Origin of the sequence: Meiothermus cerbereus DSM 11376 (genome assembly GCF_000620065.1) — a bacterium.
Classification (GTDB): Bacteria; Deinococcota; Deinococci; order Deinococcales; family Thermaceae; genus Meiothermus; species Meiothermus cerbereus.
In genome coordinates, this window is sequence record NZ_JHVI01000017.1 from 1 (window position 1) to 51,852 (window position 51,852).

General features: G+C 63.4%; 62 protein-coding genes, 1 tRNA gene and 1 pseudogene (1 of these 64 only partly in view). 29 read left to right on the plus strand and 35 right to left on the minus strand.

What is annotated here, in order from left to right:
* Positions 1-91: 91 nt before the first annotated feature.
* Positions 92-451: a rhodanese-like domain-containing protein gene (locus Q355_RS0107745; protein WP_027877277.1), complete on the minus strand. Its 360-nt coding sequence runs from the start codon at positions 449-451 to the stop codon at positions 92-94.
* 103 nt (positions 452-554) lie between these two features.
* Between Q355_RS0107745 and pdo the strand changes: the two genes are divergently transcribed.
* From pdo to Q355_RS0107780, 7 genes are all read left to right on the plus strand, one after another.
* Positions 555-1,232 carry a protein disulfide oxidoreductase gene (gene pdo / locus Q355_RS0107750; RefSeq protein WP_027877278.1) on the plus strand — a complete coding sequence of 226 codons (678 nt, stop codon included), beginning with the start codon at positions 555-557 and terminating at the stop codon, positions 1,230-1,232.
* Positions 1,229-1,591, plus strand: coding sequence for a rhodanese-like domain-containing protein (locus Q355_RS0107755; protein WP_027877279.1), 363 nt, complete (start codon positions 1,229-1,231; stop codon positions 1,589-1,591). The genes pdo and Q355_RS0107755 overlap by 4 nt, the downstream gene beginning before the upstream one ends.
* A gap of 13 nt (positions 1,592-1,604) precedes the next feature.
* Positions 1,605-1,892 (plus strand): metal-sensitive transcriptional regulator, encoded by a 288-nt coding sequence (locus tag Q355_RS0107760; protein ID WP_027877280.1) that lies wholly within the window; start codon positions 1,605-1,607, stop codon positions 1,890-1,892.
* A gap of 114 nt (positions 1,893-2,006) precedes the next feature.
* On the plus strand, positions 2,007-3,374 hold the full coding sequence (locus Q355_RS0107765; protein ID WP_027877281.1) for a DUF4129 domain-containing protein: 1,368 nt from the start codon (positions 2,007-2,009) through the stop codon (positions 3,372-3,374).
* The gene (locus Q355_RS0107770; RefSeq protein ID WP_027877282.1) at positions 3,371-4,300 is read left to right on the plus strand and encodes an AAA family ATPase; all 930 of its coding nucleotides are present in this window, start codon (positions 3,371-3,373) and stop codon (positions 4,298-4,300) included. Before Q355_RS0107765 ends, Q355_RS0107770 begins: the two co-directional genes overlap by 4 nt.
* Positions 4,297-5,412, plus strand: a complete 1,116-nt coding sequence (locus tag Q355_RS15585) for a DUF58 domain-containing protein (RefSeq protein ID WP_156941890.1) — start codon at positions 4,297-4,299, stop codon at positions 5,410-5,412. The genes Q355_RS0107770 and Q355_RS15585 overlap by 4 nt, the downstream gene beginning before the upstream one ends.
* A 116-nt stretch (positions 5,413-5,528) precedes the next feature.
* A complete protein-coding gene (locus tag Q355_RS0107780) occupies positions 5,529-6,005 on the plus strand; it encodes a tRNA (cytidine(34)-2'-O)-methyltransferase (protein WP_027877283.1) in 477 nt (158 codons plus the stop codon).
* Positions 6,006-6,097: 92 nt separating this feature from the next.
* Here the strand turns inward: Q355_RS0107780 and Q355_RS0107785 are convergent, their stop codons facing one another.
* Positions 6,098-7,165: a [LysW]-lysine hydrolase gene (locus Q355_RS0107785; protein ID WP_027877284.1), complete on the minus strand. Its 1,068-nt coding sequence runs from the start codon at positions 7,163-7,165 to the stop codon at positions 6,098-6,100.
* A gap of 215 nt (positions 7,166-7,380) precedes the next feature.
* Here Q355_RS0107785 and Q355_RS0107795 point away from each other — a divergent pair, with 215 nt between their 5' ends.
* Complete coding sequence (locus Q355_RS0107795; RefSeq protein WP_027877285.1) at positions 7,381-7,620, plus strand: ferredoxin; 240 nt, start codon at positions 7,381-7,383, stop codon at positions 7,618-7,620.
* A gap of 329 nt (positions 7,621-7,949) precedes the next feature.
* Here the strand turns inward: Q355_RS0107795 and Q355_RS0107805 are convergent, their stop codons facing one another.
* The 5 genes from Q355_RS0107805 to Q355_RS0107825 form a co-directional block, all read right to left on the minus strand.
* The gene (locus tag Q355_RS0107805) at positions 7,950-8,837 is read right to left on the minus strand and encodes an alpha/beta hydrolase family protein (RefSeq protein ID WP_027877286.1); all 888 of its coding nucleotides are present in this window, start codon (positions 8,835-8,837) and stop codon (positions 7,950-7,952) included.
* Complete coding sequence (locus Q355_RS0107810; RefSeq protein WP_027877287.1) at positions 8,834-9,850, minus strand: acyltransferase family protein; 1,017 nt, start codon at positions 9,848-9,850, stop codon at positions 8,834-8,836. The genes Q355_RS0107805 and Q355_RS0107810 overlap by 4 nt, the downstream gene beginning before the upstream one ends.
* 172 nt (positions 9,851-10,022) lie before the next feature.
* Positions 10,023-11,270, minus strand: coding sequence for an MFS transporter (locus tag Q355_RS15590; RefSeq protein WP_036259011.1), 1,248 nt, complete (start codon positions 11,268-11,270; stop codon positions 10,023-10,025).
* A gap of 195 nt (positions 11,271-11,465) precedes the next feature.
* On the minus strand, positions 11,466-12,818 hold the full coding sequence (locus Q355_RS0107820) for a sensor histidine kinase (protein ID WP_027877288.1): 1,353 nt from the start codon (positions 12,816-12,818) through the stop codon (positions 11,466-11,468).
* Positions 12,815-13,477 carry a response regulator transcription factor gene (locus Q355_RS0107825; RefSeq protein WP_027877289.1) on the minus strand — a complete coding sequence of 221 codons (663 nt, stop codon included), beginning with the start codon at positions 13,475-13,477 and terminating at the stop codon, positions 12,815-12,817. The genes Q355_RS0107820 and Q355_RS0107825 overlap by 4 nt, the downstream gene beginning before the upstream one ends.
* Before the next feature lie 194 nt (positions 13,478-13,671).
* Here Q355_RS0107825 and Q355_RS0107830 point away from each other — a divergent pair, with 194 nt between their 5' ends.
* On the plus strand, positions 13,672-14,136 hold the full coding sequence (locus Q355_RS0107830) for a hypothetical protein (protein ID WP_027877290.1): 465 nt from the start codon (positions 13,672-13,674) through the stop codon (positions 14,134-14,136).
* A gap of 139 nt (positions 14,137-14,275) precedes the next feature.
* Positions 14,276-14,983, plus strand: coding sequence for an intradiol ring-cleavage dioxygenase (locus tag Q355_RS0107835; RefSeq protein ID WP_027877291.1), 708 nt, complete (start codon positions 14,276-14,278; stop codon positions 14,981-14,983).
* A gap of 101 nt (positions 14,984-15,084) precedes the next feature.
* On the opposite strand, the gene Q355_RS0107840 is transcribed toward Q355_RS0107835, so the two are convergent.
* The 6 genes from Q355_RS0107840 to tsaE form a co-directional block, all read right to left on the minus strand.
* On the minus strand, positions 15,085-16,791 hold the full coding sequence (locus Q355_RS0107840) for a glycoside hydrolase family 125 protein (RefSeq protein WP_027877292.1): 1,707 nt from the start codon (positions 16,789-16,791) through the stop codon (positions 15,085-15,087).
* Between the two features lie 5 nt (positions 16,792-16,796).
* Positions 16,797-16,988, minus strand: coding sequence for a hypothetical protein (locus Q355_RS0107845; protein ID WP_027877293.1), 192 nt, complete (start codon positions 16,986-16,988; stop codon positions 16,797-16,799).
* A 27-nt stretch (positions 16,989-17,015) separates the two neighbouring features.
* Complete coding sequence (locus Q355_RS0107850; protein WP_027877294.1) at positions 17,016-17,828, minus strand: carbohydrate ABC transporter permease; 813 nt, start codon at positions 17,826-17,828, stop codon at positions 17,016-17,018.
* Positions 17,828-18,745, minus strand: a complete 918-nt coding sequence (locus tag Q355_RS0107855; protein ID WP_027877295.1) for a carbohydrate ABC transporter permease — start codon at positions 18,743-18,745, stop codon at positions 17,828-17,830. The genes Q355_RS0107850 and Q355_RS0107855 overlap by 1 nt, the downstream gene beginning before the upstream one ends.
* Before the next feature lie 193 nt (positions 18,746-18,938).
* The gene (locus tag Q355_RS0107860; protein WP_027877296.1) at positions 18,939-20,183 is read right to left on the minus strand and encodes an extracellular solute-binding protein; all 1,245 of its coding nucleotides are present in this window, start codon (positions 20,181-20,183) and stop codon (positions 18,939-18,941) included.
* 96 nt (positions 20,184-20,279) lie between these two features.
* A complete protein-coding gene (gene tsaE / locus Q355_RS0107865) occupies positions 20,280-20,708 on the minus strand; it encodes a tRNA (adenosine(37)-N6)-threonylcarbamoyltransferase complex ATPase subunit type 1 TsaE (RefSeq protein WP_027877297.1) in 429 nt (142 codons plus the stop codon).
* Between the two features lie 80 nt (positions 20,709-20,788).
* On the opposite strand from tsaE, the gene Q355_RS0107870 reads away from it, so the two are divergent.
* On the plus strand, positions 20,789-21,994 hold the full coding sequence (locus Q355_RS0107870) for a TCR/Tet family MFS transporter (RefSeq protein WP_027877298.1): 1,206 nt from the start codon (positions 20,789-20,791) through the stop codon (positions 21,992-21,994).
* 130 nt (positions 21,995-22,124) lie between these two features.
* Here the strand turns inward: Q355_RS0107870 and Q355_RS0107875 are convergent, their stop codons facing one another.
* Positions 22,125-22,394 carry a type II toxin-antitoxin system RelE family toxin gene (locus Q355_RS0107875; protein WP_027877299.1) on the minus strand — a complete coding sequence of 90 codons (270 nt, stop codon included), beginning with the start codon at positions 22,392-22,394 and terminating at the stop codon, positions 22,125-22,127.
* Positions 22,378-22,590 (minus strand): type II toxin-antitoxin system RelB family antitoxin, encoded by a 213-nt coding sequence (relB, locus tag Q355_RS0107880; protein WP_027877300.1) that lies wholly within the window; start codon positions 22,588-22,590, stop codon positions 22,378-22,380. The genes Q355_RS0107875 and relB overlap by 17 nt, the downstream gene beginning before the upstream one ends.
* Before the next feature lie 179 nt (positions 22,591-22,769).
* On the opposite strand from relB, the gene Q355_RS0107885 reads away from it, so the two are divergent.
* Together Q355_RS0107885 and Q355_RS17120 are read left to right on the plus strand one after the other, a co-directional pair.
* Positions 22,770-23,024 (plus strand): type II toxin-antitoxin system Phd/YefM family antitoxin, encoded by a 255-nt coding sequence (locus Q355_RS0107885; protein ID WP_036259014.1) that lies wholly within the window; start codon positions 22,770-22,772, stop codon positions 23,022-23,024.
* Between the two features lie 106 nt (positions 23,025-23,130).
* A pseudogene (locus Q355_RS17120) lies at positions 23,131-23,385 on the plus strand (type II toxin-antitoxin system VapC family toxin); the annotation flags it as partial.
* Between the two features lie 232 nt (positions 23,386-23,617).
* Here the strand turns inward: Q355_RS17120 and Q355_RS0107895 are convergent.
* Positions 23,618-24,712 carry a C45 family autoproteolytic acyltransferase/hydrolase gene (locus Q355_RS0107895; RefSeq protein ID WP_245597527.1) on the minus strand — a complete coding sequence of 365 codons (1,095 nt, stop codon included), beginning with the start codon at positions 24,710-24,712 and terminating at the stop codon, positions 23,618-23,620.
* Between the two features lie 180 nt (positions 24,713-24,892).
* On the opposite strand from Q355_RS0107895, the gene Q355_RS15600 reads away from it, so the two are divergent.
* Both Q355_RS15600 and Q355_RS0107910 read left to right on the plus strand, forming a co-directional pair.
* Positions 24,893-25,468: a chromate transporter gene (locus Q355_RS15600; protein WP_051529354.1), complete on the plus strand. Its 576-nt coding sequence runs from the start codon at positions 24,893-24,895 to the stop codon at positions 25,466-25,468.
* Positions 25,461-25,979 (plus strand): chromate transporter, encoded by a 519-nt coding sequence (locus Q355_RS0107910; RefSeq protein WP_027877303.1) that lies wholly within the window; start codon positions 25,461-25,463, stop codon positions 25,977-25,979. The genes Q355_RS15600 and Q355_RS0107910 overlap by 8 nt, the downstream gene beginning before the upstream one ends.
* Before the next feature lie 3 nt (positions 25,980-25,982).
* Here Q355_RS0107910 and Q355_RS0107915 read toward each other — a convergent pair whose 3' ends face one another.
* Positions 25,983-26,957, minus strand: a complete 975-nt coding sequence (locus Q355_RS0107915; protein WP_027877304.1) for a GNAT family N-acetyltransferase — start codon at positions 26,955-26,957, stop codon at positions 25,983-25,985.
* A 32-nt stretch (positions 26,958-26,989) separates the two neighbouring features.
* Here Q355_RS0107915 and Q355_RS0107920 point away from each other — a divergent pair, with 32 nt between their 5' ends.
* Complete coding sequence (locus Q355_RS0107920) at positions 26,990-27,187, plus strand: hypothetical protein (protein ID WP_027877305.1); 198 nt, start codon at positions 26,990-26,992, stop codon at positions 27,185-27,187.
* On the opposite strand, the gene Q355_RS0107925 is transcribed toward Q355_RS0107920, so the two are convergent.
* On the minus strand, positions 27,159-28,106 hold the full coding sequence (locus tag Q355_RS0107925) for a GNAT family N-acetyltransferase (protein WP_027877306.1): 948 nt from the start codon (positions 28,104-28,106) through the stop codon (positions 27,159-27,161). The two genes, Q355_RS0107920 and Q355_RS0107925, sit on opposite strands and share 29 nt — an antisense overlap.
* 268 nt (positions 28,107-28,374) lie before the next feature.
* Between Q355_RS0107925 and Q355_RS0107930 the strand changes: the two genes are divergently transcribed.
* The 5 genes from Q355_RS0107930 (at position 28,375) to Q355_RS0107950 (ending at position 31,365) form a co-directional block, all read left to right on the plus strand.
* On the plus strand, positions 28,375-29,094 hold the full coding sequence (locus Q355_RS0107930; RefSeq protein ID WP_027877307.1) for an SDR family NAD(P)-dependent oxidoreductase: 720 nt from the start codon (positions 28,375-28,377) through the stop codon (positions 29,092-29,094).
* 35 nt (positions 29,095-29,129) lie between these two features.
* The gene (gene nrdR, locus Q355_RS0107935; RefSeq protein WP_027877308.1) at positions 29,130-29,660 is read left to right on the plus strand and encodes a transcriptional regulator NrdR; all 531 of its coding nucleotides are present in this window, start codon (positions 29,130-29,132) and stop codon (positions 29,658-29,660) included.
* A 67-nt stretch (positions 29,661-29,727) separates the two neighbouring features.
* Positions 29,728-30,471: a zinc ribbon domain-containing protein gene (locus Q355_RS0107940; protein WP_245597528.1), complete on the plus strand. Its 744-nt coding sequence runs from the start codon at positions 29,728-29,730 to the stop codon at positions 30,469-30,471.
* Positions 30,456-30,971, plus strand: a complete 516-nt coding sequence (locus Q355_RS0107945) for an NUDIX hydrolase (protein WP_245597529.1) — start codon at positions 30,456-30,458, stop codon at positions 30,969-30,971. The genes Q355_RS0107940 and Q355_RS0107945 overlap by 16 nt, the downstream gene beginning before the upstream one ends.
* Positions 30,972-31,086: 115 nt before the next feature.
* Positions 31,087-31,365: a DUF4160 domain-containing protein gene (locus tag Q355_RS0107950; protein ID WP_027877311.1), complete on the plus strand. Its 279-nt coding sequence runs from the start codon at positions 31,087-31,089 to the stop codon at positions 31,363-31,365.
* A gap of 7 nt (positions 31,366-31,372) precedes the next feature.
* Here the strand turns inward: Q355_RS0107950 and Q355_RS0107955 are convergent, their stop codons facing one another.
* The 4 genes from Q355_RS0107955 to Q355_RS0107970 all read right to left on the minus strand — a co-directional run bounded on the left by Q355_RS0107955 (position 31,373) and on the right by Q355_RS0107970 (position 35,435).
* A complete protein-coding gene (locus tag Q355_RS0107955) occupies positions 31,373-32,143 on the minus strand; it encodes an SDR family NAD(P)-dependent oxidoreductase (protein WP_027877312.1) in 771 nt (256 codons plus the stop codon).
* Between the two features lie 146 nt (positions 32,144-32,289).
* Positions 32,290-33,171, minus strand: a complete 882-nt coding sequence (gene aguB / locus Q355_RS0107960) for an N-carbamoylputrescine amidase (RefSeq protein WP_027877313.1) — start codon at positions 33,169-33,171, stop codon at positions 32,290-32,292.
* Complete coding sequence (locus tag Q355_RS0107965; protein ID WP_027877314.1) at positions 33,168-34,229, minus strand: agmatine deiminase family protein; 1,062 nt, start codon at positions 34,227-34,229, stop codon at positions 33,168-33,170. Before Q355_RS0107965 ends, aguB begins: the two co-directional genes overlap by 4 nt.
* A gap of 93 nt (positions 34,230-34,322) precedes the next feature.
* The gene (locus Q355_RS0107970) at positions 34,323-35,435 is read right to left on the minus strand and encodes a trans-sulfuration enzyme family protein (protein ID WP_027877315.1); all 1,113 of its coding nucleotides are present in this window, start codon (positions 35,433-35,435) and stop codon (positions 34,323-34,325) included.
* Positions 35,436-35,469: 34 nt separating this feature from the next.
* Between Q355_RS0107970 and Q355_RS0107975 the strand changes: the two genes are divergently transcribed.
* Positions 35,470-35,703 carry a hypothetical protein gene (locus Q355_RS0107975; protein ID WP_027877316.1) on the plus strand — a complete coding sequence of 78 codons (234 nt, stop codon included), beginning with the start codon at positions 35,470-35,472 and terminating at the stop codon, positions 35,701-35,703.
* 9 nt (positions 35,704-35,712) lie between these two features.
* Here the strand turns inward: Q355_RS0107975 and Q355_RS0107980 are convergent, their stop codons facing one another.
* The 3 genes from Q355_RS0107980 to gatB are packed head-to-tail and all read right to left on the minus strand — an operon-like array spanning position 35,713 to position 38,799.
* Positions 35,713-36,351 carry a histidine phosphatase family protein gene (locus tag Q355_RS0107980; protein WP_036259017.1) on the minus strand — a complete coding sequence of 213 codons (639 nt, stop codon included), beginning with the start codon at positions 36,349-36,351 and terminating at the stop codon, positions 35,713-35,715.
* A 19-nt stretch (positions 36,352-36,370) separates the two neighbouring features.
* Positions 36,371-37,378 (minus strand): phosphoribosylformylglycinamidine cyclo-ligase, encoded by a 1,008-nt coding sequence (gene purM, locus Q355_RS0107985; RefSeq protein WP_027877318.1) that lies wholly within the window; start codon positions 37,376-37,378, stop codon positions 36,371-36,373.
* Positions 37,375-38,799, minus strand: coding sequence for an Asp-tRNA(Asn)/Glu-tRNA(Gln) amidotransferase subunit GatB (gene gatB / locus Q355_RS0107990; RefSeq protein WP_027877319.1), 1,425 nt, complete (start codon positions 38,797-38,799; stop codon positions 37,375-37,377). The genes purM and gatB overlap by 4 nt, the downstream gene beginning before the upstream one ends.
* A 136-nt stretch (positions 38,800-38,935) precedes the next feature.
* Between gatB and Q355_RS0107995 the strand changes: the two genes are divergently transcribed.
* The gene (locus Q355_RS0107995) at positions 38,936-39,364 is read left to right on the plus strand and encodes a DUF6069 family protein (protein WP_156941891.1); all 429 of its coding nucleotides are present in this window, start codon (positions 38,936-38,938) and stop codon (positions 39,362-39,364) included.
* Positions 39,365-39,436: 72 nt separating this feature from the next.
* A tRNA-Arg gene (locus tag Q355_RS0108000) sits at positions 39,437-39,514 on the plus strand.
* A gap of 74 nt (positions 39,515-39,588) precedes the next feature.
* Here Q355_RS0108000 and Q355_RS17125 read toward each other — a convergent pair.
* The 3 genes from Q355_RS17125 to hrpB all read right to left on the minus strand — a co-directional run bounded on the left by Q355_RS17125 (position 39,589) and on the right by hrpB (position 42,601).
* Entirely contained in the window at positions 39,589-39,888 is a 300-nt protein-coding gene (locus Q355_RS17125; protein ID WP_027877321.1) for a tyrosine-type recombinase/integrase, read from the minus strand.
* 96 nt (positions 39,889-39,984) lie between these two features.
* Entirely contained in the window at positions 39,985-40,155 is a 171-nt protein-coding gene (locus Q355_RS17130; protein ID WP_245597530.1) for a hypothetical protein, read from the minus strand.
* Positions 40,121-42,601, minus strand: a complete 2,481-nt coding sequence (gene hrpB / locus Q355_RS0108015) for an ATP-dependent helicase HrpB (RefSeq protein WP_027877322.1) — start codon at positions 42,599-42,601, stop codon at positions 40,121-40,123. Before hrpB ends, Q355_RS17130 begins: the two co-directional genes overlap by 35 nt.
* A gap of 68 nt (positions 42,602-42,669) precedes the next feature.
* Here hrpB and Q355_RS0108020 point away from each other — a divergent pair, with 68 nt between their 5' ends.
* From Q355_RS0108020 to Q355_RS0108035, 4 genes are all read left to right on the plus strand, one after another.
* The gene (locus tag Q355_RS0108020) at positions 42,670-42,891 is read left to right on the plus strand and encodes a hypothetical protein (RefSeq protein WP_027877323.1); all 222 of its coding nucleotides are present in this window, start codon (positions 42,670-42,672) and stop codon (positions 42,889-42,891) included.
* A gap of 88 nt (positions 42,892-42,979) precedes the next feature.
* Positions 42,980-43,195 (plus strand): hypothetical protein, encoded by a 216-nt coding sequence (locus tag Q355_RS0108025; RefSeq protein WP_027877324.1) that lies wholly within the window; start codon positions 42,980-42,982, stop codon positions 43,193-43,195.
* A gap of 129 nt (positions 43,196-43,324) precedes the next feature.
* The gene (locus tag Q355_RS0108030; protein WP_027877325.1) at positions 43,325-44,515 is read left to right on the plus strand and encodes an anion transporter; all 1,191 of its coding nucleotides are present in this window, start codon (positions 43,325-43,327) and stop codon (positions 44,513-44,515) included.
* Positions 44,496-45,158 (plus strand): tRNA (adenine(22)-N(1))-methyltransferase, encoded by a 663-nt coding sequence (locus Q355_RS0108035; protein WP_027877326.1) that lies wholly within the window; start codon positions 44,496-44,498, stop codon positions 45,156-45,158. The genes Q355_RS0108030 and Q355_RS0108035 overlap by 20 nt, the downstream gene beginning before the upstream one ends.
* 5 nt (positions 45,159-45,163) lie before the next feature.
* On the opposite strand, the gene Q355_RS0108040 is transcribed toward Q355_RS0108035, so the two are convergent.
* From Q355_RS0108040 to Q355_RS0108065, 6 genes are all read right to left on the minus strand, one after another.
* On the minus strand, positions 45,164-45,646 hold the full coding sequence (locus Q355_RS0108040; RefSeq protein WP_027877327.1) for a DUF6691 family protein: 483 nt from the start codon (positions 45,644-45,646) through the stop codon (positions 45,164-45,166).
* 3 nt (positions 45,647-45,649) lie between these two features.
* Positions 45,650-46,213: a YeeE/YedE family protein gene (locus tag Q355_RS0108045; RefSeq protein WP_027877328.1), complete on the minus strand. Its 564-nt coding sequence runs from the start codon at positions 46,211-46,213 to the stop codon at positions 45,650-45,652.
* A gap of 95 nt (positions 46,214-46,308) precedes the next feature.
* Positions 46,309-47,601 (minus strand): PEGA domain-containing protein, encoded by a 1,293-nt coding sequence (locus Q355_RS0108050; protein WP_027877329.1) that lies wholly within the window; start codon positions 47,599-47,601, stop codon positions 46,309-46,311.
* A gap of 10 nt (positions 47,602-47,611) precedes the next feature.
* Positions 47,612-47,980, minus strand: a complete 369-nt coding sequence (locus Q355_RS0108055) for a hypothetical protein (protein WP_027877330.1) — start codon at positions 47,978-47,980, stop codon at positions 47,612-47,614.
* A gap of 18 nt (positions 47,981-47,998) precedes the next feature.
* Positions 47,999-48,502: a hypothetical protein gene (locus Q355_RS0108060; RefSeq protein WP_027877331.1), complete on the minus strand. Its 504-nt coding sequence runs from the start codon at positions 48,500-48,502 to the stop codon at positions 47,999-48,001.
* 271 nt (positions 48,503-48,773) lie between these two features.
* The gene (locus tag Q355_RS0108065) at positions 48,774-50,132 is read right to left on the minus strand and encodes an E3 binding domain-containing protein (RefSeq protein WP_027877332.1); all 1,359 of its coding nucleotides are present in this window, start codon (positions 50,130-50,132) and stop codon (positions 48,774-48,776) included.
* A 148-nt stretch (positions 50,133-50,280) separates the two neighbouring features.
* Between Q355_RS0108065 and Q355_RS0108070 the strand changes: the two genes are divergently transcribed.
* Positions 50,281-51,354 carry an aminopeptidase gene (locus Q355_RS0108070; protein WP_027877333.1) on the plus strand — a complete coding sequence of 358 codons (1,074 nt, stop codon included), beginning with the start codon at positions 50,281-50,283 and terminating at the stop codon, positions 51,352-51,354.
* Between the two features lie 178 nt (positions 51,355-51,532).
* On the opposite strand, the gene Q355_RS0108075 is transcribed toward Q355_RS0108070, so the two are convergent.
* On the minus strand, positions 51,533-51,852 hold the 3' portion of the coding sequence (locus Q355_RS0108075; RefSeq protein WP_027877334.1) for a 30S ribosomal protein S1. Its footprint extends 1,357 nt past the window's final position; the window shows 320 of its 1,677 coding nt (coding positions 1,358-1,677); its start codon lies off the right edge, out of view; its stop codon occupies positions 51,533-51,535.

The following is a 51,852-nucleotide window of genomic DNA, read 5'->3' on the forward strand; positions in this document are numbered from 1 at the left end:
TCCAACTCCCCAAGTCGCAAACAAAAAGCCCCGTAAGGGGACTTCTGCTCTCACGGGGGTAAAGGTTTTTGGGGCTTGTGGGGTGTCTGGGCTAGCGCTGAATGTCGCCCTTTTTGATGGGTAATCCGGCGGCCTGCCAGGCCGAGATGCCACCGGCCAGGTTGTAAGCCTCAAAACCCTTCTCGGCCAGAAACTCGGCGGCTTGCTGGCTGCGGCTGCCGCTTTCGCACTGGCAGATGATGGGCTTGTCTTTGGGCAGGCTTTCCCAGCGCTTGGCTAGCTCGGCCAGGGGGAGGCCCTGGGAGCCAGGAATTTTGCTTAGTTTGCGCTCGAGGGGGGTACGCACATCAATCAGCACGGCCCCCTGCCTGAGCTTTTCCTGGGCTTCTTTGGGCGAGATGCGGGGCACTTTGGGCCCCAGTCCCAGCAGTTTTTTGAACGAATCCCACATAACTTTTAGTCTAGCGGTCTGGTGCCCTTGCGAAATATATCCCCTGGGGGTATACTAGGCATACCGGTGGGGGTATACATGGCCCCACACCAAAGGAGAAACCATGTTTTTAGACGAGAAAATTCAAGCCCAGGTGCGCGAAATGCTGGCCCCCATCCAAACCCCGGTGGAGGTGGTGGTCTTTACCACCGCGGGCCTCGAGCTGCCCGGGCAGGAAGTTGGGCTACAGGACGAAACCCTGGGCCTGCTTAAGGAAGTGGTGGCCCTAAACCCCAATCTGAGCCTGGAACAGCGCTCGCTGCACGCCGACCCCGAGGCCCAGGCCCTGGGCCTGAACTATGCGCCCACCATACTGCTGCGGGAGAAAGGCTCACAGCGCCACAACATCCGCTTTTTGGGGCTGCCTGCCGGCTACGAGTTTAGCACCCTGATCGAGACCCTGCTGATGCTAGGCACGGGCGAAACCAAGCTGGGCGAAAAGTCGCAGGCCGACCTGCAAAAGGTTACCTCGCCGGTGCGGATGCAGGCCTTCGTCACCCCCACCTGCCCCTACTGCCCGCAGGCCGTGCTGGCGACCTACCGGCTGGCCTACCACAACCCCCACATCATCGCCGAAGGGGTAGAGGCCAGCGAGTTCCCCCTGCTCTCCAGGCGCTACAACATCTCGGGGGTGCCCGACACCATCATCAGCGGGGCCACCCAGCAGCGCATCCTGGGCGGACAGCCCGACCGGGTTTTTGTCGAGGCGGCCATTAAGGCCAGCGCCGGGGTGGTGGCATGAGGCTAGCAGCCCTTCTGCTGCTGGCTTTTTTCTCCTGGGGCCTGGCCCAGCCCAAAATCGTCACGGTAGACGATCTCAAGGCGGCTTTGTCCAACCCCAAAGCGTTTGTGATTGATGTGCGTACCCCCCAGGAGTTTGCCCAGGGGCACGTTCCCGGCGCGGTCAACTGGCCGCTGCAGGAGATTGAGCGCTGGTGGAACCGGGTGCCCAAAGATCGGGTAGTCTACATTCACTGCAACACCCAGAACCGCAGCGGGGTGGCGGTGCGCTACCTGATGGGCAAGGGCTACAACAACCTCAATCTGGTTACCGGAGGAATCCAGGCCTGGATGTCCCGCGGGTATCCCATCAGCCGGTAATAGAGGCTTTCCCATGCCCACCTCTTCTGAACCAACCCCAAACACCAGCTTTGGCCTCAACGACAAAACCCGGATCATCCACCGGCTGCGGCGTCTGGAAGGGCAGGTGCGCGGTCTGCAAAAAATGGTGGAAGAAGACCGGGAGTGCCGGGAAATTCTGACCCTGTTGAGCGGGGTGAAGAGTGCGCTGGAATCGGTGGGGGAGGAGATACTCGAGGCCTATCTGGCCCAGTGCCAGGCTGACCCAAAGCCCCCCACACCCGCGCAACTGGTGGAGGTGGTGCGGCTTTTGCGGAAGTAAACCTACCCAATATGTCAGGAGGGGCGAGCAGCCCCTCCTTTTTTGCTCATGGAAGTTCTAGAATGAAGCACCAAGGGATTTGTAGTTACGCAGGTCTTGGTTTGCTAAGTTCTTATGCATTTTTTTGTTTCTGGACAGACCAGAGCGGTTGCGGGGCAGCCCCACTGGGTGCTGGCGGCTGCCGCGGGGGGCATTTTGCTGGGCGTGGCTGAACCAGAGCTGCGCCTGGGGCTGCTGTTGGGCATGGGGCTGTTTGTGCTTTTGTGGCGCAGCCGGTACCGCGATGGCTTTTTGTGGTTCGCTGCCTTTCCCGGCCTTTTGCACCTGCTCACCCCCCTGGCTTCCTGGGAAGCGGCCTGGCCCTACTGGTTCCAAACCACTTTTCTGCTGTGGGTATTTGGCGTGATGGCGGGCAGGTTTCAGCGGCAGGAACGCTGGGCTGTGGGGCCGGGGTTGGGCCTCTTGCTGCTGTACCCCTCGGGTGTGGTGCTGGCCTTGCTGCTGGTTTTGCATCTGGCCTGGGGGTTGGTGCGGGAGCTTTTGCTGGCCCAGAGCCTGGGGCGCAGGTTTTACTGGAGCCCTGCGGGGCTTTTGGCCTTGGGGCTCAGCGGAGCTCTTTTGTTGCTCGGCCTCGGGTTTGTGCAGCTAAACTGGCCGGGCTTGCCAGACCGCATCGAGCAGAGTCGGCCCCTCGAGTCGCCTTTAGCCCCTGCCCTGCCAGAAGCCCCGGAGGTCTCGGGGCCGGCAGTGCGCTGGGTGCGCCCTGGCAGCTCGCCTCTAGAACCCTGGCTGCCGCTCTTGAACCGCGCCTTGGAGGGGGTGCAGCTGGCTATGCTGCTGATTCTGGCCCTGGTGCTGGTGGCGGCCTTTTGGGGCCACCGGGCCAGGGGTGGGGTGTTCCGGGGCTCCTTTGTGCTGCCGGTGCTGGCGGTGGCCCTTACCTGGGTTTTGCTGCTGGGGGGCCTTAGGGGCAGCAGCCAGGGGGGTGGGTTTGCCTCGCCGGGTGGGCTCGAGCGTCCCACCGCCCCTTTGTTGGAATGGCAGGAACGCGCTGTGCCCCCTGGCCTCACCGAAGCAGGCTATTTGCTGGCTTTCTTGATGGCCCTGGGGGGTTTCTTTTTGCTGCTGGGCCTGCTGTACGGGGTGTGGCGCTTGCGGCAACCCGAGGCGGGTGAGCCTCCCGCCCCACCCCTTTTGGGCCGGCCGCGAGCACCCCGCCTGGCCCCATCCGACCCCATCCGCGAGGCCTACTGGACTTTCGAGCAGCGCATGCGCCAACTGGGTCTGCCCAGGCCCCCATCGGTGAGTCCTGCTTGCTACATGGAAGAGATTTCGGCCCGCCAGCCTCAGGTAAAGGCCATGTTGTTGCGGCTGCTCGAGCTCTACCAGCAGGTGCGTTATGGGGGAAGGCCGCTGCCCCAACACGCCCTGGAGGCCCGAGATCTGGCCGAGGAGATACCCCGGAGGTTTCCACCCCCATGATTTCATCCTGGTTCCAGCGTATCAATCAACAGATCGAACAGGCCATTGTGGGCAAAGCAGAGGTCATCCAAGAAGCTCTGGCCGCGCTCCTGGCCGGAGGACACCTGCTCTTGGAGGATGTGCCAGGAACGGGCAAAACCACCCTGGCAAGGGTGCTGGCCCGCAGCCTGGGCCTGCCGTACCGCCGGGTGCAGATGACCCCCGACCTGCTGCCCAGCGACCTGACCGGGGTTTATGTCTACCACAATGGCGAGTTCCACTTTCGTCCGGGGCCTATCTTTACCGGGGTGCTGCTGGCCGACGAGCTGAACCGCGCCACGCCCAAGACCCAGTCGGCCTTGCTCGAGGCCATGCAGGAGGGCCAGGTTACCCTGGAGGGCCAGACCCACCCCCTACCCCGGCCCTTCTGGGTGATTGCCACGCAAAACCCCATCGAACAGGAGGGAACCTACCGCCTGCCCGAGGCCCAGCTCGACCGCTTTATGTGTCGGCTGCGCCTGCAATACCCCGAACCCGAGGCCGAGCGGGAGATTTTGCGCCGCCTGAGGGAGGCCAGCCCGGAAGAGGCCCTGCAGCCGCTTACCAGCGCAGAGGAGATTGTGGCGCTGCAACAGCAGGTTCGTCGGGTCCACCTCGAGCCCGACCTCGAGGACTACCTGCTGGCCATTGTCCAGGCCACCCGGCAAGCACCCCAGGTCTTGCTGGGCGCGAGCCCCAGGGCTGCGCTGGCTCTGCAGCGCTTTGCCCAGGCCAAAGCCGCCCTGGCTGGGCGCGATTTTGTCTTGCCGGACGATATTCAAAGTGCGGTTGTGCCGGTGCTGGCCCACCGCCTGCTGCTGCACTACGAGGCCCGGCTCGAGGGGGCCAAAGCCGAGCAGGTCTTGGAGGAAATCAAGCAGCACATTCCGGTTCCGGTGGAGGTTTGAGCGAACCCATGTGGCTTTGGTTGCTGCCGCTCTTCCTTGCGGCTTTGCTGGTGTTGGGGCCGCGCTGGACGCGGGCGCGCTGCGCCGTGATGGCCTCTAAAGCTTACCTTTTTGCGGGCCAAAAGGCCCAAGCCCAGCTCCAGCTTGTGCTTCAGAGCTGGATTCCTCTGTACGTCCGGGTGGAAGGGAAAGGCTCGGCCCCGCTGGGGGTGCTGGCTTGGGGCGGGCGGGCCCTGGTGTGGGGAGAATGGCGTCTAGAACAAGCCATCGCACTGCTGGCCCGGCGTCGGGGGGAGCATGCCCTGCCGGCGGTGCGGCTGTTTGTGCGCGATGTGCTGGGGGTGCTCGAGCGGGAGGTAGAAGTTCGCCTGGAGCGTGGCGCGGTGGTGGTATACCCGGCCATACACCCGGTTTTGCTGCCCAACCTCCGGCGCACCCTGCTGGCCGATGGGCACCCGGCGGTGGGGGGAATGGAGGACGCCACCCGGTTCGTGGGCGTGCGGGCCTACGTCCCGGGCGACCCCCTCCGTCACCTGCACTGGAAGGCTACGGCCCGGCAGGGCCAGCCGATGATGCGGGAGTTTGAGCAGGTTAAGAGCAGTGCGGTCTGGATTCATCTGGACATACAGGGAATGGGTAGGAGTGGGGCTGTTTACCTCGAGCACGCCACCAGCCTGGCGGCCAGTCTGCTGCGGGCGGCCTCCGAAGATGGGTTGGCGGTGGGGCTATCGCTGGGGAACCGCACCCTGTCGGTGGGTTTTGGCCCTGTGCACGAGCAGCGGCTGCTGGCCGAGCTGGGCCGCGCCCAGCCCCAGCCAGACCCCACGCCCGTGCCCATACCCGACCCCGGCACCAACCTGATTCTGCTGACCATGCTGGCCTCGGCCAGGGTTTTAGAAGGGGCGCTGCGCGCCCGCGCGCGGGTCTCCCAGGTGCACCTGGTGGCTTTGCCGGAAGGGTTTTTCCTCTGGCCGGGGGAAAAAGGGCGCCGGGTGTTTGGCCTGAGCGATGAGGTGCAGCGGCTTCTGCAGAAGCGGGCCTATCTGGTGGCAGAGGGCGTGCAGGTGCACATTCTGCGCGGCAACCAGAGCGTTTTGGAGCTGGGAAGCTAACTTTACAGCTCGAGCAAATCCGCCGTGAGGCAGCTAAAGCGTGAACGGGGTAGACCTGCTCCCAGCCTGCCCTGCCGCAGCAGCCCCAATCCCTGATAGTGCGATATATTCGGCACATGTTTAAGGTGGTGCTGTATCAACCCGAAATACCTCAGAACGCTGGCAACATCGCCCGCACCTGCGCGGCCACCGGGGCCGAGCTGCACCTGGTGCGTCCGCTGGGCTTTCAGTGGAACAGCGCCAAGCTAAGGCGGGCTGGGCTGGACTACTGGCCCGAGGTGGAGCTTGTTCTGCACGATTCCTGGCAGGCTTTTCTGGAATCCTTACCCCAGGATGGCCGGGTCTGGGCCTTTAGCAGCAAGGTTTCCCAATGCTATGCCGAGGTGCGCTATCAATCGGGCGATTACCTGCTTTTTGGCCCGGAAAGCCGGGGCTTGCCGCCGGAGGTGCTGGAGCGCTTTCCTGGGGTAACCATCCCCATGCCCGGCAGGGGCGGGCGCTCGCTCAACCTGGCGGTGGCGGTGGGGGTGGGGCTGTACGAGGCCCTTAGGCAGGTGGGGTGGGGCTTCCAGGCCACTGCAAAGGGCGGTTGAGCCCGCCGAAGCCGATCATTATCGGGTTCTGGCTATTTTTGCGGCTTTGGGATGCGCTTTCTACCTGCCCTGAGGTAGCGCTCGAGGGCGCGCTACTTGGCCAGCCGGGTCAGGGCTGCCCGCAAGGCCTCGATGGCCTTCAAGAACTCGGGTATTTCCAGATGTTCGTTGGGGGTGTGGTCGAGGGTCGAATCGCCCGGCCCGTAGGCCACCATGGGCACTTTCCAGTGGGGGGCCACCACATTCATGTCGGAGGTGCCGGTTTTGTACTTGAACACCGGCTCGCCCCCGGCCTGCCGGATGCCGATCCGCAGAGCGCGGGTGAGGGGGGTGTCCTTGGGGCCTGCATAGGGCACCTCGCGTCCGGAGAAGTCGAGGTCGAGGGTGGGCGGGGCGTAGGCCGACAGATGGCGGATGGCCTCCTCGACCGAAAGGCGGGGGGGCAGGCGCAGGTCAAATTTCATTTCGGCGAGCTGGCGGGTATCGGGATGCTCGATCTTAAAGTCGCGCAGGTTGTACTGTACCTGGTTGAAAGGCCCCTGACCTACGTTCATGGCCTCGGCCCAGGCCTTGATGCTGACAAAGTAGCTGATGAGCTCTTCGGCGGCGTTGGGCTCGTGGTGGGCCGAGTGGAAATTGTCTTTCTCGCGCCGTACCCGCACCAGCAGGCGGCCCTTGTAGCCCAGGGTGATGCCCTGCCAGCTCGAGGGCTCGCCAATCACCACAAAATCGGGTTTGAGCTTTTCTACCACGTAGCGGGCCCCCTTGGAGCTAGGCACCTCTTCTTCGGTGGCACCCACCACATGGATGGTTAGCTTTTGCAAGACCTCGGGCGCAAGCCCGGCGGCGGCCAGCACAAAGGTTACAAACGGGCCCTTGGCATCTACCGAGCCGCGGCCAAACAGCTTTTCGCCCTCGAGCCGCACCGGAACCATCCCCGGCACGGTGTCGATATGCCCCAGCAGCACCACCTGCACCGGCCCCGTGCCGATCTGGCCTCGAGCGTTGTCGGCCTCATCTACCCAGGCCTTGGGGTAGCCCAGTTTTTTCATGCCCTCGGCCAGGTATTGCGCCACCGCACGCTCCTGCCCCGAAACCGAAGGAATCTCGAGGGCACCTTTCAAAAACTCGACGGGGTTCAGACTGATGCCACCATCCATAAAAAGCTTTTCAGAGCGGCTTTGATCCGCTCCAGGTTAGCATAGCATTTTATGGGCCTGGCCCGCCTTTGCTGCAAGGTGCTTTTTGAGGAGGCTGCGGGCTTTCCCATGAGAAAGCGTCGCGCTGCCCCTTGACTTCTCGCAAAATTCTTTAGAATAAGAACCAGTTTGGCGGCTTTGTCTATTTAACCCAAGCCCAACCAACGGAGGAAACCATGCCCCATGTGATTGTCGAACCCTGCATCGGCACCAAGGACAAGTCCTGTGTCGAAGTCTGCCCGGTTGAGTGCATCTACGACGGCGGAGACCAGTTCTACATCCACCCCGACGAGTGCATCGACTGCGGCGCTTGTGTGCCGGCCTGCCCGGTCTCGGCCATCTACCCCGAAGAAGACGTGCCCGAGCAGTGGCACGACTACATCGCCAAAAACCGCAAGCTGGCGGGCCTCGAGTAATACCAGATTCGGTTAGTTCGTCACCGAACGGTGTCGAACTAACCCGACCGAAGGGATACGCTTTCTTCGCCGAGCGCAGCGAGGGGTGTGCTCTAGGATTCAAAAAGATAGCCTCTTAGCGCTTTTTATTTGAAGATTATCTTTTTGAATCCGGTATAATACCTCTGCAAGAGCCCCCACCTAGGGCTATGCCAGGAGCCACCCCCAAATCTGGTCGGCTCCGAAAAGCCCCAGGTAGGCGTGGGAGGCGGCCTGCTGCCTGCAGCGGGAGCCTGCGTACACGCATGTTGGCATCCTACCGCAAGGGCCAGGGTTTCACGCCCTCGAGCTCAGCGCAACCAGGCCCGAAGGAACCTTTCCGCTATGGCTTCCATGGCGGGAACCACGTCATGGTGTAGGTCGGGGAAAAGAACCAGGTGATCCTCGCCTAAGGGGCCGAAGCCCGTGGGTCTGAGGCAAGCCCGACCCTTGCTGAGCGGCTGGGTCCAGGTTTCCCCTTCCCGGGTGAGGGCTACCTGGTAGACCTTGCGCCCAATCTCCTCCCGTGCGTCCCTCAGTCGGCAGGCCTGGGTGGGGGGGATGAGGGGGTCGTTCCCTGCCTGGAGGATGAGGAAGGGGGCCTGGAGCCGGGCGGCCTGGGGCAAGGGACTCTGACGGGCCAAGGCCTCTGGGCCCTCCCCAAACACCTCCCGCCAGCGGGCAAGCGCTTCAGGGCGACTGCGCCTTAGGATGGCCACCTGCTCTTCGAAGTCCACGGGGCCGATGGCAAAGACTACCCCCTTGGCGCTTCCCTCCAGGGCCGCTGCCTTTAGGGCCACGCAGGCCCCCAGGGAGTAGCCTGCATAGGCGTGCCGATTGGCCCCCAACCTCGGAAGGAGGCGGGCTAGGTGAGCTAGGTCCTCAGCCTCTTCCAGACATCCTGTGATCCTACCGTCGCTTTTTCCCCGCCCCCGGAGGTGGGGCACCACCCCCAGGAAGCCTTGCTCTGCCCAGGAGCGGCAGCGGGCCAGCATGCTGGCCGTAGGGGGGCCGAATCCCCCAGGAACCAGGAGGACTGCTCCCTGGATTGCTCCCAAAGGCCGGCAGATCTGGGCGAAGAGCCCTACCCCGGCTCGTTGGTAGCGAATCCCTTCCCCCTCCCAGGTAAAGGGTTGGGGTCTGAGGGCAGCCCAAAGGGCCAGGGCCAGCAGAGGGGGGAAAAGCCAGATGGGTTTCATCGTCCGAAGAGGGCTAAAGAGACCCGGGCCCGGGTGAGGAGATGGGCCAGGAGAAGGGGGAGGCCAAAGGCCAGGAGGAGGTAGATCAAAAAGGCCGGCTTGAGCCCTAGAGGCTCGGGGAAGCCCGGATTTTTCTCCAGAAGGCGCATGACCATAGGGTGGAGGAGGTAGATTTGCAGGGAGTAGCGGCCCAGGAAGGCCATGGGAGCTTGCCAGCGGGTCTGGGCCAGACGGTAGGCCAGGGCCAGCAGGAGGAAGACCATGGCGGTGGTGTAAAGCCAGTGGGCTAGCTGGTAGTGCATGGTGTTCACGGGACGCTTTTGGAGGACTTCCAGGGCCAGGGGCAGGTAGAGGCCAAGGCCCAGAAGGGCCAGGCCCAGGGCCAGGGGCCAGAGACGCAGAAAGCGGGGGAGGAGTTCCAGGCGGCTGGCTAGGTAAAGCCCCAGGGCGATGGCGGGCAGGTACCAAAGAACGAAGCTCCCCGGATAGGGCAGAAAGCGGTAGTGGCGGTTGAGGAGGTAGATGAGGAGGGTAGCCCCCAGGCCCAGGAGAAGAAACCATCCCCCATGGACCCGCCTGCGCACCATGGGGAGGAAGAGCGGCAGGAGCAGGGTGAGCTGCAGGGCCACCACCAGGAAGTAAAGGTGAAAATAGGCCTTGCCCCAGAGCAATTGGTGCGGAACGCGCTCGAGCTGGAAGACCCCGTGGTCCCAGTAACGGAAGGCCAGATAGATCCCGCTCCAAAGGAGGTAGGGCCAAAGAAGCCTTAGGCTCCGGTTTCCTAAGTAGCGTCCTAGGGAGAAGGAGCGTAGGAAACTGGCCCCAATCACCAATGCGGTGAGGAAGAGGAAAGCCGGTACGGCGAAGTGAAGGGTGCGGTTTAGGGCGGCCAGGAGGAGCCAGAGGAGGGTTTCCGGGGATACCTCCCGCAGGAAGCGGCCTAGAAGGTGGTGGAGTACCACCTCTAAAATGGCTAGGCCACGGAAAACCTCCACCCAGGGAAAACGATCCATTGTCTCATTCTCACAAAGGAGGGTGAGAAAAGCCTAGGGCTGGTTGGCCTACAAAAAGCTGCTACACAGCATGAAGGGCCTTGCCCCACCTGGGGATTGCAGTTCCTCGCCAGAAAATACCTGCTAGGGGCAATCCCGGGCTGCTCTGCGAGGAAGGCAGTGGGTGCGGCACTCATGCCTGTGCTCTTAGCGCTGCAGCCCGCTTCTTATCACGCCGAATCCGCCACCACAGGTAGTATACCGCTACTACCCGCAAAAGCATCGAGACCAGGATGGGCAGGTGGTAGGGGCTGGGGAACAGCTTGAGCTGCTGATGCAGGCTGCCCAGGGCCCCGCCCAGCAGCGAGCCCAGAATTCCACCCACCGCAAAGGCCATCCAGTACCAGGCCAGGTAGAGGTTGCGTTTTTCCGGCGAGGCGCTTTGCAGGGCTACGTTGGTCAGGGCGGTTCCGATACCCCCCCAGGCCAGGGCATCGCAAACCGCCGAGATCCAGATGGTTTGTAGTTGCCCTGGCCCCCCTGCCAGCCACAGCGGGGGCAATACCAGTGCTGCTACACTGCTGCTAAAGAGCAAAACCTGCCAGTGCCCAATCCGGTCGGCCAGGCGGCCCCACAAGGGGCTCAGCACCAGCCCACAGCTCGCGGCAATCACGGTCCAGAGCCCCACCTGGGTGAAGTTCATGCGGGCGTACTCGAGGAACAGCGGAAACACAAACGGCCCGCCCACGCTCACCGCGCCCAAAAAAAGCACCACAAAGCCCAAAAACCCCCGGAAGCGCCGGTCGGATAGGGGTTCTATGAACTCGGAGGGGCGGGGGGGTGTGCTTACCAGGGGTGGTTCATACTGCTGGCGCAAAATGAAGGTGGCGCCAACACCTGCGACCACCGCAAGGCCCAGCGCCAACAAAAAGCCCCAGGGCTTGCCCAGTGCGTCAATCAGGCCGCCCGCGGCCAGGTTGCCCAGGGTGCCCACCAGACCCAGCACCCCGTTGCGCAAACCAAAGTAGCGCCCGCGCTTCTGTTCGGGCACCAGATCGGCCATCCAGCTTGTCCAGAGCACACTGACCGGAGCCAGAATGAGCTGGGTAAGTGCGGCAATTATCAAGAGGCCAGGGATGCGCCAGGGTTCGGGCATCAGGGGCACGAACAGCACCAGCACAAACAGGCCGCGCCCAAAGGCCGAGAGGTTGGCGCTCAAATCCTTGCGGCTGCCGCGAAAAAAAAGGGCCAGGGGGGCGGCCAGTTGCCCTACCATGGGCAGTGCGCCCAGAATAGCCAGGGCCACGGGGGGCGCGCCCAGCCATAGCGCATAGCCGGTCATGACCACACCGGTGCTCCAGTTGATAAACAGGATGGCCAGCACGCCCTCCCAGATAGCCAAAAGCTGTGAACGATGGGGCTCTCCCCTGGGCGGTGTCACGAGAGTTCATTATTGACCGGCGGGTCAGTTTTGCAAAGGGCGGGCTTCCGCAAATCGGCATATATCCCATGCAGGGCCTTCACACCCCGCCAGCAAACTGCTTGCTTGGCCGGGGCTACAGATAACGGTAGTGAAGGTCGGGCTCGAGATGGCCGCAATCCTCGGGGGCTGCAGGGGCCCGCCCTCGAGCTGCAACTACCCCTCGGTTAGCCTGATCCACAGCTCGGCCTGGAGCCCCTGGGGCTGGTTGGGCAAAAGCACCAGCCTGCCCTGGTGGGCCCGGGCTACCTGGGCCACCACCGAGAGGCCCAGCCCGTGGCCGGGCACCCGCACCCCAGGCGCACGGTAGAAGGGTTCGGTGGCCCGTTTCGTGACCTCCGGCAGCATTCCGGGGCCCTCGTCGCGCACCCGCAGAATAGCGAAGGCTTGGTCAGGTGTGGCCTCGAGCTCGACCTGCACGGCTGCTTTGGGGGCATACTTTTGCGCGTTGTTCAAAAGGTTTTCCAGGGCCTGGGCCAGCAGGAAGGGGTCGCCGGACAGCTTTAGGGTTTCGGGCCCCCGGTAGGGCACACCGGCCCGGCTGGCGGCCTCGCGGGCCAGCTGGGCCAGGTCCAGCCCCACCTTCTGTCCCCGCCCTTCCCGCGCCAGGGTCAGCAGCGACTCGCTCAGGCGGCTCATCCGCTCGACCTCCTCACGCACCACGGCCAGGGTTTCCTCGGGCGAGGCCAGCCCTTGCTGCTGTGTGTCGAGCTGCAGGCGCAAAGCGGTCAGGGGGGTGCGCAGCTCGTGGGCGGCATTGCGGGTGAACTCAGCCTCGCGCTGGCGAAAGGCAGCAAGGCGCTCGAGCATCTGATTGAAGGTCTGGCTCAGGTGGAAAAGCTCGCCGCTGCCCTCGGCGGGCACCCGCAGGCTCAGGTCGCCCGAGTCGGCCACCCGGCGTGCAGCTTCCTGCAGGTGGCGCAGGGGCCTGAGGGCCGGCCCGCTGACCAGCCAGGCCACCCAGGCCCCCAGCAGCGCCACCACCAGGGCCGTAAAGAGCACGGTTTGCCGGTAGCCGGCCAGGCTGGCCCGCACCTGGCTGGCCTCGAGGGCCCCCTGCAGGTAGAGGTTGGGGCCCAGGCGCAGGCTTTTGTAGAGCCAGTTCTGCTCGAGCCGGGCCTCGAGGTTGTCGGAAAGGGGAACTTCGGTAGGAAAACGACCCCACTCCCGCAATACTTCCCCTTCCCGCACCAGCCGGGCGTGGGCGATGCTGCCGGCGGGGGTGGGGTTGGGGAGGGGCGCCAGAAGAGCGCCATCGCGCAGGTGATCCAGCGGCATCAAACCGGAAGCCCTGGACTCATCGTCGTCTCGCTCGCGTCGGAAGAGGCGCGGGGGGCCCCGGCGGCCCTCGAGCTGTAGGGCAATGCGACCCAGATAGGTATCGAGCTCGCGCTCGAGGTTGCCCATCTGCAAGCGCTCGAAGCTGGCGTACCCCAGAAAACCCTGCAGCAGCAGGGCCAGGGAAATGGCCAGGGCAATGAACAGGGCCAGCCGCAGGCGCAGGCTCATGTTTCCAACCCCAGCCGGTAGCCCCCCGGCACGGTGCGTACCACGCTGCTGTCCAGCTTGCTGCGTAGGTGGTGCACGCACACCTTGACCACCCCCACATCCGAGGCCTCCTCGCCCCAGATCAGGTCGAGCAGCTCTTCCGGGCTATAGACCCGTCCCGGAAACAAAGCCAGCCGCTCCAAGAGGGCGTACTCACGGGGGGAGAGTTCTACCGCCCGCCCCCCCCAGCGTACGCTGCGGTCGGTCAGGTCGAGCTCGAGGGGGCCATACTGCACCCGGCTTTGCTTAACCTCGCTCACCCGACGCAGCAAGGCCCGCACCCGGGCCAGCAACTCTGGCAGATCGAAGGGCTTGACTACGTAGTCGTCGCCGCCTTCGTCCAGGCCCATCACCCGGTCGGCCAGGGCATCGCGGGCGGTCATGAACAGAATGGGGCCTTTGTATCCGGCGCTGCGGGCCTCGCGGGCCAGAATAAACCCACCATCCTCCGACTCCGGCAGGCGCACGTCCAGAATCATCATGTCGGGCTCGGACTCGGCCAGCAGTTCACGGGCTTCGGTCAGATCGGAAGCGTGGCGAACCTGGTGCCCCTGGGCCTCGAGGGCCCGCTTGAGGGGGCGGGCAATGTTTGGTTCGTCTTCAACCAGCAACAGCCGCATGATTCCAGCTTGCATTGTAGGGGTTATGGGCGGGTTATGTGGGCCGCAGGCCAAGAAGGTAGACCCGGCCCCCAAATGTGCAGTTGGTTGTGTATGAGAAACCCTCTCAGCGTGTCGTAACTGCCTCGTAACCACCCTGCCCCACACTTCTTCTCGGGAAAGCAAGAAGGCTTTCCAGCCGAAGGAGGAAGATTATGAACAAGACCATGAAAACCCTGTTGGTGGCCTCGAGCCTGGCCTTGGCGGGCGCCTTTGCCCAGCAGACTCCGGCACCCCAGCCTATGCCGATGCAGCCCAGGGCCATGCAGCGCATGATGAAAGCCCCCATGGGCCTGATCGGTAACCTCTATTTCAGCGCGGCCCAGTTCCTGGGCGTGACCCCCGCCGAGCTGGCGGTGCTGAGCGGTGGCACCAAGACCCTGGCCCAGGTAGCCACCGACCTTGGCAAAACCCCCGCGGCTCTCGAGGCCGCCCTGGTCACAGCCCGCAACCAGGCCATCGACCAGGCGGTGCAGGCCCAGCGCCTCACCACCGAGCAGGCCAGTACCCTCAAAGCCAGCAGCCAGGCCGTGGCCAAGGCCTTTGTAGCCCAGCCGGTTCAGCTGCGCCTGGGGATGGCCGGTCGCGATGGACGGGGGCCCCGGGGGTGGTGGCGCTAGACCCCTGAGGGTGTGTGGATTGCAGCGTGTGGTTGAACCACCAACCACACGCCTTTCTTTGTATTCCCCCGGTAAACCTTTCTTCCTAACCCATTTACCACTATTTATGCCCAGAATGTAGGTCAAGCGGGAGGTTGGTATGGATAACGACGATAAGCCGATTGGAACGATATTGAACCGCCGCAAGGTGCTGGCCGCGCTGGGTTTGGGCGGGCTCGCCGGGGTGAGCGGACTCTTAGGGCAAAAAGCCGAGGCACAGAACACGCTGCCCTCCTGCATTGTGCGCCCGGCCCTGACCGAGGGGCCTTACTTTGTGGACACCCAGCTCAACCGCTCCGACATCCGTTCCGACCCGGCTACGGGTGTGGTGAAGCCGGGGGTTCCACTGGTGTTGCGCTTTGTGATCTCGAGGGTCTCGAGCAGCGGCTGCACCCTGTTGCCGGGGGCCATGGTGGACATCTGGCAGTGCGACGCCCAGGGCCTCTACTCCGGGGTGCAGGATCGCTTTGCCGACACCCGCGGGCAAAAGTGGCTGCGCGGCTACCAGGTCACCAATGCCCAGGGGGTGGCCGAGTTCACCACCATCTACCCCGGCTGGTATCCGGGCCGCACCGTGCACATCCACTTCAAAATCCGCTACCAGAATCGCGACTTCACCTCCCAGCTCTTCTTCGACGATGCCCTGAGCGACCGTATCCTGGCCAACCCGCCCTACGCAAAAGCGGGCATCCGCACCCGCAACGCCAACGACGGCATCTACCGCAACGGCGGCAGCCAGCTCCTGCTCAACCTGACCCCAAGCGGGGCGGGGTATGCGGCCACTTTCGATATCGGCCTGAACCTCTGAGCGGATAAAAATCCTCTTGATTAGCTCTCATTCTGGGGCCCCCGCCTGAAGCGCGGGCAGTAGAGAACACGAGAGATCATCCTGCGCTCAGGCGGAACGATTCAGGCGGGGTTCAAGCGACTGCCCGCCGCAAGCGCGTAGGCGATGAAGCCCGCCAGCGCGGCAAACCCCACCCCGGTGCGGGCCTGGCCGGTTTCGGGGTCGAAGGACTCAGGGGCGTAGCCCTGGTCGAGGGGGGCCTGCTCGAGCACCATCAGCGCGTCCCCCGCAGGGCGCAAGAGCCCCGAGAGAATCCGGTTGGCCAGTCCAAAGCCCGAGGGGAAGGGAAAGTGGGCCGAGCCCTCGCCGGGAAAGCGCCCTTTGTAGTGGTGGGGGTTGTCGTTGCCCAGAATCCAGAGCGCGGTGGCCTGCCAGATGGGGTCTTGGCGGCTGCAAAAGCCCAGGTGGGGGAGCAGCAGCAGGCTGCCCGCGGGCTCGTCGGAGAAAGTATGGGCGCCCCCCGGCTCGAAGCTAAAGACAAACCGCCCGTTGCGCTCGGCCTGGCGGTAGAGGGTCTCGCGGATGGCCCGGGCCTCGAGCTTCAGTGCCTCGCCGCCCTGCCAGAAGGGCGAGAGGCGCTCGAGGGCCACCGCCCACAGGGCGTTGTCGTAGGTCAGGTAGGGCTCCTGCACCGGGTCGTCGGTGGGGGAGAGGAAGGTGCGGTAGAGGGGCAGCGAGGGGTGTTTTTCCTCGGCCACCCGCGCCAGCACCCCCTCCAGCGGCGCGCGCAGCTCGCTCACCAGCTCGGGGTTGGGGCCGGTGGCCTCCAAATACCGGGCCAGCGCCAGCGGATAGGCCGCAGCCTGGTCGAGCTCAAAACCGGGGTACAGGGGCGGCCCAGCCAGGTACTGGGCGTGCTCGCCCGGCCAGCGGGCCTGGCGGCGGAAAGCCGCTTTGAGCACCTCCCGGGCCCGCTTGCGGTCGGCCTTGAGCAGGGCCGGGAAAAACCACAAGAGCGCGTCGCGGGCCCAGTAGGCCCCCGAGACGTAGTAGTGGGGGCTACGGGAGGTCAGCAGCACCGGCTCGCCCTCGAGGGTGTCGGCCTGGGCGTAGAAGTAGCTGAAAATCAGATGCCGCCGGTAGACCTCGTAGAGGGGGCCCGTGTAGTTGGTGGTCAGAAGGGCCAGCTTGTGCAGGGTCTTGCGCAGCAGGCCCTCCCAGCCCACGCGCCGCAGGTGCAGGGCGGTGGTGCGGGCCCCGTCGGCCTCGGGGGCCAGGCCCAGGTAGAGCGTGACCGGGCCATGCGCCCACTCGAGCACGAACTGGGGGCCCCAATCTATTCGGGTGGGGGGAGGGTCGGCCTGTAAGCCCAACGCCAGCAGGGTGCGCTCGCTGCGGGCTTCCAGCACATAGCTGCCAGTCCAGGCATCGTGCCCGGTGCGGAAAGCGGCCTCGAGCCTCTCTTCCCTAAAACGCCTAAGACCCAGGTACTCCAGGTTGCCCGCTACCTGCAGGGGGCCGTTTTGCTTGGGCTCCAGCCTGAGCGCCAGCCCCCGCTCGCCGTAGGGGGCTAAGAGCGTCACCGTGAGCTGGGCGTTCTCCCAGATGGGAATCCAGTCCGACAGGCGCGAAACCTGCCAGCCCTGGCCGGACACCTCCAGCAAAGGCGCCCCCACCCAGTCCAGCAGGCCATTGAGCCCCAGCGAGGCCACCCCCATGCGCGAGATGGTGGGGGCTTGGGGGCTGGCTTCTACGTGCACCTCGAGGTTGCCAGTGGGCAGGTGCGCGGGGGGGGTGTCCAGGATGGGGGCGGGGGTCATGAGTTCCATAAAGCTCACTGCTTCTTGAGCTTATCGAAATAGACCCACACAAAGTACAACGCCAGCAATACCAAAAGCACAAACAGCGCGGTTACGATGCCCCGCAGCCAGTCGGCAAACATCACCCCCACCAGCACCCCAGCGGCAAAACCAAGCAGGTGCCCGCGGTACTGCTGCCATAACAAGCGGGCCAGGTTTTTGTTCATGCCGACCAGATTACCAGGAAAACCGCCCTAGCCCTTGACCCCCGTCAGTACTACGCCTTCGATAATCTGACGCTGGAAGAACAAGAAGACCAGCAGCACCGGCAGCACTGCCAGGCTGCTGGCGGCCATGATCAGGTTCCAGGCGGTGCCGGCCTCGCTCGAGAACAGCGCCACCCCCACCGGGATGGTGCGCATATCGGCGGTCTGTACCACAATCAGGGGCCACAAAAAGGCGTTCCAGTTGCCCAGGAAGGTAAAGATACCCAAAGCCGCCAGGGCCGGGCGCACCAGGGGAAAGGCAATGCGCCAGAACACCCCAAACTCACTCAGCCCATCAATTCGCCCGGCGTCCAGCAGGTCGGTGGGCAGGGTCTGGAAAAACTGCCGCATCAAAAACACCCCAAAGGCACTGATGAGGCCGGGAAACAGCAAGCCCCAGTAGGTGTTGCTCCAGCCGTACTGGGTGCTCATCACATACCAGGGGATAATGAGCATCTCGGTGGGCACCATCAGGGTCGAAAGGATCAGCACAAATACCAGCCCCCGTCCGGGAAAACGCAGCTTGGCCAGGGTGTAGCCCACCAGCGAATCGAACAACAACACCGAAAAAGTGGTGATGAGGGCCACAATCAGGCTGTTTAGGAACCAACGGGGAAACTGGGTTTTGAAGAGCACCTCGCGGTAGTTGTCCAGGGTGGGGGCCTGGGGCCAGACCTTGAGCTCGAAAATTTCGGCAAAAGGCTTGAGGGAGGTCAGGAACATCCACACAAAGGGAAAAAACATCACCAGGCTGCCCAGAATCAGGAGCGCGTAGACGAGGAACGTAGATAGGCGCTTCATCAGTATTCCACCCGCCGCGACAAGAGCCGTAGTTGCACCAGGGTGATGAACAGGATAATCACAAACAGCAAGACCGTGATGGCTGCGGCATAGCCCAGGTCAAACCGAGCGAAGGCTTGTTGGTAGATGTACAGGGCCAGCGTCAGGGTGGAGCCCAACGGCCCGCCCTGATCGGTAAAGTTGAGGTTGACCACCTGGGTGAAGAGCTGCAAAAAGCCAATGGTGCCTATCACTGCCGAGAAGACCATCACCGGGTTCAAAAGCGGAAGGGTGATATGGCGGAATAGCTGCCAGTTGCTGGCCCCGTCAATGCGAGCGGCCTCGTAGTAGTCGCGGGGGATGTTTTGCAGACCCGCCAAGAACAACACCACCTGAAAACCCAGGTTTTGCCATACTACAATCATCGTCACGGTTGCCAAGGCCTGCGAAGGCTTGGTCAAAAAAGGTTGAGGAGGGATACCAAACACACTCAGGATCTCGTTGACAATGCCGAAGTTGGGCGAGAGCATCCAGCTAAACACCCAGGCAATCGCCGCCGCGGGGGTGACGTAAGGCGCAAAATAGATGGCCCGAAACACGTCACGAAAACGAGTGACTGCGTTGAGCATGAGGGCAATGCAAAGCCCTAATAGCAGTTGCAACGGGACGCCCAACAAGGTGTAGGCCAGCGTGTTCTGCAAGGCTTTGAGCAGCAGCCGATCGTCCAACATCTGATGGTAGTGTTCCAGCCCTACGAAAGGCCTTTTGCTGGGGTCGGCGTGCCAGTCAAATAGCGAAAGCCAAAGGGCCTGAAACGCAGGCCAGATGCGGATGAACAAGAAGAAGGCCAGCGGGATGGCCAGGAAAGCAAAAGCCCATAGCGCTTCGCGGGTGGCCAGCGATATCCCTCGTTTGGCGGGTTCGATTGGTTTGTTCATGGTGGGGTACGAGGGTGATGGACGGGCGAGTGGGTCGGTAGATCGGCTTGGGCAAGCTCGTGCCGGGGCTCTCTAAGCTGGATTAGCCCAACGTTTGGACAGCCAGCTATCGGTGGCCTTGCGCTGCACAGTGACACAACCAGCGCGATAGCTCCAGATTATTGTCGGCTGCGCCAGCCGTACGCAGACCTCGTTACTTCCAGAAGTTGTCCAGCAGCTTTTGCTCCTCGGCCACGGCCATTCGCCAGGACTCCGCCGGGTCTTTGTTTTCCAACAGCACCCGGTTGATGGCATCGGTCATGACTTTGCGTTGCCCAATTTCATCTACAAAAGGCGTGGCTTTGGCATAGGCCAGCGAGAGCACGAAGGGGCCAAAGACCTTGTCCAAGGTGAGCTTAGGGTCTTTGATCAGGCTTTTGCGGGCGGGCAGCTCGCCTACCTTCTCGAGCCAGTAGCGCTGTGTATCTTCCGAGACCAAAAACTCCAAAAACTTAAGCGAGGCGGCTTGCTTGGGCCCGGTGGCCAGGGGGGTCAGGCCGTGCATCCAGAAGGAGCCATAGTTCACCTTGCGCGCACCGGCTTTTTGCAGGGGTAGCTCGGCGACGCCCCAGTTGAACTTGGCCCCGTTGCGGATGGTGCCGATGGCAAAAGAACCGTCAATAATCATGCCCACTTTGCCAGCGATAAAGGCGTCGCGGTAGGCGTTGTTGCCAGGGAATAACTGGTTGCCCAGGGTGCCCACGTTGTATTTCTTGAGCCAGTCGGTATAGAAGGTGAAGGCTTTGAGGCCAGCGGCATCGCCATAGAGCACCTTGCGCCCATCGTCGGAGTAGGGCCGCCCGCCAAACTGCCGGATCAGTACCTCGCGCACCAGGTGGTGGTCTTGCCCATCGGGGGCCATGGCGTAGCCCAGTTGGGTGAACTTGTTGCCGTCCTTGATGGTGAGCTTAGCTGCGATGTTGAGGAACTCATCCCAGGTTTTGGGCGGGTTTTTGAAACCGGCGGCGTTGAGCAGGTCACGGTTGTAGAAGAGCGCCAGCGAACGCACCGCCGTGGGCATACCATACAGTTTGCCGCCCACTTTGGCAGCCTGGGCCAGGCTGGAGAACTCGCTGTCCAGCACCTTGATGTACTCATTGGGCATGGGTTGCAGATAGCCGGCCTTGACCCAGGTGGGCAGCCAGCCATAGAACAGGTTGACCACATCGGGCCCCTGGCCGGCAGGAATCGAAGAGGCCACCTTTTGCTGATAGGCGTCGAAGGGGAAGGTCTGGTGCTGTACCTTGATGCCAGGGTTGGCCGCCTCGAACCGCTTGATGAGCTCGTCTATGGCCTCCACTTTGCTCCTGAAGTCGTATTGCCAGTAGGTGATGGTGACCGAACCCTGGGCCAGCGCCGCTCCCAACAGGGCGACCAAGATGAACAAAGCTCTGCGCATGAACTTCCTCCTTCAACCTCGAGGGGTCGTAGGCGATTATACGGCGAATCTGCCCCTGGCCCAAAAGCCCTCCTGCTGGCTTGCGGGAAGTGAAGATTATTCGCTTAACGGAGGGGCTGCTGTGTTTCCGTGGGGGATGAGCTCGAGCTGTCGCCCCTGCGGGGTGGGGGTCAGGCGAATTTCCAGGCTATCGGGAAACACCTCGGGCTTCCCCCATTCGATGAGGATCAGGCGAGCCTCGGGCAGGTAGTCCTCGAGGCCCAAGTGATAAAGCTCCTCCTGGTCGGCCATGCGGTAGGCGTCAATGTGAACAAGCAGGCCCTCTGCGGTGGGGTATTCGTGGATCAGGGTGTAGGTGGGACTGGTAACCTCACCTTTGAACCCCAGGGCCTCGGCGATGAACTTCACCAGGGTGGTCTTGCCTGCCCCCATGGGCCCCGTAAGCAGCACCAGCGCCCCTTTGGGCAGGCGCTGTACGAGCTGTTGGGCAAAGGAACGGGTATCTTCCAGATGCTTCAGAAGCACGTCTACTAGCTTATCGCGGTTGCGTAGTTGAGCCTATGCTTCCAATCCGCTGGAACCTCGGGTGTCATAATTGCGCGGTCATGTCGAAGAACGCCTCTATTCCCTTCATCCTGATTTCGGTACTTATCAACGTGATGGGCCTGGGTTTGGTCATTCCAGTCTTGCCCAAGCTCATCGAGACCCTGGCGGGGGGCGTGGAGCTGGGGGCCCGGCTCAACGGCCTGTTTTTTGCGGTATATGCAGTGATGCAGTTTGCCTTTGGCCCCATTCTGGGCATGCTTTCCGACCGCTACGGGCGCCGCCCGGTGCTGCTGGCCTCGCTGGTGGGGACTGGCGTGGATTATTTGATTGCCGCCCTCACCCAGTCCATCTGGGTGCTGTTTGCGGCTCGAGTGATTGCCGGAGCCCTGGGGGCCAGCCTCTCCACTGCCAACGCCTACATTGCCGATATCTCCAAGCCCGAAGAGCGCGCCCGCAACTTTGGCCTGATTGGGGCCACCTTCGGGATGGGTTTCGTGTTGGGCCCGGTGCTGGGGGGATTTTTGGGCAATATCGACCTGCGCCTGCCCTTCTACTTTGCTGCAGGGCTGGCTTTTCTGAACTTCCTGTATGGCTACTTCGTGCTGCCCGAGTCGTTGAAGCCCGAAAACCGCAGTACCCAGACCCGCTCGCTCAACCCGTTTGTGGCCCTCCTGGTCTTGCGGAAAACCCCTATCCTGCGGGGCTTATCCCTAAGCCTCTCGCTTATCTTTCTGGCTTTTGGGATTCTGCAGAGCGTGTGGGTGCTGTACACCGCCTACAAGTTCGGCTGGAGGCCGCTCGAGGTGGGCTTATCGCTGTTTCTGGTGGGGTTGGGCGGGGTGATTGTACAGGCCGGGTTGGTCAGGCCGGTGGTGGCCCGCCTGGGCGAGCGCCGGGCGCTGACCCTGGCCCAGAGCGTGGGGTTTTTCTCCTTTACCCTGTATGGCCTGGCCACCCAGGGCTGGATGATGTACGCCACCATCGCCCTGGCCGCTTTGAGCAACCTGGGCCAGCCCCTCATCCAGTCCTTTCTAACCCGCGAGGTCTCGCCGCAGGAGCAAGGAACCCTGCAAGGGGCCCTGGCCGGGCTGCAAAGCCTGACGGTGGCGGTGGGGGGGTTGCTGGGCGGGGTGCTGTTTTCCCTGGTGGCCAAGCCCGACCTGGCCTACGGGCTGCTGGGGCTGCCCTTTTTTGCTGGGGCCATGCTCTATGCGGTGGCGGCGGCCAATACGGCCCGCCTGTTTCGCTCGCTTCGGCAAGGCTAGCGGCGCTTTGTCGGCGCCTGTCAGGTTGGCCTGGGAGATCAAGCCTTTGTTTTGTTGACGGCTTCTTGCCCTCTTTTCGCTGTCCATCGCTCCAAGAGGGGGGCAAGAAACTTGCTTTTGGGGCAACCGCTCAGCGGTAGATGTCCCGCCGGTGGCCCACCCGCAAGACCAGAATGCTGATGCTTTGGTCGCGGATGTGGCAGACCAGCCGGTAATCGCCCACGCGGTACTTCCAGAATTTGCCCAGCTCCGGCCCGTGCAAGGCTTCTCCAATGCTGCGCGGGTCATCCAGAACCGCCACCCGCTCGCGCAAGAAGCGCAGGATGCGGCGGGCTGCCTCGGGGTCTAGCTTTCCAAGCTCTTTCTCGGCTCGCGGGTCGAACTCAATCCTGTAGCCCAAGGCGGCGCTCCACTTCGTCTAAGGGGATGGCGGGGAGGTGAGCCTCGAGCCGTTTTACCGCAAGGTAATAGTCCTCGAGATCGTCCAGGTGCTCCAGGATGGCCTGGCGCACGTAGTAGCTCTTGCTGCGCCCGGTCTTCTGGGCGAGCTTTTCGAGGCGCTCCTCGATTTCCCTGGGCAAGCGGATGGCAAGCATTGCTTTACAAGTATAGCACTATACCGCCAGCCTAACTTCCAGGCCCGGGTGGGTGGTTCCTGTCTTCTGCCACAGCGCTGAACGCAGTTCTTATCCCCGACCTGGCAAGGGGGGCGGCCATGCCAAGGCCCTGGCTTATAGCTGGAGCCTGGTCAGACCAGACCTGATATGCTGAGGGTATGGCTGTGGTAACCAACATCTCCGAGGCCAAGGCCCGGCTCTCCCAGCTGGTGGAACGGGCCGAGCGCGGCGAGACCATCATCATCGGGCGCAACGACCGCCCGGTAGCCATGCTGGTGCCCTACCAGGAGACCAGGGAGCCGCGTCCTTTGGGGGGACTCAAGGGGCAGATCTGGATTGCGCCGGACTTCGACGCGTGCGATCAGGAGATCCAGCGCATCTTCGAGGGGGGCGAGGTTGAACCTGCTTCTTGATACCCACATGCTGTTGTGGGCATTTGCAGATGATCCACGGCTTTCTCCTGAGGCCCGCGACCTCATCACCGATGGCGAAAACCTGGTCTAAGCCAGTGCGGCTTCCGCCTGGGAAATCGCCATCAAAAAAGCCCTGGGTAAGCTCAGCCTGCCCGGGGATTTCGAAGCCCACCTGCGCTACCACCGCTATACCCCCCTTCCCATCAGCGTATCCCACGCCCTGGCTGTGGAAACCCTGCCCCAGTACCACAGCGATCCTTTCGACCGGCTCCTGATTGCTCAGGCCCGCCAGGAGCGGCTGGTTCTGCTCACTGCCGACCACCGGCTTAGCCGATACGGAGACTGGGTGCGGCCCATCTAGACCACATCCCTGGATTTTGTCCGGCCCGAATGCATATACAGCCCCAACCTCGCCCAACTTCCGTCACCAACCCCTACCTCACACAACACGGTTTGGAGGCGGCCTCTAAAAAAAGGCCATTATAGCCAGGCCTGGTCGTTCCAGGCGCAATGGGAAGACTTCCCCGCGGGCGCAGGGCTCGAGGGGGTACGGTTTTGGAATCAGCAAGCGGAACCTTTTGGCTAGACGGCCATCAAACCTGGTAGCGGGTGTAGGGGTTTTCGTGCGGTGGCCCGTCGGAAATCCACAGCTCCAGAGTGCCCAGGTTCATAATCACCGAAGCCAGGGTGCGGTAGGGTTCGCCTAGCGCGTATTCCTCCTGACTGGCGGTGCGGCAGACCGCGTAGGGTGCCCCCTCCCGATCACGCAGTGCAGCTTGCAGGTCTTCCAGGCCGGGTTTTTCCACCTGAGCAAGCCGCAGGGCCAGCCGTTCGGCCCGGTGGTGTGAGCGGTCGAGCCACTCGATGGGCGGCACCTCGATGCCGAAGCGCTCGGGGGCCAGGTAGTGGTTGGCGTGCACCAGCTGGCGTGGGTCTTCCCACTGAGCCACCCCGCTGGGCGAGACCTCGAGGTCGAGGGCTTGGGTGCCCTGCCCCAGCAGGAAATTGCCTGAAGCGGTACGGGGTTCTTCCAGCACCACGGCTTGAGCGGCCCGTAAGGTTTTCTGCCGCAGCACCTCGTAGGTGCGCAGGTGGAAGGGCTTGCCCAGCCCGGCCCAGTTGTCGCCCAGCGAGACCAGCCCGTTGATGCACAGGCCCAGGCCGTGGGAGTTGAGCCCGATCTTGCCGCCAAAGATGCCCGCCTCGGTAAAGGCCAGTATCCGGGTTCCGTCGGGCTCGGTGATGTGCTGCAGGGCCCCCTGCACCCCTTCCATCCAGTCCCAGTTCTGGCCCAGCCACAGGTGGCCGTCGGCGCTGTGGGCGGGCATCAGGGCAAAAGCGGTGCAGCCGTTGGGGGCCTCGTGGGGTAGGTAGACCGGGGGGGTGTCCTGGGCAAACTGGTAATAGATGATCTCGTAGCGCACGTTGAGGGTGGCGATGTCCACCAGCGGCTGGCCCGACCCTGCTGCGATGCCCTCGAGGCCCCTGGCATAACCTGGGTTTTGTTGCCGGATGGCCTGGAGGTAGCGCGCCCCCCGCTCGCGGGCCTCGGTGGGGGAGAGCTTGCACTCGACCTCGAAGCGGCGGAAGTAGAGCTCGAGGTTGTGGGCAATCCGCTCGGCCCAGGCCGCACCCTGCTGGTGGCCCTGGTCGTAAGGGGGGCCGGAGAGTCGCAAATAGGGCAGCATATCCCCTGCCATTATGCGCCCTGGCGGCTCAGATTGAACACAAAGCCTGGCCCACCCCGCCGCAGGGCGTGGTTCACGCTCAGACAAGCCTCGGTTGTACTCCGGCGGAACCATCTGAGGAGGCAGCCCTTTATGTCGCAGACGACGTAATGCACCGCCGAAAAGTGTATCATCCGGGGCATGAAAGTGCCGCTTGGTAAGCTTTTCTGGGCGTTTTTGCAGGTGGGGCTGGTGGCTTTTGGCGGTGGGGGCACGGCCCAGCTGTACCAGGCCATTGTGCTGAAGCGGGGCTGGATGGAGGAGCGCGAGTTTCTGGAAACCACCGCCCTGTGCCGCATTCTGCCGGGGCCGGTATTCGCCAATACTGCAGCTCATCTGGGGATGCGCCTGGGGGGTGTGCCGGGGGGCCTGCTGGCCCTGCTGGGGGTCTTGACCCCAGGGGCCCTGCTGATGCTGTTGCTGAGTTTTGCCTACTTCCGCTTTGGCGCAGTCCCCGGCTCAGTGGCCGAAAGCGCCCTGAATGGGGTGGCGGCTGCCGCTATTGGTTTGATTCTGGCCACCATGCTGCGCCAGGCTCCCCTTGCGCTGGACTCGCTCAAGGCCATGGGGCTGGCCCTGGGGGTCTTTGCGACCTATGGCCTGCTGCACTGGCCGTTGTTGCTGGTGCTGCTCTTGTTTGTGCCGGTGGGCATGGCTTTGTACTGGCAAGAGGCCCGTCTACCCATGCTGGAAACGGAGGCCGAGGGGCGTGGGTGAAACCCTCGAGGTCTTTCTGGCCTTCCTGCGTTTTGGGGTGCTCAGCTTTGGCGGGGGCATGGCCAACCTGCCCGAGATGGCCCGGGTCATCATTGGCAACGGCTGGGTAACCCGCCAGGAGTTTGCCGACGGCTTTGCCCTGGGGCAGTTTGTGCCGGGGCCCAATATGCTGGCGGTGCTGTTCTATGGCCTGAGCGCCGCGGGGCTGGGCGGGGCTCTGGCCGCTGCCCTGGGCATGTTTTTGCCGGGCGCGGTGGGGGCCATGTGGTTGGTGTGGGGCTGGCAGTGGATGGCCAGGGCCCAGTGGAGCCGGGCCTTACGCAAGGCGTTGGTGCCCATCAGCATGGGCTTGAGCGCCAGTATGGTCTTGGTGCTGGTTCAGCTTAGTGTGGACTCGCTTTTCTGGGGCCTGGGGGTGTTGGTGGGCTGCTTCCTGATTTACCGCGGCGTGGGGGTGGCCGCCGTAATTGCTGGAGGGGGGCTGCTGGGGCTCTTGCTGGGGCTCGGATAGGGGTTACGAGGGGCTCGAGGTCTCTTGAAGGGTCAGCACATAATCGATCCAGGCAGGCTGTTTGACGAAGCCCAGCGCCTCGTTGATGGCGAGCATGGCCCGGTTGCCCGTTTCGTTGCCGGTGCGGATTTCTTTTGTGCCATAGGCTTGGGCGAAGCGGATCGCCTTCAATTTGAGCGCCAGGGCCAGGCCTTTGCGGCGGTAGGCCCGGCGGGTGCCGGTGAGGCCGGTTTGCAGGTAGTCGCCATCGGTTTTCCAGAGGGTGCTCAGGGCTACATACTGGCCGGTGGATTTGTCTATGGCTACAAAATGACCTTCGGGCAGGTAGTAGCGGCTCTCGAACACCCACTTGCAGTAGTCCTCGAAGCTCACCTCGCTCATCTCCTCGGGGCGGGGTACGTCCAGGCGGGCCTCGAGCCAGAGGTCGTAGAGCTTTTGCCGGTGCGCTTTGTCGGCCTCGAGCTCCTTCAAGCTCTTTAGCTCAAACCCCGCTGCTTCCACCGCCTCTATCCGGCCCGCCCAGGGGCTGAAGTCGAAGCTCTGCACGTTCAGGCGCGACTCCCAGTAGCGCATCTTCTCGGCAAAGCCCAGCTTTTGGAGCCAGGCCAGGGCCTGGGGCTGATCCTCGCGGGTGCTGCTCAGAATCGAGATGGGGTGGTGGGGCTTTAGGGCGCTTAACACCTGCCGGTACAGCGCCTTGCCAATGCCCTGGCTGCGGAACGCAGGCTTCACCGTGACCCAGACCCCAAACTTCTGCGGGTGGTACATGCCCTCGAACTGGGTGTAGTCGCCCACACCCACCACCTGGCCTTCTACCTCGGCCACAAAGCGGCCCCACTTAATCTGGGGGGCGTGGTCGTCGTGCTCGCGCAGGCTGGCTTCGCTGTGCGCTTCGTCGGGCCAGGCGGTTTTCAGCACCTCGGCAAGGGCCGGGTAGTCGCGGTCTTCGAAGGGTCGGATGACAAGGTTGAAAGACATGAAGGCTCCTCGGTGAGTGCTATCCTGAAGGGGTGAGCAAGAAGACCCGCCAAAAGCTGGCCGCCATCGTGACCACGGTGGTGTTTGGCTTTTTGTTGTTCAAGCTGCTCGAGCGCACCTTCGTGCTGATCTGGGTCAACACCCCCTGGTGGGGTGCGCTCTTGATGTTGATTGTGCTGTTTTTGCTCATCGACTACCTCATCAGCCGGGCCTTTGGGGTACGGGACTGAGGCGTAAAAACACCGTGGCCGGCTCCTTGACAAAGCCCATCGCCTCGTTGATGGCCAGCATGGGCCGGTTGGCCTGGTGGTTGGAGGTGCGGATGTACCGCGCCCCATAGGCTTTGGCGAAGGCTGCGGCCCGCAGCTTGAGAGCCAGCGCCAGGCCCTTGCGGCGGTGGCTTTTGCGCACCCCGGTGAGGCCGGTTTGCAGGGTCTGGGGGCGATGGGACTTGAAAAGCATACTCACCCCCACCAGCCGCTCGCCTTCCAGGGCTACAAAGAACCCCTCGGGCAACAGGTTCGGGTCTTCCAGGGTGCGCTTCTGCCAGACCTCAAAGGGCCAGGGGGTGATGGGCTCGGCTGCTGGCACATCGCCCAGGAGCTCGATTTCCAGCTCGTATAAGGCCCGCAGGAAGCCCTCCTCCTGCCAGGGCAACTCGCTCAGGGAGGCCAGCGCAATGCCAGGCGGCAAGGGGCGCACCAGGGGGGTGGGGTCGAAGGCGGCCAGATCCAGCACCGACGGCCAGCGGCGCTCCACCTCGGTGAAGCCCTGCTCGAGCCAAAAGCGGTACTCCGGCCAGTTTTCCCTGACCTGTGCCCAAAGCTCCTGGGGCTGGTGGGGAGTCAGCCGTTCCAGCAGGAAGTCCCAGAGCTGCGCCTGCAGGTTCTGGGCTTCGGGGCGCAGGTAGTACTGCACCTCGAGGGCCCCCGGCTTGGGGTCGTAGTAGGGGGTGGCGTACTCCAGCATCCCCACCACCTGACCATTTTGTTCGACCAAGAAGCGCTCGAGCAGGTCGCCTTCTGCGCGGGTCTGATCCAGGTGCTTTAGCCCGGCGAGGTTCAGGGGGCTCTCGGGGTGGGCGGCCTGGCGAATGGAAGCATAGGCCTGGTAGTGCTCCAGAGTGAACTCAAAGGGGTGTATGCGCATAGGGCTCCAAAAAAAGCGGGGGGCATTCGGTTTGCCCCCGCCTGGATTAAAGGCGCTTTTATGGCATTCGTGTACCCATGGGGCGGCAAACCACCGATGTTGCGGGGATGGACTGAAAATGAACGGGCATCGTAGGTTCACCTCCTTGGTGCTGCTTGCGCGACTGCTGGGAGTGTAGCACGGGGTACGGGAGCTTGGCAAGGCAGTTTTGGTTGTTGTTGTCACTTGGTTACGCCCCACACAGCTTTTTGCGCTATGATAAGGGGCAATGGTCGAATTTTCACGAGATTTGTTGGGTTTGGAGCAGCGCATCGTGATGGTGACGGGGGCGGGGCGGGGCTTTGGCCGCTCCATCGCCCGTTCCTATGCCCGCAATGGGGCCACCGTCATCACCGTTGACCCCGACGTAGAGATGGCGACCGCCATCGCCTCCGAGGTTGAGCAGCTAGGTGCCCCCGCCATTCCCATCCGGGGGGATATGTCGGTGGTGCTGGACGTGATGAACACCTTCGAGAAAATCGAGGAGCTTTTCGGAGTGCTGGATGGGATTGTCCACGTAACCAGTGCCGAGAGCAAAACCCCCTTTGTGGAGCTGCTCGAGGGGGAGTGGTACGACCTGCTCAATGCCGACGTGAAGTCGAGCCTGTACGTGTTGCAGCAGGGCTTGCGCTACCTGAGTGGGGGCGGCTTCGTCACCCTGGTGCTGCCCCCCCTGCAGCGGGAACAACCCCACGTTGCTGCGATTCGTGGGGCGGTGTCGGGCCTGATCGAGGGGGCCACCCGCATCTTCCCTACCAACGTGCGGGTCAATGGGGTGATACCCAGCCGTGATCCCGTAGGGGAGGAGCACGATCGCTCCCTGGTGCGGGTAGCTGTGGCCCTGGGCTCGATGGTCTCGGAGGGGGTTCGGGGCCAGCTCCTGGAGGTTTTGCTACCCGAGCCGCCCCACCAGCCCGAAATCTACGACCTGCTGAGGGAGCTGCCCTGAGGGAGCGGGGCGCTCTGGCCCCTTGGATTGAGCCTATGAACTGCCCTTTTTGTGGAAACCCCGATAGTCGCGTGCTGGACTCGCGCCCTTCTGACGAGGGCTCGGTAATTCGCCGCCGCCGCGAGTGCCCAGCCTGCAAGCGCCGCTTTACCACCTACGAGCGGGCCCAGGTGGAGCCGTTGCTGGTCATCAAGCGTTCGGGGCGCAAGGAGACCTTCGACCCCAACAAACTGCTGCGGGGTTTGACCTTAGCGGCCCGGAAGCGGCCCATCGACCCGGAGGTTTTGCAGGAGTTCGCCTTTGGCTTTGAAGATACGGTCAAGGAAATGGAAATTGCCTCCGAGGAGATCGGCCTGCGTTCGCTGGCTTTCCTCAAGGAGCTGGATCCGGTGGCCTACATCCGCTTTGCCTCGGTCTACCGGGAGTTTGATAGCCTGGAAAACTTTATCGAGGAAGTGCGTAAACTCGATCGCAAACCGGGTAAGGGTAAAAAAGCACATAAAGAAGAAAAGTCCGAAGAAGAAATGTCCGACCTGGCTGATGAGGCCAAGCTGGGGACAGTCTGATGACAGTCTGGGTTGGCTGGACAAAATCCCAATCCCTGGCCGCTGACCTGCTCGGGGGTGTTAGACTATGGGTGTGAGTGACCCGCTGGCCGAGTTGAACCGTCTGCAGGAACGTGACCTCGAGCTTGACCAGATTCGCGAAGACCAATCCCGCATTCCCGAGGAGCTGGCCCAGGCCCGTCTGCACTTGAGGCAATTGGAAATTCATCTGGGCGATTTGCAGGAGCAGCTGCGTGAGGTGCGTATGGCCTACCATAAGGCCGACCTCGAGCTGCAAGACCTGAAGAGCAAGCGTGAAAAAGCCAAGGCCGCGCAGGCTCAGGCCACCGGGGCCAAAGAGCAGACTCAGTACGGCGAGCAGATACGTCAGCTTTCGGGTCTGATTGAAGACCTCGAGGGCAACAACAAGGACATCGTGGGCCAGATTATGCCCCTGCTGGAGCAGATCGAGAAGCTGGAAGAGCAGCTAATCCAGGTAAAAGCCCAGGTAGATGAGGCCAGGCCCAGGCTCGAGGCCCTGGAAACTGCCAACCAGCAGCGCGTGGATGCCCTCGAGGCCGACTACCAGTCCAAAAAGGCCGACCGTGACCAGCTTGCAGCCACCATCCCGGCGGCCATCGTCAAGGAGTACGAGTCGATTCGCAGGGCCCGCAAAGGCACGGGTCTGGCCAAAATGGCCAAAACCGGCAACGGCTACCGCTGCACGGCCTGCAACGTGCAACTTCCCATGCACGTGGCCCAGCAGGTTCACCAGGCCAGCAAGGTGGTGCGCTGCCCCTCTTGTGGGCGCATCCTGTGGAAAGGCGAATAGCCCGCCACATGCCCTATACCCCCATCCTGGCTACCCTGGGCTTCGTGCTTTCGCCCAGCGGACGAGAGGTTTTGCTGGTTCATCGCAATGCCCGGCCCCAGGATCCGGCCTATGGCAAGTACAACGGCCTGGGGGGCAAGCTCGAGCCCCACGAAGACGTGGCGGCGGGCATGCGGCGGGAAATCCTGGAAGAGGCCGGCCTAACCCCGCTGCAACTCAGCTTGCGCGGCACCATCTCCTGGCCAGGGTTCGGCCAGGGTGGTGAAGACTGGTTTGGCTTCATCTTTCTGGTCACCCGCTGGTCGGGGGTACCCTTTGCGGCCAACACCGAAGGCGAGCTGCACTGGGTTCCTATCCAGAAAATTCTGCGCCAGGAGCTGCCCATGTGGCCGGGCGACCGCTACTTCTTGCCGCTGGTCTTCGATGCTGACCCGCGCCCCTTTCATGGGGTGATGCCCTACCAAAACGGCCAGCCGGTTTCCTGGCAGTACCACCGTTAAAGTTAAGCCCTGCTGTGGGCTCTCATGCGGCTTTTCTGGCATCGTGCTACTATGGCGTTACGTTTTCGTACTGCTTTACGGTTTTATATCACATTAGAGGGGCGTTCAAGGTCTTATGATTACTCTTCATCGTTCGGGACAGTATCGCTTCTACGTCAACTCGGGCTACAACCTCGAGCAACCCTACATTTGCGTCAAGCACGAGGGACATTTCGCTAAATTCAGCTTGCAGCCGCTGGCTTTACAGTCCAACAATGGTTTTTCCCGTACCGAACTGGGCCGCATCCAGCAGGCCATTCTGGATGCCCGCGACCAGTTGCTCAAACACTGGGCCAACGCCAGGGGCACCGAGGGCGAAAAGCCCAGCGGCGAACTCTTGCTGCACGAACAGTAGGCCCAGGCTAAACCGGCCTTCCCGCCATCATAAAGCTGGCCGTCATGCCGCCATCCACCGGCAGAATCGCCCCGGTGATAAAGCTGGCTTTTTCGGAGGCTAGAAATACCACCGCCTGAGCGACTTCTTCGGGTTTTCCCAGGCGGCGCAGGGCGTGCAGGTCTTCCCAGTCCTGGCGGGTCAGCTCGGGGTGCTCGGAGATCTGGATGGCTTCCAACACGCTCTCGGTGGCGATGGCCCCCGGCGCGACCGCATTGACCCGGATGTTCATGGGGGCCAGGTCGAGGGCCAACGAACGGGTCAGGTTGACCAGGCCCCCTTTGGAAGCGTTGTAGGCGGCGTTGTTCTGCTCAGCAAAAAGCCCCTGCACGCTGGCCACGTTCACAATCGCACCCCCGCCGTTTTTGACCATCTCCCGTGCCGAAAGGGCCGAGAGGTGCATGGGGGCGGTCAGGTTGACCTCGAGGGTGCGCTGCCACTCGTCCAGCCCCACCTTGAGGGCCGAGCCCGGCGCAGCAATGGCGGCGTTGTTGACCAACACATGGATGCTGCCCCACTGCTTGACGGCCTGCTCCACAAAGCGCTCGCGGTGTGTGGCCTGGGCCAGGTCGGCGTAGACGAAGAGGGCGCCTAAGCGCTTGGCGACCTCGAGGCCTTCGGGTCGAATGTCACACAGCACCAGCAGGGCCTGCTCTTGGGCAAAGGCCTCGGCAATGGCCCGCCCAATGCCCCTTGCGGCCCCCGTTACCAGCACCACCTTGCCTCGAAACATGCTCAAAGTTTATCCAAAACCAGGTTATTGCGCTCTCCGCTTTGCTATCGCAATCCGAAGAGGGGTTCAAGCGCTTTCTTGATTTTTGAGCTCGAGCGGTAGCAAACCTGGGGCCGCGTACCTGATTTTCAGGTTATAGTTCTTTTTGCTCCTCAGGAGCGGGGAGGGCGGGTTTTGCCGTCCAGGGTCAGGAGGGGGCCGTAGAGGTCGGGCCTGCGGTCGCGGAAGAAGCCAAAGCTGGCCCGGAAGGCGCGGGCTTCTTCCAGGTTCAGGTCGGCCAGTAGAACGGTCTCTTCGCTGCGACCGGCCTCGGCTAGCTTGTTGCCCATGTAGTCGGCGATGAAGGAAGAGCCGTAATAGGTCTGGCTATAGCCCTCCACCACCTCGGTGCCCACCCGGTTGGCCGCCGCCAGGTAGCAGAGGTTTGCCACCGCGTGGCCGATCATGGCGCGCTGCCACATGTCTTTGGTGTCGAGGCCCCCGGCCTCGGCGGGCTCGGAGCCGATGGCCGTGGGGTAGAGCAGCAGCTCTGCTCCCAACAGGGCCATGCTGCGGGCGCACTCGGGGAACCACTGATCCCAGCAGATGCCCGCTCCGATGACGCCAAAACGGGTCGAAAAGGCCTTGAAGCCGGTATCGCCGGGGTTGAAGTAATACTTTTCTTCGTAGCCGGGGCCGTCGGGGATGTGCGATTTGCGGTAGATGCCCAGGATTTCGCCCGAAGCGTCCACCAGGGCCAGACTGTTGTAGTAAGCCTGTCCGGCTTTCTCGAAAAACGAGATAGGCAGAACCACGCCTAGCTCCTGGGCCAACCGCTGGAAGTGGGGTAGAAAAGGGTGGTTTTCCACCGGGTGGGCCAGGGCAAAGAACTTCTCCCGCTCGGCCTGGCAAAAGTAGAGGTTCTCGAACAGCTCCGGCAGGAGCACGATGTGGGCCCCCTGGGCGGCGGCCTGGCGTACCATCTGGGTGGCCTTGGCCACGTTTTGGTCGCGGTCGGTGGTCATGGACATCTGAACCACGGCTAGCTTGGTCATGACAGCTCCTCTGTGGTGGGCGAAACTTTCCATATTTTACCGGCGGGCTGTTGCTGGGTGACGCAGTGGAAGCTACCCCCGCCGGTAATCAGGTAGCGGCTTTTGAGGCCGATAACCTCGCGTCCGGGGAACAAAGGCCGCAAAATTTCCAGGGCCTTTTCGTCGTGGGGGTCGTCGTAGATGGGCACCAGCACCGCCCCGTTGGCGATGTAGAAGTTGGCGTAGGTGAGGGGCAAGCGAGTATTGCCGTCCAGCCAGCGGGGGTTTTTGGGCAGAGGTAGCTCCACGATGCGAAAACCCTCCAGACTGCGCAGAATTTCCAGGTTCTCTTGCAAAGGGCGGTGGTTGGGGTCGTCGGGGTCGGGCGAGACCGAGGTAACGATGGTGTGGGGCGAGGTAAAGCGGGTAAGGGTATCAATGTGGCCGTCGGTGTGGTCGCCCTCGAGCCCGTCCCCCAGCCAGACCACATGGTCAATGCCCAGGAACTGATTCAAGTAACCCTCGAGCGCCTCCTCATCCAGGCCGGGGTTGCGCTCTGGCGAGCGCAGGCACTGGCGGGTGGTGAGGCATACGCCCTCCCCGTTGACCTCGAGCGAGCCCCCTTCCATCACGATGCCGGCATGGAATAGCCGCATACCCAGGATGCGGGCCATGTGCAGGGGCATCTGGTTGTCCTGCTGGGCCGGGTACTTCCCCCCCCAGCCGTTAAACTCCCAGTTGACGGCGGCCACCTCGGCTCCAGAAGCCGTGGCGCGGGAAACAAATATGGCCCCGGAGTCGCGCAGCCACAGGTCGTCGTGGGGGATGTGGTGGAAGTGAATGGGGCCACTAAGCCGGGCCTGGGCGTCTTGCTCGGATTCCTCGTCGTTTACTACCAGGTGCACTGGCTCGAAGCGGGCCAGCGTGTTGACAAAGGCTGCGAACTCCTGCCGCACGGGTTCCAGGTAGCCCAGCCATTTCTCTTCGTCGTAGGGCCAGGCCGTCCAGGTGGCGGCATGGGGGGCCCACTCGGCGGGCATAGCAAAGCCCAGGGCGCGGGGGGTGAGGGTCTTCTCCACAAAAGCTAGAGTATAACAGCTTGGTGAACAGCCGCGTCAGCGGTCTGTCCCAAAGGGGATCGTCCGCTGGTGAACCGCGATGAAATGACCCCGCTATAGGGCCTGCAGGGCGGCCTCGAGGTCGGCCCAGAGGTCCTCCACGTCCTCGATGCCCACACTCAGCCGCAAAAGCGAGGGGGGCAGGTGGGTCTGGCCGGGGATGGCCGCCCGCCGCTCCATGGTGCTCTCCACCCCCCCCAGGCTGGTGGCGTGGCGGATGAGCTGTACGTTGCGGCAGAGCGCATCGGCCTCGGCGGCCCCGCCCAAGAGGTCGAAGGAGATGATGGTGCCGAAGCCCTTGAGCACCCGTTTGGCAATGGCGTGGGTGGGGTGGGAGGGCAGGCCCGGATACCGCACGCGGGCCACCTGGGGGTGCTGCTGTAGGCGTTCGGCCAGCGCCTGGGCGTTTTCCTGCGCTTTTTGCAGGCGGAGCGCCAGCGTGCGCGCCCCCCGCACCGCCAGGAAGGCCTCGAGGGTGCCGGGGGTGGCCCCGTTTAACGTCCGGGATTTTTGCAGGGTCTGCCAGAGGGCCTCGTCGCGGGTGGTGGCGATTCCGCCCAGCAGGTCGGAGTGGCCGCCAATAAACTTGGTGACCGACTGGATCGAGACCGTGGCGCCAAACTCGAGCGGCTGCTGGTTCAGGGGGGTGGCAAAGGTGTTGTCCACCGCCAGTATGGCCCCGGGTTTGCGTGGGGCCGAGCCAATGGCCGCCAGATCCACCACCGTAAGCAGGGGATTGGAGGGGGACTCGAGCCAGATCAGGTCGGCCTCCGCGCAGGCGCGAATCCAGCCCTCGGTATCCTCCAGCGCCAGCCGTTGCACCGACCAGCGCCCTTTTTCGGCCCCCACCAGGGCCAGCCCCACCACCCCCTGGTAGCAGTCGTCCGGCAGCACCACCACTGCCCCTGGCGGAAGCTGGTCGAAGACCGCCGCCACCGCGGCCATGCCCGAGGCGAAGGCCACCGCCCGACCGGCCTCGAGGCCCCCCACGATCTCCTCGAGGGCCTCCCAGGTCGGCGTGCCGCCGTCGCGGGCATAGGCCCGCTCTTTGCCCAGAATAAAGTTGGAGGCCGGAACCAGCGGGGTGTTCAGGGGTTGGCCGGGCTCGGAGGGGCGGCCGGCCGCCACCAGCCAGGAGGCCGGTTTGAGTTGGGAGGGCTTGTCCACGCCCGCAAGTATACCCACCTGCTACACTGAAGACATGGTTCAACTATTCAACGCCGAGACCGGCGAGCACATCGGCGAGATCAGCCAGGCACAGCTCGAGTTTCTGGTCGCGCAGATGGAAGAAGAGCATCCCGAAGACCAGGACTACTACCTGAACGCCGATCTGCTCGAGGCCTGGCGCCAGCAGGGCGCCGACCCCGCCCTGCTGGACTTGCTGCAAAAAGCCATGGCAGATAAAGAAGAGCTAACCATCCGCTGGTCGAAGTAGCGTTGGACTTTACGAAAGCGTGGCTTCGTCCATCAGCCCCTCGGCCCAGGCCTCGAGGTGGCCCACATCGCCAATCGAGAGCGCGACGCCCTCGGGATAGAGCAGGCGGGTGATGGAGGTGTTCTGGATCTGGAACTTGCGCCAGGTACCGTTCTCTAGCTCGAGCACCATCTTGAGCGCCGCTCGGATGACCCCGCCGTGGGTCACCACAATGAACCGCCCTTCTGGTAACTCCTCGAAAAATTCCTGCACCCGCCGGGCCAGGTCGGCCATGCTTTCGCCGCCGGGGCGCCGGGTGTTCCAGGGGTCGCGCTGGATGGCTTGGTGGAACTCGGGGTAGAGCTTTTCCATCTCGCTGCGCAAGAGCCCCTGCAGTTCGCCCGCATAAATCTCGCGCAGGCGGGGGTCGTAGACGGGCGTGAGGTGCAAAGCCTCGGCGATGGGCTTGGCGGTGAGGGCGGCCCGTTGCAGGTCGGAGCTGTAGAGGCCATCGAAGCCCTGGCGGCAGGCGGCCAGGCGTTCGGCCACCCGGTAGGCCTGGTGCAGACCCTGGGGCGAGAGATTGACGTCAAAATGCCCTTGAAAGCGCCCTTCGGCATTCCAGGGCGTCTCCCCGTGGCGTAGAAGCCATAGCTCTTTCGTTTGCATAAGGGTGGGGGGCAGGGTTTCAGACTACCTTAATCCCTGACGACTCCATGATATAGCCTACCGGGTAGGTTTGGGGTAAAAGTGTCCTGGCCCCAGATGCCATGTCTGGACTCAGGACCAAAATGTAACCAAGCCCCATGTTAAACACGCGGTACATCTCCTGCTCGTCGATTTGTCCTGCGCGCTGAATAAGCTCAAAAATCGGGGGAACGGGAAAGCTGCCCCGCCGGATTTCGGCCCCTAGCCCCTCCGGCAGCACCCTGGGCAGGTTCTCAAACACCCCTCCGCCGGTGATGTGGGCCATGGCGCGAATCTCGAGGCCCTCGCGCTGGAGCAGATCCACCTCGCGCAGGTAGCAGCGGTGGGGCTCCAGCAGGGCCTCGGCCAGCGAGCGCCCGTCCAGTTCGGGCCGGGGTTCTTCTAGGTTCCATCCTGCGAACACCTTGCGGGCCAGGCTGTAGCCGTTGGTGTGCAGCCCCGAGGAAGGCAGGGCCAGAAGCACATCCCCAGGCTGTACCCTGGAGCCATCCACCACCTGGGCTTTGTCCACCACCCCCACAATGGTGCCCACCAGATCCAGTCCACCCTCCTGATACACCCCTGGCATCTCGGCGGTCTCGCCCCCCAGGAGGGGAATCCCCACCGCTTTGCAGGCCTCGGCCAGCGACTCCAACACCACCGCCAGCACCTCGGCCTCGAGCTGCGCGCTGGCGATGTAGTCCATAAAAAAGAGGGGCCGGGCCCCCTGTACCAGCAGGTCGTTGACCGAGTGGTTCACGATGTCGAAACCCAGCCCCCCGTAGCGCCCGGTCTGGGCGGCCAGGAGGGTTTTGGTGCCCACGCCGTCGGTGGAGGCCACCAGCACCGGCTCGGCCATCTCCTTGAGCCGGGAGACCTCCAGCATCCCCCCAAAAGCCCCGATGCCCCGCAATACCTGGGGGGTGTAGGTTTCCTTGATCTTGCTGGCGGCGGCTTTCAGGGCACCCGCCTTGCGGTCAATGTCCACCCCTGCTTCCCGATAGTTCACAGCTCGACCCCCAGCATTTCGCCCAGCATCTTCTTGACCACGTCGGCCTTGGCGGTGCCCCGGGTTTCCTTCATGATGGGCCCCAGCAGGGCGTTGGCGGCCTTGAGGTTGCCCCCCTTGACCTGCTCCGCCACCCTGGGGTTGGCCGCCACCACCCGTTCCACAATGGGCCGCAGTGTGCTTTCGTCCGAGACCGAGCGCAGGCCGCGCTCCTCCACCAGCTGCAACGGGCTGGCCCCTTGCATCACCTCGGGCAGAAGCTGGCTCAAGACCCGGTTGGTGATCTCGCGCCTTTCGAAGAGGCCGGCCAGCGCGGCCAGGTGTTGGGGGGTGAGGGCGGTTTGCTGCACCTCCAGTTGCCGCTCGTTCAGGTAACCGGCCACATCGGCGTTGAGCAGGTTGGCGATGGTCTGGGGGTTGCCCTGGTAGTGGGCCAGTGTTTGGTCGAAAAACTGGGCCAGCGAGGGGCTATAGGCCAGAATTTCCGCGTCATAGGGGCGCACCCCGGCTTCCACGTAGCGGGCATACTTCTGGGCCGGCAGCTCGGGCATGCTGGCTTGGAGCCGCATAAGCCAGGCCTCGTCCACCACGATGGGGGGCAGGTCGGGGTCGGGAAAGTAGCGGTAGTCGGCCTCGCCTTCTTTGAGGCGCATGACGTAGGTTTTGCCGGCGGCCTCGTCCCAGCCTAGGGTGGCCTGTTCCACCTTGCGGCCACTGCGCAGCAGTTCTTGCTGCCGCTTGATCTCATACTCGAGGGCCCGCGCCACGCTGCGGAAGGAGTTGAGGTTCTTGATTTCCACCTTGGTGCCCAAAGGCCCCCCCACGGGCCGCACCGAGACGTTCACATCGGCCCGCATCTTGCCTTCCTCGGGGTTGGCATCCGAAACACCCAGGGTCTGGGCAATGGAGCGTATGTGGGAGAGGAAGACCCGGGCCTGCTCGGGGGTGCGGATATCCGGCTCGGTCACCATCTCGATGAGGGGCGAACCGGCCCGGTTGAGGTCTATGAGGGAGTAGGAAGCCCCCTCGGGGTGGGTGGACTTGGCCGCGTCTTCCTCGAGGTGCACCCGTTTGATGCGGATGGTCTGCCCCTCCACCTCCAGATGCCCGTGCTCGGCGATGGGCAGGTCGTACTGCGAGATCTGATAGTTTTTGGGCATATCCGGGTAGTAGTAGCTCTTGCGGTGAAACTGTGTCCAGGGGGCAATCCGGCAGTTCAGAGCCAGCCCAAACAAAATGCCATAGTCTACCGCCTGGGCGTTGACCACCGGCAGCACCCCCGGCAGCCCCAAGCAGACCGGGCAGGTGTGGGTGTTGGGGGGGTCACCGAAATAATCGGCGTCGCAACTGCAGAACATCTTGCTTTTGGTTTTGAGGTGCAGGTGGACTTCCAGTCCCACCACCGCTTCGAACTCCGGCATACCCGGATATTATAGGGCGCTCTTCCTTGCTAATTTCACTGCTGTGTTCTGTGCAAGCTGCGATAGGGCGACAACTGTCTTCAGGCCCACGTTTAAAAAAAGCTCGCTGGCTAGTATGGGCCTGGAGGTCATAAAGATGTCTGAACCGATGCGCAAAGCAACACCCGGCGTAGCGATGGACAAGATCTGGCGGGCCGCCCTGATTGGGGGGGTGCTGTCGGCGGTGGGCAACGTGGTGGTGTTTTTGGTGGCGGGCTGGCTGGGAATTAGCCTACAGGTTACCGCTGCTCCGGGCTCGAGCACCCTGGTGCCGCTACAAATTGGGCAGGTGATTGTGGCCAGCCTGCTTCCGGCCCTGCCCGCGGGCTTGCTGCTGGTGGTTCTGGCCCGCTTTATGCCCAACCCCTGGACCGTGTTTATGGCGGTTGCGGGGGTGTTTCTGCTGGTTTCCTTTATGGGCCCCATCAACCTTCCCACCGACCCCGCCAACGAGCTGGTGCTGAACCTGATGCACGTGGTATCGGCGGTGGCGATTGTGGGCGCTTTGTGGAGGTTTGCTCGCTAAAAGCCCAAGTGGCCGTGGAAGTCAGCGCGAGCAGGTGCTAGAATCTGGGTTGCTTGCCTGGGCAAGCCCTTTGCGCTCGTAGCTCAGCTTGGATAGAGCGAAGGTTTCCTAAACCTTAGGTCGCAGGTTCGAGTCCTGCCGGGCGCACCAGTACAGGACGTAAAAACCCGAGGGTAAGCATCCCTCGGGTTTGTCCTTTTACGGTGATTTTACGGTTTATGGATTCAGGCCTTAGCGCGGGGTTGCGTTAGTAGGGCTTCAAGGTCAATCACCCAGCCCCGGCGCTCTTGCTCCAGCAGATGCCGGTACACCCCTAGCGTGATGTTGGGGTTGGCGTGTCCCATCCGCTCCGCTACCAGTTCCAGTGGTGCACCGTTAGCCAGCAGGTGGCTACCGTAGCTGTGCCTGAGGTGGTGCACCCGCAAGGGCGGGATACCCAGCTTAGCCACAATGCGGCGCAAGGCATGGCCCGGCGCGTTGTAATCCAGCGGCTTGCTCGAGTTGTTGCCAGGGAATACCCACATGCCGGATTGGGGTTCTCGCCCAGCAGTTCCGCATACCAGGCCCGGTACTGTTTCAGGCGCTCCAGGGTAGCGTGAGGTATGGGCATGGTGCGGGCGCTACTGGCTGTCTTGGGGGCCTGTGATGCGGTAGGCGCTATAGGCCCGGCAAATGCTCAGGGTTCCGGCCTCGAGGTCGGGGACGCGGAAAGCGGCTTTGGGCGGCTCGCTATCGTCGTCGTCGTTGATGCTAAGGTCATCGCGGCTTGGTTTTGCGGGTGGGCACAGCATTCCAGGGGTCTTCGGGCCAGGGGTGTTTGCTGTAGCGCCCGCGCAGCTCCTTGCGAACCTCGAGGTAGGTGTTGTTCCAGAAGCTTTTTAAATCCTGGGTCACCTGGATGGGCCGCCCGGCGGGGGAGAGCAGGTGCAGCAAGACCGGGGTGCGACCCTCGTTGACGGTGGGGGTATCGGCCAGACCGAACAACTCCTGCAGTTTGACTGCCAGCACCGGTGGGCTGCCATCGGGGTTGTAGGTCAGCCTGATGCGCGAACCGCTGGGCACCTCGAGCCTCGTAGGCGCCAGTGCTTCCAGCCGGGCCGGGAGCGGCCAGGGCAAAAGCCCGCCTAGGATGCGGCCAAGCTCGAGGCGAGCAAAGTCTTCCCGGCGCGAGACCCCGTTCAGCCAGGGGGCCAGCCAGTCCTCGAGGGTCTGGAGCAGGTGCGTATCGGAAACATCGGGCCAGCCCTCCTCGGGCCGCCAGCTTCTAAGGCTCAGCACACGGGCCTGCCACTGGCGCAGCTCCTCCGTCCAGGGCAGCAAACCCAGGCCCTCTGTGCGTACCACCTGGCACAACACCTCGCGGCGCTTGCTGGGCTCGAGGTGTAGGAGGGGCTTCCGGGCCAGCACCACCTCCCCGATCCGCAGCTCGCGCTGGGCCAGCAGAACCCCGTTGCGGGCGTCCCAGGCAACGTTCTCGACGGGGCGGGCCAGGGGGGATAAATCTTCTGGCTCAACTGGTGCAGCCAGAAAGATGCGCCCTTCCTCCTGGCCAGCGTCCAGGTGCGCCACGGCCAGCCAGGGCGTGCCGGCCAGGGGGTCGTCCTCCCCCAGGCGTACCCCACGCCCCCCCGAGAGGCGGTAGCGCAGGCGTTCCCCTTCGCGTAGGCGGGCCAGACGGTCGGGGTAGGCCAGGGCTACCAGCAGCCCCACCATGTGGGGGTCGGTGGGGCGGCTATCCGCAACCACGCCCAACCGCCTGCGCCACTCCTGGCTCAGCCGCTCGACCCTGGACAGCGCGCCGGGCTCGGCCCCGTGCAAAGCCTGCTGGTGTTGGCGCCAGTGCCGCAGGGCTTCCAGCCGCAAACCCAGATCGGCCCCGGCCTCCCTGGGCAGGGGGTCGCGCTCCTCCAGCAAGGCGGCCAGATCGGCGGCCAGGGCGCTTTGCTGCAAGGCCTGGCCTTCCAGTAGCAAATGGGCCAGCCGGGGGTGGGTGGGCCACTCGAGTAGGGCCTTGCCCCGCTCGGTCAGACTATGGTTTTCCAGCGCTCCCAGGGCCTCCAGCAGTTCGCGGGCCTGTCGGAGGGCCCCGGCGGGGGGTGGTGTGATCCAGTCCAGCGCGTAGGGGTCTCGCACGCCCCACCGGGCCAGCTCGAGCAAGAGCGGGGCCAGGTCGGCCTCCAGAATCTCCGGCGGGCGCTGGGCCAGAAGCTGCCCGTCGGTGGCCGGGCTCCACAGGCGGTAGCAGACCCCCGGCCCCAGGCGTCCGGCCCGTCCGGCCCGCTGCATTGCGGCATCGCGGGTGACCCGCGTGGTGACCAGGCGGGTCAGGCCGCTTTTGGCCTCGAAGCGGGGGAGCCTCGAGTACCCCGCGTCCACCACCACCCGGATGCCCTCGATGGTCAGGCTGGTCTCGGCAATGGAGGTCGCAAGCACCACCTTGCGCCGGGCCGGGTCGGGCAGGATGGCGGCCTGCTGAGCCGAGAGCGGCAGGTCGCCGTAGAGCGGAGTGAGCTTAACCTCAGGGTGGCGCAGGGCCAGCAGCCGCTCGACACGGGTAATCTCGGCGACGCCTGGCAGAAAGACCAGCACGTCGCCCTCGTGCTCGGCCAGAGCCCGCGAGACCGCACCCGCCACTACCCCCGGCAGGGGGCCTTCGGGGTCTTTGGGCAGGTAGCGGATTTCTACTGGGTACTGCCGCCCTTCTGCCGTTAGGACGGGTGCCCCCAGGTGTCGGCCCAGCCCCTCCCCATCCAGCGTGGCCGACATCAGCAAGAGGCGCAGATCCTGGCGCAGGGTCTCTTGTACCTCGCGGCACAGCACCAGGCCCAAATCGGCCTGGAGGCTGCGCTCGTGGAACTCGTCGAAGATAACCAGCCCCACCCCCTCCAGGCCGGGGTTATGTTGCAGGCGGCGGGTCAGGATGCCCTCGGTAAGCACCTCGATGCGGGTGGCGGGCCCTACCCGGCGCTCGAAGCGCACCTGGTAGCCCACCGTCTGGCCCACTTGCTCCCCCAGCAGGTCGGCCATCCGCGCCGCCACGTTGCGGGCGGCTAGTCGGCGGGGCTGCAACATCCAGATCTTCTGGCCCTTTAGCCAGGGCTCGCCCAGCAGTTCCAGCGGCAACACCGTACTCTTGCCTGCGCTGGGCGGTGCTTGCAGGATGGCTGTGCGGTGCGCCTCGAGGGCTTTTCGCAACGCGGGCAGAACCGAATAGATGGGCAGGCTGGCTTCAGACATGGTCGCAACTTCCGCCCTGGTATTTTCGCACAGGTGCCCCCCTACAGGGCTGCTACCCTAGGGGCAAGGTGTTCGGGTTTATTTGGCTTTTGCTCACGGTATTTGCCGCTTGGATGGCCGCCCAACTGGTGCGGCAACCCCGCTTCTGGCGCACCGAGTCGCCTGCTTTGGGCGAGGTCGTTTCGGTTTGGCTCATTCTGACCCTGGTGATGGCCGGTAGCCTGGTGGGTTTGGGGGAGTTTCTGGCGCAGCTCTGGTTTCATAGCCCCGTCTGGCTGAGCCTGCGCTAAAATGAGAGAAGTATAAGAAACGCTCGAGGGGTTTTTGATGTCGGATTTCGACACGGTCTTCTGTTTTCCTGCCATATCTTTTATGGGTATGAGCAGAGCCGAGGAATACCTACCCTGGGCCGAGACCTTCATCCGGGCCCGGCGGGTGGTAGCAGTGCGAATAGACGACAAGCAAGGTGAGTACGAAGCCCTGAGCGAGACCGGCTCGAGCTACTTTATCGAGCGGCTCGAGCAGGCCCAGGCCTTGCTGCTGGTTTTGCAGGGGCACTCGAGCGAGACCCGGCTCGAGGGCCTGGCACAGTAGCGGGGCCAACCCAAGGTAATTTTTCCCCAGAACACCCGCCTCTTCTGGCGGGTGTTCCGCTTTAGTGGCTCAAAAATTCCCAAGGACGCCCCAAACCTAAGGTTCAAACGGGCGCGATAGGATAAAGCCGTGGAACTGCTGGCCTACGCTGTTTTGCTGCTCACCTATCTGGGCCTGGGCCTGGGCTACTGGCCCGGATATCGTATGAACCGGGCCGCCATTGCGCTTACCGGCGCGGCCTTTCTGATTGTGCTGGGGGTGCTCAACTTCGAGGAGGCCTGGCGGGCTTTGGAGCCCCATACCCTGGGGTTTTTGTTCGGGGTGATGGTGCTCAACACCCACCTGGCCTATGCGGGCTTTTTTCAACTGGCGCTGAATGGGCTGGTACACCTGGCCCGCTCGCCGCTGGGCCTCTTGGTCTGGCTGACCTTCGGCACGGGCATTCTTTCAGCTTTGTTCCTCAACGACACCATCGCCATCCTCTTTACCCCGCTGGTGCTGGCCCTCACCCGCACCCTGGGGTTGCCCCCGGTGCCCTACCTGCTGGCCCTGGCCGGGGCCACCAACCTGGGCAGCGTGGCCACCCTGACCGGCAACCCCCAGAACATTGTGGTGGGGAGCCTTTCGAAGATCACCTACCTCGAGTTTGCCGCGGCCCTCACCCCGGTGGCCCTGCTGGGCTTGCTGGTGCAGGTGGGGCTGTTGTATGCGCTGTATCCGGCGGTGCGCTCGAGGGCCCCCCTGCCCCCCCTGCCTGCGCTTCGTTTTCGCTTAAACCGGGCGCTGTTGTTCAAGGGCCTCTGGATTACCCTGGCTCTGCTGGCCGCCTTTGTGCTGGGCTACCCCCTGGCCCAGGCCGCCCTGGTGGCCGCCGGGCTGCTGCTTTTTAGCCGCCGGATTCGCTCCGAACGATTTTTTATGCGGGTAGACTGGGAGCTGCTGGTGATGTTTTCGGGGCTGTTTATGGTAACGGCCTCGGTGCGGGAGCTGGGCATCCTGTCCCTGATGGAGCCCCTGGCCACCACCGCCCCCGGCCTGGCGGGCGTAACGGTGCTGCTTTCCAACCTGATTTCCAATGTTCCGGCGGTGCTGCTCTTGTACCCTTTGATACCCGCAGGCGACACCCAGGGCTGGCTTTTGCTGGCGGCGGCCTCGACCCTGGCGGGCAACCTGACCCTCCTGGGTTCGGTCGCCAACCTGATCGTGGCCGAGGCTGCCCGGCGCGAGGGTTACCACCTGAGCTTTTTGGAGCACCTGCGCTTTGGCCTGCCGCTTACGCTCCTGACCTTGCTTTTGGCCTATGCCTGGATCTTCCGTTAAGCTCGAGCCCCGCCTACAAGCGGTGGCCCAGGAAATAAAGGCCCCCACCCACGCCGACATCGGCTCCGACCACGCCCTGCTGCCCCGCTACCTGCTTCTCTCCGGGCGGGTGCAGCGGGTGATTGTGGTGGAGAAGAACCAGGGGCCCTGGGAGAACTCCAGGCGGGCCTTGGAGGGCCTCGCTGCCGAGGTACGGCTGGGCGATGGTCTGGGGGCTTTGTCGCCTGGCGAAGCCGACTCGCTCAGCCTGTGCGGGATGGGGGCCCGCCTGATGGTTCGGATTCTCTCGGCCCACCCAGCACGCTTACCGCCCCGCCTGGTGCTCCAGCCCAACGACAGCGCCCTGCCCCTGCGCCAGTGGGCGCTGCAGGCTGGCTATGCCCTGCGTAATGAGCAGATGGTGGAGGGTTTCTGGCGCTACAGCATCCTCACCCTGGAGCGGGGCGCTTGCGCGGCCTACAGCGGGCTGCCGCTCGAGCTGGCCCTGCGCTTTGGGCCTTTGTTACTCAAAAGCAAGCACCCCCTGCTCAGCGCCGAGCTGTTGGCGCGACGGCAGCAGCTCGCCAGACTGCCACAGGTGGAGCCGGTGCGGCTCGAGCTCGAGCACATAGAGCAAGCCCTAGCGCTTTTGCAAGGGTTCTGACGGACTCAGTGCGGTAGCCGCTGCTGCACCAGCCCGTACACATACGTGCCCAGCAGTGCTCCGAGTAGTATCACTGCTGCCCCGGCGTAGCCGCTGCCCAACAGCGCATAGATGGGGCCGGGGCAGGCCCCCACCAGCCCCCAGCCCAGCCCAAACACCACCCCCCCCAGCACATAGCGGTAGCGCCCTGGGTCAGCCGGGCGGACGTGCAGGGGCTCGCCGTCGCGCGACTTTACCCCCAGTCGCCGTAAGAGCCACAGCGCGAGCAGGGCGGTCAACACTGCGCTACCAATCACCCCGTACATGTGAAACGACTCGAAGCGGAACATCTCGTAGATGCGGTACCACGAGGCAATCTCGCTTCGGATGGCCACCAACCCAAAAAAAGCCCCGGCTAGTAGATACGGTACGAGGGTCAGTAGGCCTGAGCCGCTACCGGGGCCAGCCTGTGTCTGTACTTCGAACTCATCACGGATGGGAAGCGCCATGGTTCACCTCAGCCAGAAGAGCGCCCAGGGCAGGATGATGTGGGCCGCTATCAGTCCGCCCGCAAAGAAGCCCAGCGTTGCCAGCAGCGAGGGCAGTTGCAGCGCCGCCAGACCGGTAATGGAGTGGCCCGAGGTGCAGCCCGCCGCCCAGCGGGCCCCAAAGCCAATCAGGAATCCGCCCAGCAGCAAAAATAAGAAGCCTGCCGGGTTCAACACCGCCTGCCAGGAAAAAAGTTCCCTGGGCAAGAAGCCCGAATCCGCCGAGACCCCCATCTGCTCTAGCGCCCCTACGGTCTGGGGATTGAGCTGCACCGGGTTGGGGTTGCCCAGGAGCACCCCCGCCACAAACCCCCCCAGCACGATGCCCAGCACAAAGGCCAGGTTCCAGCTTTCGGCCCGCCAGTTGTACTGGAAGAAGGGCAGCCGGCTGCCCAGCGCTGCGCACACGTGCCTTAGTGAAGAGGAGATGCCAAAACGCCGGTTGCCCACCAGGAGCAACAGGGGTACGGTCAGGCCAATCAAGGGGCCGGCCACATACCAGGGCCAGGGCTGGGTAAGCCATTCCATAGTTCTCTATCTTCCAGCAAAAGCTGATAAAGATTGTAAACTAATCTTCAAAAAGAGAACCTCGAGCCGCTAGGGGTGGCTCGAGGTCAACCAGGCTAAATACGGCAGTTCGACAACACCACCTGGCCCCGCACGATCAGGCGGCCCACCTGCCCAATTTCCCAGGTGTAGGTGTTGTTGGAGTAAACCAGCTCGGCCCCGCTGCGAACCAGGGGCAGGGTCTGGAAGGCCCCGTCGTAGAACAGGCGCACCTGGTTGCTGCTGATGTAGTTCACCACCAGGGTGCCACCCTGGCAGGTGTAGGTGAAGGAGCCCGAGGGTGGGCGCACCGGCTGTACGGGTTGCACGGGCTGTACCGGCTGGACGGGTTGCACCGGCTGCACAGGTTGTGGGGGTGGCGCGATACCGACCAGGTTGATGCTCAGGCGCGTAGTACGGCCTGCCTGGATGGTGACCAGGGTGCGGAAGGGGCTGAAGCCGCTGCGCCGCAGCTCCACTGTGTAGCTGCCGGGGTTGAGGGTGACGTTCAGGGGGGTATTGCCCACCAGCCGGCCGTTCACCAGCACCTGGGCGCCCCTGGGATTGCTGTCTACCGACAGCACGCCGGTGGGCGGAGGTGTGGCTACGAGCGGCAGGTTGAGCTGGGTCACCTGCCCGGCCTGGATGGTGAAGGGGGTACGCAGGGGGTTGTAGCCGCTGCGACGGAGCTCGAGGGTATAGCTACCCGGCAATAGCTCGACTGTAAGGGGGGTATTGCCCACCACGCGCCCATTAATCAGCACCTGGGCCCCGCTGGGGATGCTGTTCACCGACAGGGTGCCGGTAGTGGGCGGGGGTGGGGGCAGTTGCCCGGCGATGTAGTAGGCCTCGTCCGAGACCCAGTCGTTGGTGGGGATGGGCGTGACCACAATCGAGAGGGCCCGGGCCAGGTTGCTCTCGCCCTGGATGCGGGCTTCGCCGGTCTGGATGTTGATAATCTCCGAGACATCCAGCGGGCGGCGGCTGGCCACGGCCAGCACCCGATCCTGCCCGGCCGGGCCTTCCACGGTAAAGGTGTAGCGGGCTCCGGGGCCGGGGAAGGTACGCACCTCGCCGGCGCGCAACAGGTTCTGCTGCTCAAAGGCGTTGGGGAGAATGCCGCTAATCTCGCCGGTAGCCCGCACGCTAAAGAGATACACATAGGCCGGCTGGCTGACCTGCACCGAGATCTGGATGTTCTCGCCAAACTGGTAGACCGGGTTGCCGGTTTTGTTGGGGTCTTTGTCCACCCAGACGCGCACCTGAAGGTCTTGCGGGGGCGTGGGGTTCACGATAATGCTCTGGGGGCGCAAAGGTTGCGCCAGGGCCGAAAGCAAAGCCAAGCCCAAAATACCCACGAGTTTTTTCATACCACCTCCACTACAGCGCGCAGTTGCTGAGCACCACCTGGCCGCGCACGCTCAGGGTGCCGCGGCTGCCCGTCCACTCCCAGGTGTAGGCCCCCCCGCTAAACAGCAGGGTGGGGCTACGGCGCACCAGGCTTAGGTTTTGGAAGGCCCCATCGTAAAAGAGTTGCAGGCTGTTGCTGTCCAGGTAGCGCACCACCAGGGTGCCCCCGCTGCAGCGGTAGGTAAAGCTACCCGGACCCGGCGTCACAATGCTGGGCTGTACGGGGGTCACCGGGGTTACGGGCTGCACCGGCTGGGGGCGCGGGGGCTCGTCTTCCACCAGCAAGATGCAAGACGAAAGGGCCAAAGCCAACCAAAGAAGCAAGAGCGAGCGCTGCATAGGGTTCAAAAGTCCTTTCTAGGGGCAGTTGGAGTAGACATCATAGTCATACGAGCCCGAGTACTGGCTACCACTGAGCGTAGTAACCGTGACCGTGACGGTGGTTTTACCGCTGTTGGATGGGGGTGGGGTGATGGGGCTTACGACGATGGACTGCTGGCTCACGCCCGAGGGCATGCGCTGGGGTACGTTCACCTGACCAAAAGTCAGCGTGCCGACAAATACCAGGTCGTTTCCATCGCGGCTGAGGTCGTTCAGGGGGCGCTTGCGGGTAAGGGTATCTCCAGATGCAAAGCCTTCGTACCTTTCTTGGATAGAGACGATCACCGAGGGGTCTGGTGCGCGGAATTTGTAGCGCATCTGGGTGGTTTTGTTGGTGCAAAAAACGTAGGCTCCATCGGAGTTGCGCTGCCAGTTGCTTTCGAAACGGAAGTTGGAGACCGGTAGGTCAAGCACCACGATACAGCTCGAGAGCGCTACGGCCAGTGCTGCCAACATGCTCCACAGTAGGGTTCGTTTCATGCCTCGAGCCTAGCACATGAGCAACCCCCGGCATAGAGCAAGGACGCCTTTCTTAAGCGAAGTTAAGCGGAAGCGTTTATTAGACGCGCTTTTTGCAGGTTTTACACAGCTCCAAAGCTAGAATCAAAATCTTATACCAGATTCGGTTAGTTCGGCGCCGGATGGCGGCGAACTAACCCGACCGAAGGGAGTGCTCTAGGATTCAAAAAGATAGCCTCTGGGGACTTTGGTTTGGATGATTATCTTTTTGAATCCGGTATTACCGCCGCCCTCAGGCCAACAGGATAGGCCGCTCGAGGTAGTAGGCCACCCGCTCCAGCAGCTTTCCGGCCAGTTCGGTGCCCAGGTCGCCGCTTAGGGTGAGCAAAGCATGGCCTCCGCTGGCCCGGCCCAGGGTGAGGGTGGACAGGCCGGGGAAGATGACCTGATCAAAAGCGCTGTCTACCAGCGAGAGCACCACCAGCCCCTCGGCGGGGTCGGAGGCCATGCGCAAAGAGTCCAGGGCTCCGCGCAGCGACTGGGCAGGGGCCACCCGCAGGCTTTTGAGTGTGTCGCCCTCGAGGCGGCCTTTGGTGGGGCGCAGGGGGGTCTGGGTATCGGCCAGGGCTTTGTCGGCTGCGCGGTAAAGCAGGGCCTCGAGCCCAACTTCCATGTTCCAGGCCTCGCTCAGGGTCTGGGCGGCCTCCTGGGCCGGGCCAATGGCTACCAGACGTTGCCAGGCCTGTATCCGCAGCATGGTTGGCGGGGCCGCCGGAGCGGGCGCTTCCACAGCGAGTTCGGGGGCTGGTGTCTCCGAGGGGGTCGGGGGCTCAGCTACTTCCTCTGCGGGGGTTGGGGATAGAGTAGGTTCTTCTGCTGGAGCGCTGGCTTCCTCGGGGGCCACGGGGGGTGCTTCTCCCGGAAGCTCGGCGACGGGGAAGGGGGCTGGGGTGTTGCTGAAACTCATGCCGGCCTGCAAAGGGCTGGGTGCAGGCGCGGGTGTTTCCAGATTGGTCAGAACCTCCTGGGTTTCCCAGATGAGCTTGGGAGAGGCGCTGGAGGGCTCGAGGTCGGGCTCGGGGGGCAGCGGGGGCAGGTCGGTCAGGGCGGGGTTGACCTCCGCTACCGGGTTGATGGGGGGAGGGAAGGGCTCGGGTTCTTCCCACTGGAGCGGGGAAAGGGGCTCGCTGGGTGTGAGCGGCTCGGGCTCGTCGAAGCTGGGCACAATTTCGGGCTCGGGGGCCAGGGTGGGGGCTTCCTCGAAGGCGGCCGCAGCCGGAGGCACCGGGGGAGGGGTTGTGTCGAGGTCGAGATCGAGGTCAAACTCGATGTCTTCCAGGGTGGGCAGGGCCGATTCTGCCGGTGGGGCTGGGGAAGCGGGCGCCGAAGGCACCAGATCGCCAAGCTGTACCCCCTCCTTTTGCAAAAGGGCCTGGGCCTGGGCCATATCGGGAACGGCGCTGGGGGGAGGGGCGGCTTCTTCGGGGGCTGGAGGCAGATTAACCTCACCTGCCATTACCTTTGCCAGAAAAGCCAGAATATCCCGCTCGACCACCGTGCCATCGGGGCCGGTGCCCTTAATTTGACGCCAGTCTATGCCGTTTTCTTCCGCCAGACGACGGGCCAGCGGGGTGATTTTGACTTCGCTCATGCTTTCTACATCATAGCGCAGAAGCTACGAAATACACGTGCATATGCGCTCGAGGGCCCACCGGGGCCAAAAAACAGATCTGGGTGCTCAATTTTTGCGCTTGCGCTTCAGGGGTGGAAGTTTTTCTCGATGGGTATAACCTGGGGGTATGGAAAGCCGTTTTGCCTCTCTGCTGGCCCGCTACTGCCTGGATTTACAGCCGGGCCAGACCGTCCTGATTGAAGCCGAAGCCGCTGCGCTACCTTTGCTCGAGGCCTTGCAGGAGGTGGTTTTGCAGTGCGGCGCTTACCCTGTGGTGCAGCTTTTCCCGGCGGCGGTCTCGAGGCCTTTTTTCCTGTATGGCGAAGCCTGGCTGAACCAGACCCCGGCGCCCCAGATGGCGCTGATGGAGCACGTAGACGCCAGCCTGCGTATCGAGAGCGCTTTGAACCCGCTCGAGCTCAGCGAAGTGCCCCCGGCCCGCATCGCACAGTTTCGCACCGGGTGGCGGCCTTACATCCAAAAGCGAGCCCGCAAGCGCTGGTGCCTGACCCTGTACCCCACCGCAGGCTACGCCCAGCAGGCGGGCATGTCCACCGCCGCTTTTCGGGCCTTGGTGGAGCGGGCCCTGTACCTCGACCGCGCCGACCCCATCGCGGCCTGGAACGAACTATCGGCCTTCCAGGCCGCCCTCATCGAGCGGCTGCAAAAGGTAAAGGAAATCCGTATTCAGGCCGACGGAACCGACCTGCGCCTGCGGGTGGAAGGGCGCACCTGGATTAACTCCGATGGCAAGCGCAACATGCCCAGCGGCGAGGTGTTTACCGGCCCCCTCGAGGCCTCTGCCGAGGGTGAGGTGCGCTTTAACCTGCCGGTGGTGGTTTCGGGGCAGCGGGTGGAGGGGGTGCGGCTGCGCTTCCGGGAAGGCCGGGTGGTGGAGGCCAGCGCCCAGACCGGGGAGGAATACCTGCAAAGGATGCTCGAGGCCGACCCTGGGGCCCGCTATCTGGGAGAGCTTGGCATCGGCACCAACTTTGGCATCAGCCGCCCCACCGGCCTGATTCTCTACGACGAAAAAATCGGCGGTACGGTGCATCTGGCGCTGGGCCAGAGCTACCCCGAAACCGGCGGAAGCAACACCTCCTCGATTCACTGGGATCTGATTCTGGACCTGCGCCAGGGAGGGCGGCTTTTGGCCGATGGCGAGGTGTTGCAGGAAAACGGGCAGTTTGTGGGTCTATAGAGCGCTCTTCACAATTATTGAAGCTTGCATAGCACAGTTGCCTTCTGGATAGGAGGCAACGCCTGTGAAGAGTGCGATATGGGGTCAGGTCATGCAGGCTGAAGTTTTTTTGTGCGGTTATATCCAGTGCCTATAAGGAAAAGCCGCCCTCTTGGGGCGGCCTTTCTTGCTGTAAAGGTCAGGCCTTTTCTTTGTCCTTGTCCTGTTCAAGGGTGAGCTGGCTCAGGAGGTCGCCAAAGACGTCGCCCAGCTTCACGTTGGTGTTGGAAGCGGTTGCCACGCTGGGGTCGTAGTTGGTGTAGGCTGCCGCCCCACCACCCAGGCCGTAGTCGTAGTCACGGTCGCGGCCACGGCCTTCGCGGGAACCACCTTTGCCCTTCGCACGCTTGGGGCGCTCGCCATCCTTGCCCTCGCGGCGGCCTTTGCGTCCCTCGCCTTCCTCGCCGCTGGGCGCCCCGACCGCTTGAGGGGGTGGGGTTAGGAGGCGCTTGCGCGAGA

What these genes read in the sequence shown, in the direction of transcription:
- Q355_RS0107745 (WP_027877277.1), bottom strand. Translation starts at nt 451, where the DNA reads ATGTGGGATTCGTTCAAAAAACTGCTGGGACTGGGGCCCAAAGTGCCC.
- pdo (WP_027877278.1), top strand. Translation starts at nt 555, where the DNA reads ATGTTTTTAGACGAGAAAATTCAAGCCCAGGTGCGCGAAATGCTGGCC.
- Q355_RS0107755 (WP_027877279.1), top strand. Translation starts at nt 1,229, where the DNA reads ATGAGGCTAGCAGCCCTTCTGCTGCTGGCTTTTTTCTCCTGGGGCCTG.
- Q355_RS0107760 (WP_027877280.1), top strand. Translation starts at nt 1,605, where the DNA reads ATGCCCACCTCTTCTGAACCAACCCCAAACACCAGCTTTGGCCTCAAC.
- Q355_RS0107765 (WP_027877281.1), top strand. Translation starts at nt 2,007, where the DNA reads ATGCATTTTTTTGTTTCTGGACAGACCAGAGCGGTTGCGGGGCAGCCC.
- Q355_RS0107770 (WP_027877282.1), top strand. Translation starts at nt 3,371, where the DNA reads ATGATTTCATCCTGGTTCCAGCGTATCAATCAACAGATCGAACAGGCC.
- Q355_RS0107780 (WP_027877283.1), top strand. Translation starts at nt 5,529, where the DNA reads ATGTTTAAGGTGGTGCTGTATCAACCCGAAATACCTCAGAACGCTGGC.
- Q355_RS0107785 (WP_027877284.1), bottom strand. Translation starts at nt 7,165, where the DNA reads ATGGATGGTGGCATCAGTCTGAACCCCGTCGAGTTTTTGAAAGGTGCC.
- Q355_RS0107795 (WP_027877285.1), top strand. Translation starts at nt 7,381, where the DNA reads ATGCCCCATGTGATTGTCGAACCCTGCATCGGCACCAAGGACAAGTCC.
- Q355_RS0107805 (WP_027877286.1), bottom strand. Translation starts at nt 8,837, where the DNA reads ATGAAACCCATCTGGCTTTTCCCCCCTCTGCTGGCCCTGGCCCTTTGG.
- Q355_RS0107810 (WP_027877287.1), bottom strand. Translation starts at nt 9,850, where the DNA reads ATGGATCGTTTTCCCTGGGTGGAGGTTTTCCGTGGCCTAGCCATTTTA.
- Q355_RS0107820 (WP_027877288.1), bottom strand. Translation starts at nt 12,818, where the DNA reads ATGAGCCTGCGCCTGCGGCTGGCCCTGTTCATTGCCCTGGCCATTTCC.
- Q355_RS0107825 (WP_027877289.1), bottom strand. Translation starts at nt 13,477, where the DNA reads ATGCGGCTGTTGCTGGTTGAAGACGAACCAAACATTGCCCGCCCCCTC.
- Q355_RS0107830 (WP_027877290.1), top strand. Translation starts at nt 13,672, where the DNA reads ATGAACAAGACCATGAAAACCCTGTTGGTGGCCTCGAGCCTGGCCTTG.
- Q355_RS0107835 (WP_027877291.1), top strand. Translation starts at nt 14,276, where the DNA reads ATGGATAACGACGATAAGCCGATTGGAACGATATTGAACCGCCGCAAG.
- Q355_RS0107840 (WP_027877292.1), bottom strand. Translation starts at nt 16,791, where the DNA reads ATGGAACTCATGACCCCCGCCCCCATCCTGGACACCCCCCCCGCGCAC.
- Q355_RS0107845 (WP_027877293.1), bottom strand. Translation starts at nt 16,988, where the DNA reads ATGAACAAAAACCTGGCCCGCTTGTTATGGCAGCAGTACCGCGGGCAC.
- Q355_RS0107850 (WP_027877294.1), bottom strand. Translation starts at nt 17,828, where the DNA reads ATGAAGCGCCTATCTACGTTCCTCGTCTACGCGCTCCTGATTCTGGGC.
- Q355_RS0107855 (WP_027877295.1), bottom strand. Translation starts at nt 18,745, where the DNA reads ATGAACAAACCAATCGAACCCGCCAAACGAGGGATATCGCTGGCCACC.
- Q355_RS0107860 (WP_027877296.1), bottom strand. Translation starts at nt 20,183, where the DNA reads ATGCGCAGAGCTTTGTTCATCTTGGTCGCCCTGTTGGGAGCGGCGCTG.
- Q355_RS0107870 (WP_027877298.1), top strand. Translation starts at nt 20,789, where the DNA reads ATGTCGAAGAACGCCTCTATTCCCTTCATCCTGATTTCGGTACTTATC.
- relB (WP_027877300.1), bottom strand. Translation starts at nt 22,590, where the DNA reads ATGCTTGCCATCCGCTTGCCCAGGGAAATCGAGGAGCGCCTCGAAAAG.
- Q355_RS0107885 (WP_036259014.1), top strand. Translation starts at nt 22,770, where the DNA reads ATGGCTGTGGTAACCAACATCTCCGAGGCCAAGGCCCGGCTCTCCCAG.
- Q355_RS0107895 (WP_245597527.1), bottom strand. Translation starts at nt 24,712, where the DNA reads ATGCTGCCCTATTTGCGACTCTCCGGCCCCCCTTACGACCAGGGCCAC.
- Q355_RS15600 (WP_051529354.1), top strand. Translation starts at nt 24,893, where the DNA reads ATGAAAGTGCCGCTTGGTAAGCTTTTCTGGGCGTTTTTGCAGGTGGGG.
- Q355_RS0107915 (WP_027877304.1), bottom strand. Translation starts at nt 26,957, where the DNA reads ATGTCTTTCAACCTTGTCATCCGACCCTTCGAAGACCGCGACTACCCG.
- Q355_RS0107925 (WP_027877306.1), bottom strand. Translation starts at nt 28,106, where the DNA reads ATGCGCATACACCCCTTTGAGTTCACTCTGGAGCACTACCAGGCCTAT.
- Q355_RS0107930 (WP_027877307.1), top strand. Translation starts at nt 28,375, where the DNA reads ATGGTCGAATTTTCACGAGATTTGTTGGGTTTGGAGCAGCGCATCGTG.
- nrdR (WP_027877308.1), top strand. Translation starts at nt 29,130, where the DNA reads ATGAACTGCCCTTTTTGTGGAAACCCCGATAGTCGCGTGCTGGACTCG.
- Q355_RS0107940 (WP_245597528.1), top strand. Translation starts at nt 29,728, where the DNA reads ATGGGTGTGAGTGACCCGCTGGCCGAGTTGAACCGTCTGCAGGAACGT.
- Q355_RS0107950 (WP_027877311.1), top strand. Translation starts at nt 31,087, where the DNA reads ATGATTACTCTTCATCGTTCGGGACAGTATCGCTTCTACGTCAACTCG.
- aguB (WP_027877313.1), bottom strand. Translation starts at nt 33,171, where the DNA reads ATGACCAAGCTAGCCGTGGTTCAGATGTCCATGACCACCGACCGCGAC.
- Q355_RS0107975 (WP_027877316.1), top strand. Translation starts at nt 35,470, where the DNA reads ATGGTTCAACTATTCAACGCCGAGACCGGCGAGCACATCGGCGAGATC.
- Q355_RS0107980 (WP_036259017.1), bottom strand. Translation starts at nt 36,351, where the DNA reads ATGCAAACGAAAGAGCTATGGCTTCTACGCCACGGGGAGACGCCCTGG.
- gatB (WP_027877319.1), bottom strand. Translation starts at nt 38,799, where the DNA reads ATGCCGGAGTTCGAAGCGGTGGTGGGACTGGAAGTCCACCTGCACCTC.
- Q355_RS0107995 (WP_156941891.1), top strand. Translation starts at nt 38,936, where the DNA reads ATGTCTGAACCGATGCGCAAAGCAACACCCGGCGTAGCGATGGACAAG.
- Q355_RS17125 (WP_027877321.1), bottom strand. Translation starts at nt 39,888, where the DNA reads ATGTGGGTATTCCCTGGCAACAACTCGAGCAAGCCGCTGGATTACAAC.
- Q355_RS17130 (WP_245597530.1), bottom strand. Translation starts at nt 40,155, where the DNA reads ATGCTGTGCCCACCCGCAAAACCAAGCCGCGATGACCTTAGCATCAAC.
- hrpB (WP_027877322.1), bottom strand. Translation starts at nt 42,601, where the DNA reads ATGTCTGAAGCCAGCCTGCCCATCTATTCGGTTCTGCCCGCGTTGCGA.
- Q355_RS0108025 (WP_027877324.1), top strand. Translation starts at nt 42,980, where the DNA reads ATGAGCAGAGCCGAGGAATACCTACCCTGGGCCGAGACCTTCATCCGG.
- Q355_RS0108035 (WP_027877326.1), top strand. Translation starts at nt 44,496, where the DNA reads ATGCCTGGATCTTCCGTTAAGCTCGAGCCCCGCCTACAAGCGGTGGCC.
- Q355_RS0108040 (WP_027877327.1), bottom strand. Translation starts at nt 45,646, where the DNA reads ATGGCGCTTCCCATCCGTGATGAGTTCGAAGTACAGACACAGGCTGGC.
- Q355_RS0108045 (WP_027877328.1), bottom strand. Translation starts at nt 46,213, where the DNA reads ATGGAATGGCTTACCCAGCCCTGGCCCTGGTATGTGGCCGGCCCCTTG.
- Q355_RS0108050 (WP_027877329.1), bottom strand. Translation starts at nt 47,601, where the DNA reads ATGAAAAAACTCGTGGGTATTTTGGGCTTGGCTTTGCTTTCGGCCCTG.
- Q355_RS0108055 (WP_027877330.1), bottom strand. Translation starts at nt 47,980, where the DNA reads ATGCAGCGCTCGCTCTTGCTTCTTTGGTTGGCTTTGGCCCTTTCGTCT.
- Q355_RS0108060 (WP_027877331.1), bottom strand. Translation starts at nt 48,502, where the DNA reads ATGAAACGAACCCTACTGTGGAGCATGTTGGCAGCACTGGCCGTAGCG.
- Q355_RS0108065 (WP_027877332.1), bottom strand. Translation starts at nt 50,132, where the DNA reads ATGAGCGAAGTCAAAATCACCCCGCTGGCCCGTCGTCTGGCGGAAGAA.
- Q355_RS0108070 (WP_027877333.1), top strand. Translation starts at nt 50,281, where the DNA reads ATGGAAAGCCGTTTTGCCTCTCTGCTGGCCCGCTACTGCCTGGATTTA.